At 68.4% G+C, this 44409-nt stretch carries 41 protein-coding genes (1 of these 41 cut by a window edge); 11 read left to right on the forward strand and 30 right to left on the reverse strand.

The features are described from left to right. The 4 genes from AC1DTF_RS07795 to AC1DTF_RS07810 form a co-directional block, all read right to left on the reverse strand. Nucleotides 1-1830, reverse strand: the start of a protein-coding gene (locus AC1DTF_RS07795; RefSeq protein ID WP_477473658.1) for a type I polyketide synthase. 3672 nt of this gene lie to the left of the window's left edge; 1830 of the gene's 5502 nt are visible here — the first part of the coding sequence; it begins with the start codon at nt 1828-1830; its stop codon lies off the left edge, out of view. Between the two features lie 101 nt (nt 1831-1931). Further along, nucleotides 1932-3710: an NAD(P)/FAD-dependent oxidoreductase gene (locus AC1DTF_RS07800; RefSeq protein ID WP_057166612.1), complete on the reverse strand. Its 1779-nt coding sequence runs from the start codon at nt 3708-3710 to the stop codon at nt 1932-1934. Between the two features lie 62 nt (nt 3711-3772). Next, nucleotides 3773-5020 carry a cation:proton antiporter domain-containing protein gene (locus AC1DTF_RS07805; RefSeq protein WP_057166613.1) on the reverse strand — a complete coding sequence of 416 codons (1248 nt, stop codon included), beginning with the start codon at nt 5018-5020 and terminating at the stop codon, nt 3773-3775. 45 nt (nt 5021-5065) lie between these two features. Next, a complete protein-coding gene (locus AC1DTF_RS07810) occupies nt 5066-5824 on the reverse strand; it encodes an SCO6745 family protein (protein WP_057166614.1) in 759 nt (252 codons plus the stop codon). A gap of 178 nt (nt 5825-6002) precedes the next feature. Here AC1DTF_RS07810 and AC1DTF_RS07815 point away from each other — a divergent pair, with 178 nt between their 5' ends. Beyond that, entirely contained in the window at nt 6003-7583 is a 1581-nt protein-coding gene (locus AC1DTF_RS07815) for an HNH endonuclease signature motif containing protein (RefSeq protein WP_477473659.1), read from the forward strand. A 1-nt stretch (nt 7584) separates the two neighbouring features. On the opposite strand, the gene AC1DTF_RS07820 is transcribed toward AC1DTF_RS07815, so the two are convergent. Genes AC1DTF_RS07820 through AC1DTF_RS07835 form a run of 4 tightly spaced genes read right to left on the reverse strand, consistent with a single transcriptional unit; the run spans nt 7585 to nt 11011 of the window. Then, nucleotides 7585-7977 carry a universal stress protein gene (locus AC1DTF_RS07820; protein WP_057166616.1) on the reverse strand — a complete coding sequence of 131 codons (393 nt, stop codon included), beginning with the start codon at nt 7975-7977 and terminating at the stop codon, nt 7585-7587. Beyond that, nucleotides 7974-9515, reverse strand: a complete 1542-nt coding sequence (locus AC1DTF_RS07825) for a tripartite tricarboxylate transporter permease (protein WP_477473660.1) — start codon at nt 9513-9515, stop codon at nt 7974-7976. The genes AC1DTF_RS07820 and AC1DTF_RS07825 overlap by 4 nt, the downstream gene beginning before the upstream one ends. Further along, nucleotides 9516-10031: a tripartite tricarboxylate transporter TctB family protein gene (locus AC1DTF_RS07830; protein ID WP_057166618.1), complete on the reverse strand. Its 516-nt coding sequence runs from the start codon at nt 10029-10031 to the stop codon at nt 9516-9518. Continuing rightward, nucleotides 10028-11011: a Bug family tripartite tricarboxylate transporter substrate binding protein gene (locus AC1DTF_RS07835; RefSeq protein ID WP_057166619.1), complete on the reverse strand. Its 984-nt coding sequence runs from the start codon at nt 11009-11011 to the stop codon at nt 10028-10030. Before AC1DTF_RS07835 ends, AC1DTF_RS07830 begins: the two co-directional genes overlap by 4 nt. A gap of 68 nt (nt 11012-11079) precedes the next feature. Between AC1DTF_RS07835 and AC1DTF_RS07840 the strand changes: the two genes are divergently transcribed. Genes AC1DTF_RS07840 through AC1DTF_RS07860 form a run of 5 tightly spaced genes read left to right on the forward strand, consistent with a single transcriptional unit; the run spans nt 11080 to nt 16716 of the window. Next, nucleotides 11080-12750: a sensor histidine kinase gene (locus tag AC1DTF_RS07840; RefSeq protein ID WP_057166620.1), complete on the forward strand. Its 1671-nt coding sequence runs from the start codon at nt 11080-11082 to the stop codon at nt 12748-12750. Further along, nucleotides 12743-13411, forward strand: coding sequence for a response regulator (locus tag AC1DTF_RS07845; protein ID WP_477473661.1), 669 nt, complete (start codon nt 12743-12745; stop codon nt 13409-13411). The genes AC1DTF_RS07840 and AC1DTF_RS07845 overlap by 8 nt, the downstream gene beginning before the upstream one ends. 55 nt (nt 13412-13466) lie before the next feature. Then, nucleotides 13467-14696, forward strand: a complete 1230-nt coding sequence (locus AC1DTF_RS07850; RefSeq protein WP_477473662.1) for a cytochrome P450 — start codon at nt 13467-13469, stop codon at nt 14694-14696. A gap of 46 nt (nt 14697-14742) precedes the next feature. Continuing rightward, nucleotides 14743-15978 carry a serine hydrolase domain-containing protein gene (locus AC1DTF_RS07855; protein ID WP_477473663.1) on the forward strand — a complete coding sequence of 412 codons (1236 nt, stop codon included), beginning with the start codon at nt 14743-14745 and terminating at the stop codon, nt 15976-15978. 9 nt (nt 15979-15987) lie between these two features. Next, nucleotides 15988-16716, forward strand: a complete 729-nt coding sequence (locus AC1DTF_RS07860; protein ID WP_156409112.1) for a type 1 glutamine amidotransferase — start codon at nt 15988-15990, stop codon at nt 16714-16716. On the opposite strand, the gene AC1DTF_RS07865 is transcribed toward AC1DTF_RS07860, so the two are convergent. Next, nucleotides 16695-18035, reverse strand: coding sequence for a TIGR01777 family oxidoreductase (locus AC1DTF_RS07865; RefSeq protein WP_057166623.1), 1341 nt, complete (start codon nt 18033-18035; stop codon nt 16695-16697). The genes AC1DTF_RS07860 and AC1DTF_RS07865 overlap by 22 nt on opposite strands. A gap of 51 nt (nt 18036-18086) precedes the next feature. Between AC1DTF_RS07865 and AC1DTF_RS07870 the strand changes: the two genes are divergently transcribed. Next, complete coding sequence (locus AC1DTF_RS07870) at nt 18087-18734, forward strand: phosphoribosyltransferase (protein ID WP_235570945.1); 648 nt, start codon at nt 18087-18089, stop codon at nt 18732-18734. On the opposite strand, the gene AC1DTF_RS07875 is transcribed toward AC1DTF_RS07870, so the two are convergent. The 19 genes from AC1DTF_RS07875 to AC1DTF_RS07965 all read right to left on the reverse strand — a co-directional run bounded on the left by AC1DTF_RS07875 (nt 18731) and on the right by AC1DTF_RS07965 (nt 38821). Next, complete coding sequence (locus AC1DTF_RS07875) at nt 18731-19105, reverse strand: hypothetical protein (protein WP_057166624.1); 375 nt, start codon at nt 19103-19105, stop codon at nt 18731-18733. The genes AC1DTF_RS07870 and AC1DTF_RS07875 overlap by 4 nt on opposite strands. 28 nt (nt 19106-19133) lie before the next feature. After that, nucleotides 19134-19964, reverse strand: a complete 831-nt coding sequence (gene wag31 / locus AC1DTF_RS07880; RefSeq protein ID WP_057166625.1) for a DivIVA-like cell division protein Wag31 — start codon at nt 19962-19964, stop codon at nt 19134-19136. A 164-nt stretch (nt 19965-20128) separates the two neighbouring features. Continuing rightward, nucleotides 20129-20431, reverse strand: coding sequence for a YggT family protein (locus tag AC1DTF_RS07885; protein WP_057166626.1), 303 nt, complete (start codon nt 20429-20431; stop codon nt 20129-20131). Nucleotides 20432-20577: 146 nt separating this feature from the next. Beyond that, nucleotides 20578-21222 (reverse strand): cell division protein SepF, encoded by a 645-nt coding sequence (locus AC1DTF_RS07890; RefSeq protein WP_057166627.1) that lies wholly within the window; start codon nt 21220-21222, stop codon nt 20578-20580. Nucleotides 21223-21286: 64 nt separating this feature from the next. Further along, nucleotides 21287-22027, reverse strand: coding sequence for a YggS family pyridoxal phosphate-dependent enzyme (locus tag AC1DTF_RS07895; RefSeq protein WP_057166628.1), 741 nt, complete (start codon nt 22025-22027; stop codon nt 21287-21289). Continuing rightward, nucleotides 22024-22731 carry a peptidoglycan editing factor PgeF gene (gene pgeF, locus AC1DTF_RS07900; protein ID WP_477473664.1) on the reverse strand — a complete coding sequence of 236 codons (708 nt, stop codon included), beginning with the start codon at nt 22729-22731 and terminating at the stop codon, nt 22024-22026. The genes AC1DTF_RS07895 and pgeF overlap by 4 nt, the downstream gene beginning before the upstream one ends. Before the next feature lie 6 nt (nt 22732-22737). Next, entirely contained in the window at nt 22738-23889 is a 1152-nt protein-coding gene (gene ftsZ / locus AC1DTF_RS07905) for a cell division protein FtsZ (protein ID WP_057166630.1), read from the reverse strand. 205 nt (nt 23890-24094) lie between these two features. Beyond that, on the reverse strand, nt 24095-25057 hold the full coding sequence (locus AC1DTF_RS07910; protein WP_477473665.1) for a cell division protein FtsQ/DivIB: 963 nt from the start codon (nt 25055-25057) through the stop codon (nt 24095-24097). Beyond that, the gene (gene murC, locus AC1DTF_RS07915) at nt 25058-26449 is read right to left on the reverse strand and encodes a UDP-N-acetylmuramate--L-alanine ligase (protein ID WP_477473676.1); all 1392 of its coding nucleotides are present in this window, start codon (nt 26447-26449) and stop codon (nt 25058-25060) included. Nucleotides 26450-26481: 32 nt separating this feature from the next. Beyond that, on the reverse strand, nt 26482-27546 hold the full coding sequence (murG, locus tag AC1DTF_RS07920) for an undecaprenyldiphospho-muramoylpentapeptide beta-N-acetylglucosaminyltransferase (protein ID WP_477473677.1): 1065 nt from the start codon (nt 27544-27546) through the stop codon (nt 26482-26484). 56 nt (nt 27547-27602) lie between these two features. Continuing rightward, entirely contained in the window at nt 27603-29180 is a 1578-nt protein-coding gene (gene ftsW, locus AC1DTF_RS07925; RefSeq protein ID WP_477473666.1) for a putative lipid II flippase FtsW, read from the reverse strand. A 253-nt stretch (nt 29181-29433) separates the two neighbouring features. Continuing rightward, nucleotides 29434-30513: a phospho-N-acetylmuramoyl-pentapeptide-transferase gene (gene mraY / locus AC1DTF_RS07930; RefSeq protein ID WP_477473667.1), complete on the reverse strand. Its 1080-nt coding sequence runs from the start codon at nt 30511-30513 to the stop codon at nt 29434-29436. Nucleotides 30514-30515: 2 nt separating this feature from the next. Continuing rightward, nucleotides 30516-32015 carry a UDP-N-acetylmuramoyl-tripeptide--D-alanyl-D-alanine ligase gene (locus AC1DTF_RS07935; protein WP_477473668.1) on the reverse strand — a complete coding sequence of 500 codons (1500 nt, stop codon included), beginning with the start codon at nt 32013-32015 and terminating at the stop codon, nt 30516-30518. Further along, the gene (locus tag AC1DTF_RS07940) at nt 32012-33526 is read right to left on the reverse strand and encodes a UDP-N-acetylmuramoyl-L-alanyl-D-glutamate--2,6-diaminopimelate ligase (RefSeq protein ID WP_057166636.1); all 1515 of its coding nucleotides are present in this window, start codon (nt 33524-33526) and stop codon (nt 32012-32014) included. The genes AC1DTF_RS07935 and AC1DTF_RS07940 overlap by 4 nt, the downstream gene beginning before the upstream one ends. 55 nt (nt 33527-33581) lie before the next feature. Then, a complete protein-coding gene (locus AC1DTF_RS07945; RefSeq protein ID WP_477473669.1) occupies nt 33582-35456 on the reverse strand; it encodes a peptidoglycan D,D-transpeptidase FtsI family protein in 1875 nt (624 codons plus the stop codon). Then, on the reverse strand, nt 35453-36499 hold the full coding sequence (ftsL, locus tag AC1DTF_RS07950; protein WP_477473670.1) for a cell division protein FtsL: 1047 nt from the start codon (nt 36497-36499) through the stop codon (nt 35453-35455). The genes AC1DTF_RS07945 and ftsL overlap by 4 nt, the downstream gene beginning before the upstream one ends. Then, nucleotides 36496-37620 carry a 16S rRNA (cytosine(1402)-N(4))-methyltransferase RsmH gene (gene rsmH, locus AC1DTF_RS07955; protein WP_477473671.1) on the reverse strand — a complete coding sequence of 375 codons (1125 nt, stop codon included), beginning with the start codon at nt 37618-37620 and terminating at the stop codon, nt 36496-36498. Before rsmH ends, ftsL begins: the two co-directional genes overlap by 4 nt. Continuing rightward, entirely contained in the window at nt 37595-38026 is a 432-nt protein-coding gene (gene mraZ / locus AC1DTF_RS07960; protein WP_057166640.1) for a division/cell wall cluster transcriptional repressor MraZ, read from the reverse strand. The genes rsmH and mraZ overlap by 26 nt, the downstream gene beginning before the upstream one ends. Nucleotides 38027-38413: 387 nt before the next feature. Beyond that, on the reverse strand, nt 38414-38821 hold the full coding sequence (locus AC1DTF_RS07965; RefSeq protein ID WP_057166641.1) for a DUF3040 domain-containing protein: 408 nt from the start codon (nt 38819-38821) through the stop codon (nt 38414-38416). A gap of 254 nt (nt 38822-39075) precedes the next feature. Here AC1DTF_RS07965 and AC1DTF_RS07970 point away from each other — a divergent pair, with 254 nt between their 5' ends. Beyond that, nucleotides 39076-39633, forward strand: a complete 558-nt coding sequence (locus tag AC1DTF_RS07970) for a GNAT family N-acetyltransferase (RefSeq protein WP_057166699.1) — start codon at nt 39076-39078, stop codon at nt 39631-39633. 22 nt (nt 39634-39655) lie between these two features. Then, nucleotides 39656-40339 carry an LppM family (lipo)protein gene (locus AC1DTF_RS07975; RefSeq protein ID WP_057166642.1) on the forward strand — a complete coding sequence of 228 codons (684 nt, stop codon included), beginning with the start codon at nt 39656-39658 and terminating at the stop codon, nt 40337-40339. A 3-nt stretch (nt 40340-40342) separates the two neighbouring features. Here AC1DTF_RS07975 and AC1DTF_RS07980 read toward each other — a convergent pair whose 3' ends face one another. Then, on the reverse strand, nt 40343-41248 hold the full coding sequence (locus tag AC1DTF_RS07980; RefSeq protein ID WP_477473678.1) for a methylenetetrahydrofolate reductase: 906 nt from the start codon (nt 41246-41248) through the stop codon (nt 40343-40345). A 169-nt stretch (nt 41249-41417) separates the two neighbouring features. Here AC1DTF_RS07980 and idsA2 point away from each other — a divergent pair, with 169 nt between their 5' ends. Both idsA2 and AC1DTF_RS07990 read left to right on the forward strand, forming a co-directional pair. Next, nucleotides 41418-42503 carry a bifunctional (2E,6E)-farnesyl/geranyl diphosphate synthase gene (gene idsA2 / locus AC1DTF_RS07985; protein WP_057166644.1) on the forward strand — a complete coding sequence of 362 codons (1086 nt, stop codon included), beginning with the start codon at nt 41418-41420 and terminating at the stop codon, nt 42501-42503. Between the two features lie 4 nt (nt 42504-42507). Continuing rightward, nucleotides 42508-44040, forward strand: coding sequence for an alpha-(1->6)-mannopyranosyltransferase A (locus tag AC1DTF_RS07990; RefSeq protein ID WP_477473672.1), 1533 nt, complete (start codon nt 42508-42510; stop codon nt 44038-44040). Here the strand turns inward: AC1DTF_RS07990 and AC1DTF_RS07995 are convergent. After that, on the reverse strand, nt 44034-44409 hold a 376-nt coding region (locus tag AC1DTF_RS07995; protein WP_477473673.1), incomplete at its 5' end, for an Rv2175c family DNA-binding protein. The genes AC1DTF_RS07990 and AC1DTF_RS07995 overlap by 7 nt on opposite strands.

Genomic DNA, 44409 nt, shown 5'->3' on the forward strand with positions numbered 1-44409 from the left:
GATCGCGAAGTTGGCGGGCTGAGCGAACTCTGTTTCGCCCATCCGGGAACATGATTCGTCGCGTCGCAGCTCCTCGATCAGCGACCAGTCCGCGTACCTGGACAATTCCCGGGAGCTGCGCATGATGCTCTCGGTGAAGACAGGGAACACATCGAGCAATCCCCGGCACATCTTCCACCACTGCGGACCCATGCCGGTGCAGACGAAGGCGACCTTGGGCGGAGCGGAAGGGGTTCGGCCGGTTGTGATCTCACCGCCGTTGCCGACGGCCCGCAATTGTTCGCGCGCATCGACGGTGTCTTCGGCGATCAATGTGTGCCGGTGGCTGAGGTGCGCGCGCCGCTGGGCGAGGGTATAGCCGAGGTCGGACAACGCGATGTCGGGATGGCGGTCCAGGTGGTCGGCCAACCGAGCGGCCGCCGCCACCAGAGCCTGTTCGCTGCGCCCCGATATCGGCAGCACGGTCAGCGGCAGTGTTGCGCTGCCCCCAACGGGGTCCTGCCGCGCAGAGGGAGGTTCGGCAAGCACCACGTGGGCGTTGGTACCCCCGAAGCCGAACGAGTTGACCCCTGCCACCCGGCGCTCGGTGTCGGGGAACGGCCTTCCCGCGGACGGGATGTCGAGTTTGAGTTCGGTGACCGAGACGTGCCTGGTGGGCTTCTTCAGATGCAGGTTGGCCGGCACGTACCCGTGCTTGACAACGAGCGCCGCCTTGATCAGCCCGGCCACTCCCGCCCCGGCTTCCAGGTGACCGATGTTGGTTTTGACGGACCCGATCAACAGCGGTTGCGTCGCCGGTCGGTCGGAGGTGAGCGCGTGGGCCAGGGCCCGCATCTCGATGGGATCACCGACCGGCGTGCCGGTACCGTGCGCTTCCACGTACCCGATCTCGCCCGGCCCGACGCCGGCGCGATCCAGTGCCGTTCTGATCGCCGCTTCCTGCGCTTCTTCGCGGGGCACGGTGATGCCGTCGGTGTGCCCGTCCTGCGAGACGGCGGTACCGAGGATCTGTGCGTAGACATCGTCCCCGTCGGCCAGCGCCTGCGCCAACGGTTTGATGACGACGACGGCACCGCCCTCGCCCCGCGCGTAACCGTCCGCGGACTCGTCGAAGGCCTTGCTCCGCCCCTCGGGGCTGAGGAATCCGCTGCGCGATTCCGCGATGGCGGTATTGGGACCGAGCATCAGGTTGACACCACCGGCGAGTGCCACAGCGCATTCGCCGTTCCAGATGCTCTGCGCGGCAAGGTGCACAGCGACCAGCGARCTCGAGCATGCCGTGTCGATCGTCATGCTCGGACCGCGGAAGTCGAACGCATGCGAGATGCGGTTCGCCAGCATCGTCATCATCATCCCGGTGGCCGAATGGGCCTTGAACTGATACCGGCTGCTGCGACCCTGGTTCTGCAGGAGCTGATAGTCGAGGGTGAAACCTCCGATGAACACACCGACGTCGGTACCCGCCAGTCGATCCACGGGTATCCCCCCGTCTTCGAACGCCTCCCAGGTCACCTCCAGCAGCAGACGTTGCTGGGGGTCGAGAGAGTGGGCCTCGCGCGGCGAGATACCGAAGAACTGGGGATCGAACTGATCGACCTCGGGCAGGAATCCGCCCCGCCGAGTGGCGACCTTGCCCATTTTCGCCGGGTTGGGGTCGTGGTAGCGCGCGGCATCCCACCGTGACGCGGGAACCTCACCGGTCGCATCGACCTCATCGCACAGCAAGCGCCAAAAGGCCTCTGCCGAGTCGGCACCACCGGGGAATCTGCATCCGACTCCGACTATCGCGAGCGGTTCACGGTTACTGGGCAGTGGATCGGTCACAGTCATCGGCACTTTCTCGTCGCGCTACACACTTCCCGAGGTATTCGTAGCCGCGGTCGCGACGGATGGGGTCCCGGACGGATGAATTTCGGCCAATGTTCGCGGGCTCAGCTCGGCTGCAAGACCGGCGATCCGGTGACGATCCAGTCGGAGCTGATCGGGTCGGCCTCCTGATCCCTGCGGTACGCCGCCCGCAACTCGCGCAACAGCGGATCGCGCTGCCAGGCCTGGACCTGATGCATGGCCTCGTCGTCCTCGAACATCGTGGACTTCGCCGCGAGCACCGTCTCGACGAGCTGACCTGCAATCTGGTGCAGCAACCGAGCATTGGCGTCGAACTGGGCATCGAAGTTCGGACTGGGCTCCACCATCGCGGTGTGCAGCGACACCATGAAGTTCAACGGCGCGTACAAGTCCATGAACGGTACCGTCGCCAACTCGTTCGCGGGTCCACTGCCCTCCAACGCAGCCCACTCCCGGAAGAAACGCTGAATACGGTTGCTGAGCGCGATGAGACCTTCGAGCTGGGGGACGAACTCCGGGTCGTCGGTGATGCGGACGAACCGGTCGTTCATGTAGAGCAGGCCGATGAATCCCCAGTAGAAGGCGATGTCCCAGACGACCTTCGCCGACATCACCGCCGGGGTTCCCATCAGCACGTACTGGTCCTGGTACACGGCCAGCCACATCTCGGTGAGCGACCGGAACAGCGTGTCACTGACCTGCGCGCGGGCCACCACGTGCTCGCCGTTCAGGTCGCGGACGACCATGTCGGTGATCAGGCCGTTGCCGATCGCGACGAGGTCCAACCCGGATGAGTACAGCGGATCCAGGAACACACCGGCGTCACCGGTGAGGCACCAGCGGTCAGCACCGTCGAAGATCTTGCTGGCGCCATGGCTGTACTTCTTCATGACCCGGAAGTCCTTGATCTGGTGCTCATGTTCGGCCAGCACCGCGTCGCACTGCGGTTCGTGTTCACCCAGCCACGCCCTGGCCTTGGGCAGCGTGTTGAACCCCTCGAACGGATGCAGAGCGGGGTCTGCGACGATACCCACGCTGGTGGCTCCGGAGCCCAGTCGGATCAGCCAGACCCAGTAGCCCTCCCCCATCAGATGGTTCGTCGACATGGCCCGATTGCCCTCCACGAGACGGCTGTGAAAGTCGGGGTCGTCGCTCCACCCATTGACATCGATCTCAGTGGCCACACGCAGCCATGCCGCATTGCAGTGATGCTCGTTGGGCTGTTTGAGGTTGAGTTGTCGGGGCAACACCCGGTTACGGCCAGACGCGTCGACCACCCACCTGACCGTGGTGTCCGCGCGGTGTTGATCGGTCTGAATGGACACCGTGTGGGAGCTGTCGTCACCGCCGAGGGCGACGGAGGCGACGCGACCGCGCCGGATGTCGACACCCGCTGCCAGACAACGGGTGTGCAACTCGTTCTCCAGTCGTCCCCGATCGATCTGATAGGTGACCAGGGGGACGAACGACGAACCGCCGAGCTCCATCCGGGACGCGATGTCGCTGTTGCGCCCGTGCGAGAAGAACATCCGCAGACCCATCTTGCGGATGTGGGCGGTGCTCAGGTGTTCGCCCAAGCCCAGCCGGTCACGCAGGTAGTGCGCGGACACCTCGACCGTCGATTCACCGACGGTGTGGGTGATCTCCGGCACCGGATGGGTGTTCGGCTCGATGATCAGGATGCGGGTGTGCGGACGCGCGTTCCTGATTTCCAGCGCCAGGGCCATGGCGGCGATGCCACCACCGGCGATCGCGACATCGTGATCGGTCGACGGGGCATCGGCGGTGGGCAGCTGGCTTCTGATCTTTCGTGCGAGGGCCGCCCGGGCCTGCGCATCGAGTCGCGAGAGTTGGGGCCGCATGCATTTCAACATACCCACAACGGGCGGGGTTCAGACCCTGAAACAACAGGCAACGGTCCGCGCTACGCGGCCTCGGAAAGCTGGCGATGTCGTCCGTAGACCCATTCGAAGATCGGTGATGTCATGAGGGTGGTGACCACGGCCACCAGCACCAGGATGGTGAACAAGGTGGGCGTGATGATCCCCGCCTCCAGACCGATGTTGAGCAGGATCAGCTCGATCAGGCCGCGCGCGTTCATCAGTGCGCCCAATGCCACCGACTCGCGCATGGGGACTTTGCTGAGCCGTGCCGCCACCGCGCATGCCACGCCCTTTCCCACGACGGCGACGACGATCAGACCCAGCGTCACCCCCCACAGCGCCGGGGAGTTCACCAGACCGATCTGCGTGTTCAGACCCGAATAGACGAAGAACAGCGGCAGCAGCAGCTTCGTGGTGAGGGGCTCCAGCTTGTCGGTGAGATCGGTGGCGAACAATCCCGACGGCATGGCGACGCCGAGAATGAAGGCGCCGAAGATCGCGTAGATGCCGATGACATCGGTGAACCATGCGCAGGCCATGAGCAGGATCAACACGGTGCTGAGCATCGACGGCGTTACGGCCCGGTTGTCGTCGGCCATCCGGCCCAACGAACTCAGGCCACGGCGACCGATCGTCAGCAGAACCACGGTGTAGAGCAGACCACCACCGATCGCGACGACGGCCAGCATCGGGCTGCTGCGGTGGATGGCCAGCACGGCGGCCAGGATGCACCACGAGATGGCGTCGGCCGTCGCGCCGCACGCCAGCGCCAAGGTGCCCAAAGACGTTCCGGTCAGCTTCTTTTCGAAGATGATCCGGGCAAGCATCGGGAATGCGGTGATCGCGATCGACGCGCCGAGGAACATCATCGCCATACCGAGGTTGACGCCGTCACCGAAGAAACCACCGGCGCCCAGCAGCGGTATTGCGGCCAGCGCGCCGACGGCCAATGGTGCGACCGTTCCGGTGATGGACACGGCGGCCGCGGTGCCGGCCCGCTGCCTGACGTGATCGACGTCGAAATTCAATCCGATGATGAACATGTAGAGCACCAGCCCGACCTGCGCCGCGGTGTAGAGCACCAGGTTCGACGTTCCGGTCGGGAACAGGTCGCTCTGCAGTTCGGGGGCCATCCGGCCAAGAAGGGAAGGCCCCAGCACGACGCCGGCGATCATCTCACCGACGACCTGCGGCTGACCCACCCGCTGAGCGGCCAGTCCGGCGAGCTTGCACGCCGCGAGAATGACGGTCAGCTGGAGGAAAAAGTGGATCGCGGTTTCCGCGGGCATGCGTCAGTTAACCAGTCGGTCCGGACTTCCTGCTCGAAGTGGGTGTCAACGCGGCACGTTCGCGGTCAGGGTGGCCAGCGCCGCCGTGGTCAGGTCCGCGAGCTCGGCCGCCTCGTCCACGTCCAGCGCGGCACTCACGAGTTCGGCCATCCGGCGGTTGGTGGCCTGCTCGATCTCGACGTAGCGGTCCTTCTTGTCCGCGCCGTCCGCGAAGGGCTGGGGCCAGCCGAACATGGCCGCGTATCGCGGGCCCTTGTTGAGCATGTGTGCCTCGATGGGGCTGACGCCCGACAGACTGAGCGCATTGAAGTGCAGTCCGGCGCGAAGCTCCCGCAGCACGAACATCACCTGCAGTGCCCGGGCGGGCGCATCGTCGGCCAGTGGCATGGTCCGCCAGCCGGCGAACAACGGCGATGCCGCAATCGGCGCCACCGCAATGAGCTTCTCCCCCAATGCCGCAATACGGTCCAGCCCGTCCGCGCCGGCCAGATACTTACGTCCGAACTCGGCGGCCTGATCCCAATACACCTGCGATGCACCGGCGGCGCCGCGCACGGCGACGCCTTCCTCCCACATGGCCGAAAGGCCGGCGGGTTCGAAGACGGCGAACACCGCGCTGACGGTCGCACCGGTCACCTCACCGAGCACGCCACCGCGGCCGGCCACGTATCCGGCCAGGGGGTTCTGATAGCCGGCGGCGACGCTCTCGCCGTAGGTCTGTGGGTGCAGCATGAAGACTGCCACCGCCTGTTCGATGGCGCCTCCCGCAGTGGCGGTCGCTTCGACCAGATCCGTGTTGCTCATGGACCGACCCTAGCGTCTGCCGATTGCGCCGCGGCTGCAACAGCGCGTTCGGTATGAAAGTGCCCACCTCTCAGCGACTTTCGAGCGACAGGTGAGTCCCAAAAATTTCTTTGGACTCATTAATCACGGCCGTCACTTTTCGTGACGGATTGTCGGTGATCGCACGTATGTTCGACGTATGAACGGTGACGTGGTCGGTGGTCGGGAGGCGGTGCAGCACGCACTCTCCGATCGCGCCGCGTCGCTCAAGGCACTGCTGGACGCCGACTTCACCGTCTTCGACACCGCGGAGTTGCTCGGACTGTTGTCCAAGCGGGAGCACTACGCCCGCGCCGACGCAGCGGTCGATCACCGCATCCTGGCCGCCCTGATGGATCGGGCCACCCCGCACGAGATCGGCGGGAAATCCTGGAACGACGTACTGGCCACCCGGGACCGCATCAGCAGCGCCGAGGCCGGGCGCCGTATCGCGCAGGCCCGCGATCTCGGGCCGCGGCACGCGTTGAACGGTGAGGTGTTGGAGCCGCTGCTACCCGCATGCGCTCACGCGTTGGCGGGCGGGTCCATCAACACCGCCCACATCACAGTCATCCGGTCCGCACTCAAGCAGGCCTCGGCGTATCTCGACGCCGGCGAGCGAGCCCAGATGGAGGCCACCCTGGTCGCGGTCGCCGAAGCCAATACCCCCGAGACGCTGGCCGAGCTCGCCGACCAGATGGTCTACGTGCTCAACCAGAACGGCGACAGCCCGGACCTGACGCGGCACAAGGTAGGGCTCACCATCGGCAAGCCCGATGTGGATGGATTGTCGAAGGTGTCGGGGCGGGTGGATTCGGAGTTCGCGGCCTACCTGCGCACCATCCTGGACGTGTGGGCGCGGCCGGGGATCAACAACCCCGACGACGCGGAACCCCAGCACAATCCGCAACCAAATCCATTGGAAGAACGGGCCGAACCCGCGGCCGACACTGAACCAGCGCCCGATCCAACACCGGAACCCGAACCCGCACCCGAACCTGCAATTGAGCCTGCGCCCGAATCGGAGCCTGCCGAGGAGCGCCCACTTCCACGCGACTTCGGCGAGCTGGCTGATCTCGCTGACACCTTGCCCCCACCGATCAGGCGYGACCTGGAACCGCCSGCCGGYGATCACCGCACCCAAGCCCAGCGCAACCACGACGCCATCAAAGCGGTSCTGCGCGACACCCTGATGTCCAARCGCCTCGGCCAACACAACGGGCTACCGGTCACCGTGGTGGTCTCCACCACGCTGGCCGAGTTGGAGGCCGGTGCCGGGATCGCGGTCACCGGCTCCGGAACCCGCATGCCCATGCGGGATCTGATCCGCCTCGCCGAGCACGCCCACCACTATCTGATCGTCTACCGCCACCACACCGCCGAACCGCTCTACCTGGGCCGCACCAAACGCCTGGCCACCAAAGCCCAACGGCTACTGCTCTACAACCGCGACCGTGGCTGCACCCGCCCCGGCTGCACCAAAGGCGCCTGTCACTGCCAGGCCCATCACGCCCACCCCAGCTGGCACCACGGCGGGCTCACCGACGCCCCCGACCTCGCACTCGGCTGCGGACCGGACAACCGGCTCGCCGAACTGGGCTGGACCAACAGCATCGACCCCCGCACCGGCCGCGTGCACTGGCACCCACCACCACTCATGGACACCGGCGGCGACACCCTCAACCACCACTTCCACCCCGAAGAACTCCTCCCACCACCCGAGGAGGACGACGATGGCTGAGTCAGAACTCGGAGGGCTTCACCGCCAGAACGGGTTTCGGGCATTCCAGGATCAGCTTCTGCGCGACGCTGCCGAGCAGCAGCTTGCCCACCGGGCTGCGGTGCCGGATACCGACGACCAGCAGTTCAGCCTCCGGGCGGTCCATCGTGGTCAGCAGCTCTTCGACGGCGTCGACCCCGACCGGCTGGGCGAGCTCGAACGGCACCCCGCATTCCGCCAGCCGGGTCTCGACGTCCTGCACCTGCGTCCCGCTGGCGAACCGCGAATCCACGTAGGACTCACCCGATGTCGAGTTGATGACCAGCAGGCTGGTGTTGCGCAGCTTGGCCTCGGCGATCCCGTGTTCGAGCGCCGCATGACCGAACTGGTCGGCGGTGTATCCRATGACGATCATGCCTGGCCCGCCTTTTCCTTCTGGTCCTTATCGTCCTCGACGATCAGCAGCGTCTCCTCGCTGCGGTGGAACAACCGCAGCACCAGCGGAGCGAGCAGCAGCAGCGCCATCAGCACATAGGTGACGATCGCGACCGGCTCGGTGAACAGGCTGCCCCATTCGCCACCGCCCAGCTGCAGGCTCTGGCGCAGTTGCCGTTCGATCCGCGGACCGAGGATGACACCGATGATCAACGGCAGCACCGGAAGTCCGAACCGCCGCATCATCAGACCCATCAACCCGAAGACCAACAGCAGCAACAGATCCAGCGGCTGCAGGTTGACCGCGAACGCACCGAGCGCGGCGAAGAACAGGATGCCCGCGTACAGATACGGTCGCGGCGTGCGCAGCAGCTTGGCCCACAGCGGCGCCAGCGGAAGGTTCAGCGCCAGCAGCATGAAGTTGCCGATGAACAGGCTCGCGATCAGTGTCCAGATCAGCAGCGGTTCCTTGTCGAACAGGGTGGGACCGGGCTGGATGCCGTAGGACACGAACGCCGTCAGCATCACGGCGGCCGTCGCGTTGGTCGGCAGACCCAGCGACAGCATCGGTACCAGAGTGCCTGCGGCCGAAGCATTGTTGGCCGCCTCCGGCCCGGCGACGCCCTCGATGGCGCCCTTGCCGAACTCCTCGGGATGCTTGCTCAGCTTCTTCTCGGTGATGTAGCTCAGGAACGTCGGCAGCTCGGCGCCACCGGCGGGCAGCGCACCGAACGGGAAGCCGTACGCGGTACCGCGCAGCCACGGCTTCCACGACCGCTTCCAATCGCTCTTGCCCATCCACGGCCGCCCGACCGGGATGACATCGGCGGGACGCCGGCGCAGATGCGCGGCCACCCACAGTGCCTCACCGACCGCGAACACCGCGACCGCGATCACCACGATGTCGATACCGTCGGCCAGCAGCGGCACCCCGAAGGTGGCGCGCGGCTGACCGGTCAGCGAATCGATGCCGACGATGCCGATCGCCAGACCCAGCAGCAGCGAGATCAGCCCGCGCATCTTCGAGGAACCCAGCACCGCGGTCACCGCGACCAGCGCGAACAGCATGATCGCCAGGTAGGACGGCRCACCGAGGGTGACCGCGAACCGGGATACCGCGGGCGCGAAGGCCGCCAGCAGCACGGTGCCGATGGCGCCGGCCACGAACGAACCGATTGCGGCGGTGGCCAGCGCCTGCGCGGCGCGGCCGGCCTTGGCCATCTTGTTGCCCTCGATCGCGGTGATCACCGACGACGATTCACCGGGCGTGTTCAGCAGGATCGAGGTCGTCGAACCGCCGTACATACCGCCGTAGAAGATGCCGGCGAACATGATGAACGCCGCACTCGGGCTGACGTTATAGGTGATCGGCAGCAGCAGCGCCACCGTCATCGCCGGCCCGATACCGGGAAGCACACCGACCGCGGTACCCAGCAGCACGCCGATCGCGGCGTACACCAGATTCATCGGGGTCGCCGCCTCGGCGAACCCCTGCAGGAGCCAGTCGAAATTCTCCATCTACAGAATCCCATCCAAGATGCCTGCGGGCAGCGGGATTCCGAGCCCGGAGTAGAACGCGTAGAAACTGGCCAGCGCCAGCACGACGCCGATCGCGATGTTGCGCACGTAATGCCTGCTGCCCAGCACAGTGGCGCAGCCGGCGAAGAACAGCGCACTGGTGATGGCCCACCCGAGCGGGTTCACCAGCACGATGAGCATGACGAACAGTCCGACCAGCATCCCGACGGTGCGCCAGTCACTGGGCATGTCCGGATCGATGTCCTCGCCGGCGTCGGCCTCACCCTTGAGGCCACGCGGGATCGCGATGGCCAGGATGACCGCCATCACCAGCAGACCCGCACCGATGACGATCGGAAAGAAGCGCGGCCCAACGGGATCCACCTCGGCGTAGCCGCCCGGCATGTTCAGCGCGTCATAGAGCAGGAAGGCGCCGACGGCGACCATCACCGCACAGACGACGTACTGCGCGTAATCGGGCCGGGACTTCTCGGCCGCGTCCACTTCGGTACTCACACCAGCCCCAGATCCGTCAGCGTCGTCTCGACACGGCGATCCTGCTCGGCGAGGAACTCCTCGAATGCGGGGCCGGTCATGAAGGCATCCGTCCACCCGTTCTTCACCAGCGCCTCCTTCCATGCGTCGGTTGCGTGCAGCTCTTCCAGGATCTTGACCATCGCCGCCCGGTCGTCCTCGGAAATTCCCGGCGGCGCAAGAACTCCGCGCCAGTTGGTGAACGTCAGGTCGATGCCTGCCTCCTTGAGCGTCGGCGCATCGACCCCCTCGACCCGCTCGTCTCCGGACACCGCGAGCACCCGCACCTGGCCGGCCTCGATCTGGTCGACGTATTCACCCAGACCCGAGGTGCCTGCCGCGATCTTGTTGCCCAGCAGAGCAGTCAGCAGATCGCCGCCGCCGTCATAGGAGATGAAGTTGACCTTGGTCGGGTCCAGACCGACCGCCTTGGCTGTCTCCATCGGGAACAGGTGGTCCGGACCGCCGGGATTCGAACCCCCGCCGACGGTGACCTTTGCCGGGTCGGCCTTCCACGCGTCGACGAAATCCTGCACCGTCTTGAACGGCGAATCGGCGGGCACCAGGATGCCTTCCTGCTCCTCGACCACCTTGGCCAGCGCGGTAGCATCCGAGGCGCGGGCGGTGGATCCGTTGGTGAAGACCGCGCCGACCACACCGAGGCCCATCATCATCATCAGGTCGCCGTTACCGCGCTCGTTCATCAGGCGCGCCATCGCGACGGTGCCACCGGCGCCGATCACGTTGAACACCTCGACGCGACCGGTGATGTCGTCGTCCTCCATGATCTTGACCGCGGTGCGCGCGGTGAGGTCGTAACCACCACCCGGGCTGTTGGGCACCATCATGCGCAGGCGGTGCAGACCGGTCTCCTCGCCGCGGGTGACCCCGCACGCGGAAAGCAGAAGCGCGGCGATCACGGCGATGACCACGCCTGTGGTCACCCGACCCCGTTCGAACATGTCGTCCCCAATCACTTGTTTGTGATGCTCAGCAATACTGGACCCCGGCAGTGACTCAGGTCACTGATATGGACGCAAAGGAAGTATTGGTCATTAAGAACACGAGCTGGAGCCGCAGCCTCGCCGGGCAGTTCCTGGCGTTTCAGCTGGTCGTCGTGGCGGTGGTGCTCGTCGCCGTGGCCGCGGTGTCGGTGGCGCAGTCGACCAGCGAGTTCCGCGAGGTGCGCGGTCTGCGGATGATCGCCGTCGCCGAGAACATGGCGTCGACCCCGATCGTGCGGGACCGGTTCTCCGACCCGTTCGCCGAGAAGTTTCTGGCGCCCGAGGTCGACCGGGCGGTGGCGCTGTCCGGCGCGAGCCTGGCCGAGATCCTCGGCCCCGACGGCACGGTGCGGGCCTCCTCGGATCCGTCCCGCATCGGGGCGCAGACCGATCTGGGTCCCAGCCGGGCCGACGAGGGCCGGGCCTGGTTCGGTGACGCCGACGTGGCCGGGGTACACAGCCTCATCGGGCAGGTCCCGATCCTGTCCAGCGACGGCGAGGTGCTGGCGGTCGCCTCGGTCAGCGAGGGCTATCCCTCGGTGTGGCAGCTTTTCAGCGGCGCCGGCGAACGCCTGCTCATCTATCTGGGGCTGGGCGCCGTGCTCGGGATGGTGGCCTCGTGGTTGTTGTCGCGGCGGATCAAGCGGCACACCCGCGGACTGGAGGTCGCCGAGATCGCCGGCCTGGCCGATCATCGGGAAGCACTGCTGCACAGCATCCGGGAGGGGGTGGTGGCGGTGAACACCGACGGGGAGATCACGGTGCTCAACGACAGCGCCCAGGAATTGCTGGGGGTCGGGGCCGACACCGTCGGCCGGCGCGCCGACGACATCGGCCTGGAGCAGGCCGTGGTGGATTTCCTGCTCTCCGGCGAAGGCGAGAATGATGTGGTGATCGCCACCGGCAGCCGGGTGCTGGCGCTCAACCGGCGCGCGGCCAGCAGCCAAGGCCGACGTATCGGTACGGTGACCACGATGCGCGACAGCACCGAACTGGCGGCCCTGCAGGCACAGTTGTCCTCCCACCGCAGTGTGACCGATACCCTTCGAGCCCAGACCCATGAGTTCGCCAATCAACTGCACACCATCTCCGGGCTGGTCCAGCTGGGCGAGTTCGACGCGGTGCACGACCTGGTGGGCACCCTGACCCGGCGCCGCGCCGAGATCAACGATGCTGTCACCCAACGGGTTTCCGACCCGGCGGTGGCGGCACTGCTGATCGCCAAGACATCGCTGGCCGCCGAGAGCGGGGTGACCCTGACGCTGGACAACGACAGCCATCTGCGCGCGCTGCCGCCGGCGCTGGCCACCGACGCGATCACCGTGCTGGGCAATCTGATCGACAATGCCGTCGACGTCTCGGTGGGCTCCGAGCGCGCCCAGGTCACCGTCCGCGTCGATGACGCCGACGGCCTGCTGATGGCGGTGACCGATTCGGGTCCCGGTGTGCCGCAGGAGCTTCGGGAACTGGTGTTCGCCCGCGGTGTCACCTCCAAGCCCGAGGGCCCGGGTGGGCCGGCAGAGAAACGCGGTATCGGGCTGGCCCTGGTTCGGCTGGTGACCGCCCAGCACGGCGGGCACGCCGAGATCGACGACGCACCCGGCGGCGGGGCGTCGTTCGTGGTGCGGTTGCCGGAGTCGGCACTGGCGGCGGGGCGAGCGGAGCGACGCGGAAGCAGCGAGTCAGCCCGTGCGTGATGTGCTGATCGTCGACGACGATTTCATGGTGGCCGAGATCCACCGCCGCTTCGTGGAGCGCATCGAGGGCTTCCAGCCGGTGGCGGTGGCCCGCACCGGCGCGGAAGCGCTCGCGGCGGCAGCAGCTCACCGTCCGCAGCTGATCCTGCTGGATGTGTACCTGCCCGATATGACGGGTCTGGAGGTGCTGCACCGGCTGCGCGCCGAAGGCGATCGCGTCGGCGTCATCATGATCACCGCCGCCCGCGAACTCGACACCGTCCGAGGCGCGCTCGACGGCGGCGCGGCCGACTATCTGATCAAACCGTTCGAGTTCGACCAGTTGGCGGCCAAGCTGGCCGCGTTCGCAGCCCGCGCCGACGCGCTGGCCTCCGACCGAGGGGCGGACCAGTCGATGATCGACGCACTGTTCGGCGGCCCCACCGCCGCTGCCGCACCGGACGCCCTGCCCAAGGGGCTGGGCGCCGAGACGGGACGGTTGGTGCTCGACGCGGTACGCACGGCCGACGAGGTGTCGGCCGCCGAATGCGCCGACCTGGTCGGTATCTCACGGGTGAGCGCCCGGCGCTACCTGGAGCATTATCTGGCCGCCGGGGTGCTGGAACTGCGTCTGCAGTACGGGGCGGGCCGCCCGGAGCGCCGTTACCGCACCGCGGGCTGAAACCGGGTACCGCTCTACTCGGTCGTTCCCGGTCCCGGGGATCCACACTGGGCCCATGACTGCTGCCGATACCACCGGCCGCGACGTCTTCGACGCCGATCTGCCGACCCTGAGCTACGAACAGTTGCCGAGTTCCGCGGCAGCGCACGCCGCGATCGGTGCCGCGCACCGACAGGCGCCGATCGCCATCGGCGCGCACGGGCCGGAGATCCTGGACTACAACCTGGTGCGCGCGGTGCTGCGCGATGACCGGTTCCGGGTGCCCGAGGGGCTGTTCCTGGCCAACCAGGGCATCACCTCGGGCCCGCTGTGGGATCGCGCGATCAGCAACCTGCTCAGCCTCAACGGGGCCCCGCACACCCGACTGCGCAAGCTGGTGGCGCGGGCGTTCACCCCGAAATCGGCGGCCCGGCTACGCCCCATCTGCGTCGAGGTCATCAACGATCTGATCGCCCGGACCGATGCCGGTCGCTGCGATATGGTCGCCGACATCGCCAGGCAGTACCCGATCCCGATCATCTGCGCGCTGCTGGGCGCACCCCGCGAGGACTGGGGACTGTTCTCCGCGTGGACCGATGACATCTTCAAGATGTTCAGTTGGAATCTCGGCGACCAGGCACCGGTCGTGGAACGCGCCTGGGATGCGCTGGACGGCTATGTGGACGCCATGGTGCACCGACGCACGGAGACGCTCACCGATGACCTGTTGTCGGATCTGATCCGCGCCGAATGCGACGGTGACCGGCTGACCCACACCGAGCTGCTGATGCTGGCCGGCGGCATCCTGATCGCAGGCACCGACACCACCCGCAATCAGCTCGCGGCCGCGGTGCAGGTGCTGTGCGAGCATCCCCAGCAGTGGTCGCTGCTGGCGGGCCATCCGGAACTGGCCGCGCACGCCGTCGAAGAACTCATGCGCCACACACCGGTGGTCTTCAGCACCATCCGCGAGACCCTGCAGGATGTCGAACTGGCCGGCTACCTCATCCCGGCAGGCACCCTCGTGGTGGCCAATACCGCTGCCGCCAACCGGGATCCGGCCATCTACCCCGAGCCGGACAGGCTCGACATCACCAGGGAGGGCGCGCCGGCCATGCTGACCTTCGGCGGCGGCGTGCACTACTGCCTGGGCGTGCATCTGGCCCGGCTCGAGCTGGTGGAGGCATTGGTGGCCATCACCCAGGCCATGCCGGACGCACACATCGTCGGCGCGGTGCCGTGGCGTCCGCTCACCGGTATCAGCGGCCCGGCCGCCCTGCCCATGGAGTACGCCCTCGCCGGGTGACAACCATAAGCCGATGCTGCAGGCAGCGGTGTGCCACGATCCGCGGATGACGGCTACCCGGCGTGCCCTCGGGGCACTGCTCACCCTTGTCGTGTTGACCGGGTGCTCGGCAGGGGCGGGCGAATCACCCGGCCCGGCGCGCAACGATCCCGCCGTGGCCGACGCGGTGACCCGCATCGTGGAGACGGTGATGGCCCGGGGCCACCTCAAGGCCGTCATCATCCGGGTCACCGAGGACGGACAGGAGGTCCTGACCCGCGCCTTCGGTGAGTCCATGACGGGCGTGCCCGCCACCCCCACCATGCACTTCCGCAACGGCGCGGTGGCGATCTCCTATGTGGCCACGTTGCTGCTGAAGCTGGTCGAGCAGGGCACGGTGAGCCTCGATGACACGCTGTCGACCTGGCTGCCCGACACCCCGCACGCCGACCAGGCGACCCTGGGCCAGCTCGCCCAGATGACCTCCGGGTACGCCGACTACGTGATCGGTAACGAGGAATTTCAGAAAGCCTTCTACGACAATCCCTTCCGACGATGGGAACCCGAGGATCTGCTGCGGTTCGCGACCGCCAAGCCGCTGCACTACCCGCCCGGCACCAACTGGAATTACGCCCACACCAACTACGTGCTGCTCGGGCTGGCACTGGAGAAGGCGACCGGGCGCGCTATGGCGGACCTGCTCGACGATGAGGTGCTCGGCCCGCTCGGACTGACGAACACCGCCAACTCGTTCACCGCCGAGATTCCCGCGCCCGCGCTGCACGCCTTCACCTCCGAGCGCCGGGAGACGCTCGGCATTGCCAGCGGCACAGCGTTTTACGAGGAATCCACCTTCTGGAACCCGTCCTGGACGATCACACACGGAGCCGTGCAGACCACGAACATCTACGACATGGAAGCCGGCGCCGCCGCCATCGGCTCGGGCAGGCTGCTGACCCGCGAGTCCTATCAGACGATGACCGCACCGGACCTGCGCGGAAAGACCACAACCCTGCCGGGCTGCCCCACCTGCGCGCCGCAGACCGAGGGCTACACCTACGGGCTCGGCATCGTCATCTCCGGTGGCTGGCTGCTGCAGAACCCGTTGTTCGCCGGGCAGGCCGGCGTCGCCGCGTACCTGCCTTCGAAGAAGATCGCGATCGCCATCGCGCTCACCTATCTGCCCGACGCGTTCGACGACACCGGCGGCTACCCCAACGAGGCCGAGACGCTGTTCCGCACGGTGGGCGCCGAGCTCGCTCCCGACGACGCTCCCCCGACACCACCGGGTACTCCGAAGTAGATTTGTCGGGTGGCACCGACAGTTCTGTTCCTCTACAACGACCCCATCGCGACCGAGGCGATGCTCGGCGAGGCATTCACCGACGCCGGCTACGACGTGCAGACCTTCGAAGTCGTGCCGTTGTCGCGGACCGCCGACCCGGCGGTGGCCGTCAGCTTTCCCGACCCCACCGCCTTCGACGTCATCGTTCCGCTGGGAGCACGCTGGCCGGTGTACGACGAGGCGCTGAAGTCCACTTGGGTCGGCGCGGAGACCGAACTGGTCCGCGAGGCCGCGGTCGCGGGCATCCCCACCCTCGGCGTCTGCTTCGGCGGGCAGCTGCTGGCGCAGGCCTTCGGCGGCAGTGTCTTCCGCTCGGAGACCCCCGAGATCGGCTGGTACGAACTGGAATCCGATCAGCATGAGGTGATCCCGGCAGGCCCGTGGTTCGAATGGCATTTCGACCGCTGGACGCTACCTCCGGGTGCCACCGAGATCGGGCGGACCCCGGGCGCATCCCAGGCCTTCACACTCGGCCGGTCGGTGGGGTTGCAGTTCCACCCCGAACTGGATCCGGCCCTGCTCGAACTCTGGCTCGATGATGACCGCGAGGCCGGGGAGGCCACGCTGGCCGGCCGCACCCACGACGAATTACGCGCCCGCACAGCCGAATTACACGACGACGCGGCGCGGCGGATCAGACGCCTGGTCCGAGGGTTCCTGACCTATACGGCCCGTCAGCCGTGCCCCAGTTCGTGAGCCAACGCCGCGTCGATGACGGGGCGGCGGAAGGTGTGCCCCAGCCCGTTGAGCTTGGCCGGTATCACCCGCTGATCGGCTTCGGCGAGTTCCTGGGCGCCCTGCGCGCCCAGCAGTAGCTTCGGACCGAAAGAGGGCACCGGAAGCAGCGTCGGCCGGTGCAGCACCCTGCCCAGCGCGGCGGTGTAGTCGTTGTTGCGCACCGGTTCTGGCGCCACGGCGTTCACCGGCCCGGTCAGCCGGTCGTCATACAGCGCGCGATGGTAGACGTCGAGCAGATCGTCGATGCCGATCCAGGACAGCCACTGGGTGCCGCTGCCCAACCGGCCACCCAGACCGGCGGCGAACAGCGGGCGCATCAGTCGCAGGGTGCCGCCGCGCGCCGATTGCACTACACCGGTGCGCACGTTGACGACGCGCAGACCGGCGGCCGCGGCGGGCTCGGTCGCGGCCTCCCAGTCGGCCACCACCTCGGCGAGGAACCCGTCGCCCCGGGTGGCGTCCTCGGTGAGCAGCGAGTCGCCGCACGCGTATCCGTAATAGCCGACGGCCGAGGCACTGACGAAGATCTTCGGGCCGTCGACGACACTCGCAGCGGCCTCGGCGAGCTTGCGGGTGGGCCCGATCCGGCTGTCCCGGATGGCCGCCCGGTGCGAGTCGGTGAACCGCCCCGCGATCGAGGCCCCGGCCAGGTGCACGACGGCGTCCACGCCGGCCAACAGGTCCGGAGCCGGGTTGTCCGGATCCCAGTGGCGCTCATCCGATCCCGCCGGTGTGCCACGCACCAGCCGGATGACCCGGTGAGCACCGGTGCTCAGGAACGCGGTCAGCGCATCACCGACCAGACCGCTGGCGCCGGTCACGGCGATCACCATCGGCGCCAGACCGGCCGCACGGTGCGCGGCGAGGTCCTCGGCCAGCTGGGTGTGCCGGTAAACGAACATCGGGCGCAACGCCGCCGCGGGCACCACCGCGTCGATCCGGTCGTATACCCGGGTGCCGGCGCCCGCCTCGGCGTACTCGTGGGTGTGCCGCCAGGTGCCGATCACCCGGGCCGGCCAGGAGGCCGGGCCGTCGGTGGCGAGCGTGTCGACGAACCGGTGCGGCGGGTCGAACTCCGCGGGTTCGTGCTGGGCCACCCAGCGCAGTCCGCCGGGCAGCCCGAGTATGGCCTGTCCGTCGGCCAGCGAGTCGGTCTCGGCGATCACCGTCATCGGCTGCCACGGCGGTACCAGCCGCCGCATCGCCCCGGGCCGGGTGTGCCAGGCGAAGACCTCGTCAATCGGATGGTCGACGATGCTGTCGTACTCGATACCCATGGACTTCCGTTCCTGGTTGGACCCTGCGGGCCGGGGGGTACCCCAGATCCTGTGAACGAAACGGGCATCCGGTTTCCGAATCGACGCGCAGCGGGGCGCTCGCTGGCCACCGCGCTCGCGCATCACCGCGGCGCGACGGCGACCGTGGTGCTCGGTCTGGCCCGGGGCGGCGTCCCGGTCGGTTTCGAGGTCGCGGCCGCGCTCGGCCTTCCCTTCGATGCCTTTTTGGTCCGCAAGCTCGGCTTGCCGCACTGGCCCGAGCTGGCGATGGGGGCATTGGCCACCGGCGGCGCGGTGGTGCGCAACGCGGATCTGATCCGCAGTCAGGCGATCACCGAGGACCAGCTGCAGGAGGTCATCGAAGCCGAGCGGGTGGAGTTGCGCCGCCGCGAGGCGGCCTACGGTGTCCAGCAGGCACCGGATCTGGCCGGACGCACCGTGATTCTGGTCGACGACGGCATCGCCACCGGCGCGAGCATGCTCGCCGCGGTCCGGGCCGTTCGCGCGGCGGGGGCCGCCGCCGTGGTGGTGGCGGTGCCGGTGGCATCCCGCACGGCATGCCACCTGATCGATGACGAGGTCGACGAGTTGATCTGTGTCGATGCCCCGCCGGACTTCCGCGCGGTGGGGCAGGCCTACGACGATTTCACCCAGACCAGCGACGACGAGGTACGCGCGCTACTGGCCGGACACCGCTAGCTCTTCGGGGTGTCCTCGGGGTCGGGCGAGATCTCGACGGCGCCGCCGGACTCGTTGTCGTTGTCGTCGGCGTCGGTGACCCCGGCGACCTCGGTATCGGCGTCCACGGCCTCGGAGTCGTGGCGATCGGGCTCTGTCACTTCCGGCTCCTCGGGATAGTCCTGGACACCTTGCTCGTCCTCGTCCGCATCGGCGGCATCGACGTCGGGGTCGCCGTCGCGCCGGGAACGCAGCGCATCGGCGATGAGCAACAACACGCCGATGACGCTGGCCCCGATGCAGACCCAGGCGATCAGCTCATTGCTGGTGACGACGGCGGCCACCAGGGCGACCAGACCGATGACAGCAAGAACGAGCGCGATGATCAGCATGGGACGAACTTAACCGGTGCTGAGCCGGTCAGTTGTTACCCCGGTTGAACTGGTTGAAGCCGCCACCCTCGTTACCGGCAGCGGAGTCGACCGGTGCCGCCGAACCACGCTGGCCCAGCTCTTCGAGCTGAGATTCCAGGTAGGTCTTGAGTCGGGTGCGGTACTCGCGCTCGAAGGTGCGCAGCTGCTCGAGGCGACCTTCCAGCACGGTGCGCTGCTGGTTGATGGTGCCCATGATCTCGGAGTGCTTGCGCTCGGCGTCGGCCTGCAGGGCGTCGGCCTTCTCCTGCGCCTGACGCAACTGCGTCTCGGAGCGGGTCTGGGCATCGGACAGCAGGGCGTCGGCCTTGGCGCGAGCGTCCGCCACAGTCGTCTCGGCGGTGCTGCGCGCCTCGCTGACCAGGGCGTCGGCCTGGGCGCGGGCATCGGCGAGCAGCTTGTCCGACTCGGCCTTGGCCGTGCCGGTCAGGCGGTCCGCGGTGTCCTGGGCCAGGCTGAGCACCTTGGCCGCCCGCAGATGCGAATCTTCGGAGACCGGGGCCTGCTGCGCCACCGGTGCGACGGGCGCGGGGGCCTCGTACACCGGCTGGACCGGCTCGGGCTCCGGCTCGGGCTGCGGGGCCTGATAGGGCGGGATCGTCTGAGTCGCCTGGATGCCGCCGCCGGAACGTGCACCGGCCAGCTCCGAGTCGAGCTCGGACACCCGCTGACGCAGGTCGGCATTCTCCTCGATGAGCCTGGTCAGCTCGTTCTCGACCAGGTCGAGGAAGGCGTCTACCTCGTCCTCGTTGTAGCCGCGCTTGCCGATCGGCGGCTTACTGAATGCGACGTTGTGAACGTCGGCTGGAGTGAGCGGCATTGTCTGCCCCCTTGAAGTCTGGACCGTCAACCGGTTTCGAAGTGTAGAGCGTCAGTAGAAGTAACTGGCGTCCATCCTGTCACAGCAGACTCTACGGTTGCACCGGAGGCTCATAATTAAGAGCGAATTTCAATGTTCGGGGTGACTTGCGGGGACGATCGCGGTCAGATCGTGGCGCTGGCAGCGGCACCGAATGCCAGCTGCATCCCGATGAACGCGACCAGCAACAACACCATGATCGACAGATCGAATCGCACCGCGCCGATGGTGAGCTGCGGGATGATCCGGCGCAGCAGCTTCACCGGCGGATCGGTGACGCTGAGGATGAGCTCGAGCACCACCACGGTGGCACCCTTCGGCTGCCAGTCACGACTGAACGACCGGATGAATTCGACAACGACCCGGGCGATCAGCAGCAGCCAGAAGACGAACAGCACAAAACCCAGGATTTGAAAGACCATCGACAACTGAAGCCGACCTCACTACTGCATACACAGACGGGCAGGTACTAGGGACATTGAGCAGATGGGACGAGCATGCGATCCCAGGACGTCAGCCTACCTGGCGGGCTGAGACGACCCGAGAGACGCAGCGTCGCCACTGCTGATGGCCTCTACTGGTAGGAGTAGAAGCCCGCTTCGGCGATTCGGCGGCGCTCGTCGGCGCTGACGTCGATATCGGCAGGCGAGAGCAGGAAGACCTTGGTGGCGACCTTGTCGAAGGAGCCGCGCAGCGCGAACGCCAGGCCGGCGGCGAAGTCGACCAGCCGCTTGGCGTCGGCGTTGTCCATTGACACCAGGTCCATGATCACCGGGGTGCCGTCGCGGAAACGCTCACCGATGGTGCGTGCCTCGCTGTAATCCTTGGGACGCAGCGTGGTGATCTTGGCGAGCGGGCTACCGGCCTCGAACAGTTCGGCCATCCGGCGCGGTTCCATGGCAAGCGCGCCACGGGTCGGCGCGCCTGCGAAACGCGGTGCCGGGCGGTCGAACTCACGCGGTGCGCGCAGCCGGCCCTCGAAGCGCGGGGCATCGCCGTAGCCGCCGCGGTACGCGCCGGGGACGTCCTCGTACTCGCGGGCCGGAACCCGGTCGTCGAACGCCCGGGGCTCGCGGCCGTAACCCTCGTCCTCGAAACGCTCTTCGGCGCCGCGCCGCGGGTACGCACGCGGCCCACGCTCGTCGTCGTAGTACTCATCGTCGTAATCGTCCATCGGCGCCATACCGAAGTAGGCCTTGACCTTGTGCAGAGTGCTCATCGCCTGCCCCTTTAACGACTTGTGTCTGTGTTGTCTGTGATGAAGATGTGACTGGAGTGACTACTCAGGGTGACGTTAGAGGACGTTGCCCCATCAACGCGGTTCCGACACGCACACACGTGGATCCGTATCGCACGGCCGTCTCCATATCCCCCGACATCCCCGCCGAAAGCCCCAGCGGATGGGTGAAAGACCGCTGTACCCGGTCGCGTTCGGCCTGCAGCCGCGCGAACGCGTCCTCGGCTTCCCAGTTCAGCGGTGGGATACCCATCAACCCCGCGAACTCCAGTGCGTCGATGGCATGTGTTGCGGCACATAGCTCGTCGATCAGGTCCGGCTTGTTCACATCCACCCCGCCACGATCGGGATCGCCGTCGAGACTGATCTGCAGATAGACCCGTAGCGGCCGGGTGCGCCCTCCGCCGTCCAGCTCCTGCTCGGCGCCTCCGCCGAGCGCGGCGATCAGCCGGGCACTGTCCACCGAATGTGCGGCATAGGCCCAGCGGGCAATCGCGCGCGCCTTGTTGCGCTGGATGTGGCCGACCATGTGCCAGCGGATCTCGTCGGAGGGAAACGCGGAGCGCAGATCGGCGACCTTGCGGGCGGCTTCCTGCTCCCGCGACTCGCCGAACTCGGTACAGCCCAATCGCCGCAGGATGACGACATCGGAGGCGGGGAAGAACTTCGTGATCGGGAGCAGGTCGATATCGCGCACCGGTCGGCCGGCGGCCTCGGCGGCATGGGCCAGCCGGGTCCGCACCGCGGCCAGCGACCCGGCCAGTTCGACATCGCGGTGAGTGCTCATTCCATCCACACCAAGGACGCCATGCGCCCGGTCGGAGCATCGCGTCGATGACTGAACAGTGCGGCGTCCTCGACGGTGCAGCGGCGATCGATATCGATGGAGGTGACGCCCAGCTTCGTGAGTTGCCGGGCGAGCCCGGCGCGGATGTCCAGGCCGGGGGTGCCCTTGGCGGTGCGGCAGCGACTGCCCGGCAGTACGGCATCCACCTCGGCGGCCATCTCCGCGGGCACCTCATAGTTACGCCCGCTCACCGCGGGACCCAACAGCACCGAGATATCGGCGACGGAAGCGCCCGCCTTCACCATTTCCTCCACGGTGCGGGGCACGATCCCGATCTGGGCCCCCACCCGGCCCGCGTGCGCGGCGCCGATGACCCCGGCTCGCGCATCGGCCAGCAGCACCGGGACACAGTCCGCGGTCACCACGGCCAGCGCCAGCCCGCGGGTGGTGCTCACCAGCGCATCGGTCTGGTCGACGACGGCGTCTTGCGGGCCGTCGACCACCACGACATTGGCCGAATGCACCTGATTCATCCAGACCACGGCGTCCTCGGCCAGACCGATCGCGGTCGCCAACCGTTTCCGGTTGGCCGCCACCGCGGCCGGGTCATCGCCGACGTGGTCGCCGAGATTGAATGTGTCGAACGGACGTGCCGATACTCCGCCCGCGCGGGTGGTGGTCACGCGCCGAACCCGAACGGGCACGACGGATCAGTGGCGCATGAACGGCGGCACGTCGACGTCGTCGTCGGAGATGCCACCGTCGTCCGGACCGCCGATCTTCACCGTCGCGCCGTTGGTGTGCACCGGGACCGACATGGCGTCGGCGGGCTCGAACACGCTGGAGCGCACCTTGCCGGCCGTACCGGGAGTCACGCCGGCGGCGCCTTCACCGACAACGGGTTTGCGGCTGGGGCCCGTGGTGTCGAATCCGGCGGCGATGACGGTGACCCGGACCTCGTCGCCCAGGGAGTCGTCGATCACGGTGCCGAAGATGATGTTGGCCTCGGCGTGGGCGGCTTCCTGCACCAGCGAGGCGGCCTCGTTGATCTCGAACAGTCCGAGGTCGCTGCCACCGGCCACCGACAGCAGCACGCCCTGCGCGCCCTCCATCGAGGCTTCCAGCAGCGGGGAGTTGATGGCGATCTCGGCGGCCTTGAGCGCGCGTCCGTCTCCGCGGGCCGAGCCGATACCCATCAAGGCAGTGCCCGCGCCACTCATCACACCCTTGACGTCGGCGAAGTCGACGTTGATCAGACCGGGGGTGGTGATCAGGTCGGTGATGCCCTGGACGCCGTTGAGCAGCACCTCGTCGGCGCTGCGGAACGCGTCCATCAGCGAGACGGCGGCGTCGCCCATCTGCAGCAGCCGGTCATTGGGGATGACGATCAGGGTGTCGCAGCTTTCGCGCAGCGCGGTGATCCCGGTCTCGGCCTGGTTGGACCGGCGCTTGCCCTCGAAGGAGAACGGCCGCGTCACGACGCCGACGGTCAACGCACCCATCTTGCGCGCAATGCTGGCGACCACGGGTGCGCCACCGGTGCCGGTGCCGCCGCCCTCTCCTGCGGTCACGAAGACCATGTCCGCGCCGCGGATCAGTTCCTCGATATCGTCCTTGGCGTCTTCGGCGGCCTTGCGGCCGACCTCGGGGTCGGCGCCGGCGCCAAGGCCACGGGTGGAGTCGCGACCGACGTCGAGCTTGACGTCGGCATCGCTCATCAACAACGCCTGAGCGTCGGTGTTGATGGCAATGAACTCCACTCCCTTCAGGCCTTGTTCGATCATCCGGTTGACGGCGTTGACGCCGCCGCCGCCGATGCCGACCACCTTGATAACGGCGAGGTAGTTATGCGGGGGGGTCATCGCGGGTCGCCCTTTCCTGCCCTGAAGTATCGATGTCGGTGTGCGAAACCCTCAACCTCAACCATAGGCTTAGAGTTATGTCAAGTAGTTCCGCGCAAACAGAACGGTAGGGCGACCCGGCGCAGGAACACTGCAGGCGCGCCGACACGACGCGACAATTTCTCTGGCTCTGCGCGCCGTGTCCTCTTGCCGCGCGCGGCGTGTCCTACTTGACGGTCGGCAGATCCGGGCTGGAGACGTCGTAGACCTGCCCGGGCTGGGTGAGCAGCGCCGCCAACTTGAGCGCCTTCTCCTGGGTGCGATCGGTGGTGCCCCACACCACTTTCCGGCCGTCAAACAGGATCAGTGTGATCGCCGCCACCGAGGGCGCCTCGACCCGGCTCACCTGACCCGCCACCTCCGGCGGCAGTGAGGTGAGCACCTCGAGGGCCGCCTCGGTCGCCGGATTGTTGGGCCCCGGTGCCTCGGTGTCGATATAGGGCAGGCCGGGCGGCGGCGGGGCGGTCACGAAATCGACGCCGTCCTTGTCGAACAGGTGCGGACCGTCGGGATAGTCCTTGACCACCAACGGAATCCGCTCCTCGACGGTGATACGCAGCGTCGAGGGGTACTCGCGCTGCACCCGGGCGCTGGCCACCCGCCGGATGGAGGCCACCCGCTCGGCCACCGCGTCGGTGTCGACCTGCAGCAGGGGTGTCCCCGACGGCACGGCCGCGGCCTGCCGGATCTCCTCCTCGGTGAGGGCGGTGAGGCCGGTGACCACGGTCGCGCGCGCCGACATGATCGGCGTGAAGTACAGCAGCAGGCCGGCACCGACGATCAGCACGGCGAGCAATGCCGACCACATCAGCACCTTCAGACCGCGGATCACCCCGCGACTGTTCGGTGCCGGCTGCTCCTCGGTGCGCCCGAAGGCGCGCCGCTTGGCCTCGCGACGGTTCTGCTCGATGGCCATGGCGCGTGCCTGCGCGGTGCGGCGTTCCTCGCGTTCCCGCCGGGCGCGGCGGCGCGGCCCCTCGAAGTCCTCGTCGGGCTCGGCGCCCTGCTCGGGAGACTCGGTGTCCGCCGCGGGCGGGGCGTCCTCGACGGGCGCTGCCGTCTCGTCGGCGGCTACCCCGTCAGCCGAGGTGGTTTCGGGCTCGTCCTGCCCGTCGGCCGGGCCGGTCATCTAGCGCGCCGCCCGGTCGGCACGCGCAGTCACGGCGTCCAGGATCTCGCGGCCCAGCAGGGTGACATCGCCGGCGCCCATCGTCACCACCACGTCACCCGGTCCGGCAGCGGCCGCTACCTTCTCGGCGACCGCCGAGAAATCCGGCACGTAGTGCACCGGCACGCTGACATGCTCGGCGATGCTGCGCCCGCTGATCCCGGCGATCGGCTGCTCGCGCGCGGCGAAGACGTCCAACACGAACACCTCATCGGCCGCACTCAGCGCGGCGCCGAACTCGCGCGCGAAAGTCTGTGTGCGCGAATACAGATGCGGTTGGAAGACGACGATGGCGCGGCCCTGTGATTCGGCGGCCAGCGCGCGCACCGCGGACAATGCGGCCGACACCTTCGTCGGATGATGGGCGTAATCGTCGAACACCTTGACCTCGGCCGCCACACCGACCAGTTCGAACCGGCGACGCACACCCTCGAACTCGGCCAGGGCATCGAGCACGACGTCGGGATCGGCGCCGGCCTGCATCGCGGCCAGTAGCGCGCCCAGCGCATTGAGCGCCATGTGCCGGCCGGGCACCGACAACCGCATGGTCCGCGGGCCGCTCTCCCCCGCCAACTGCACCGTCGCCACCGCGCTGGTGCCGTGTTGCTCCCAGTCCAGCAGGGCTCCGGCCAGATCATCGCCGGTACTGCCGTAACGCAGCACCCGGATCCCCAGGGCCGCAGTGCGTCCGGCGAGTGCGGCGGCGCCCGGATCATCCACACAGGCAACCAGGGCGCCGCCGGGCGTCAGGCGCTCCATGAAGGCGTCGAACACGTCGACATATGCCTGCTCGCTGCCGAAGAAGTCCAGATGGTCGGCCTCGATATTGGTCACCACGGCGATGTCGGGCTGGTACTGCACCAGCGATCCGTCGCTCTCGTCGGCCTCGGCGACGAAATAGGCGCCGCTGCCGTGATGCGCGTTGGTACCGGCCGCGCCGAGATCCCCGCCGACGGCGAACGACGGGTCGAATCCGCTGTGCTGCAACGCCACGATCAGCATCGAGGTCGTGGTCGTCTTGCCGGCCGTCCCGGTGACCATCAGCGTGGTGTCACCGGCCATCAGTTTGGCCAGCACCACCGGGCGCAGGATCACCGGGATACCCCGGCGGCGCGCCTCGACGAGTTCGGGATTGGTCTTCGGGATCGCCGCGTGCGTGGTCACCACCGCGGTCGGACCGCCGTCGAGCATGTCCAGCGCCGAACCGTCGTGCCCGATCCGGATCACGGCGCCCCGGGCCCGCAGCGCCGCGACACCCCGGGACTCCTTGGCATCCGAGCCCGAGACCTGCCCCCCGCGGTCGAGCAGGATCCGGGCGATACCGGACATCCCGGCACCGCCGATGCCCACCATGTGCACGCGCTGAAGCTCCGGCGGTAACCCTTTCACCGCACTGACTTTCGGTTCGCGCGGTACTGGCGCGCCACCTCCAGCGCCACCTCGGCCACCCGGCGGGCGGCGTCGCGGTGCCCGGCCAGCGCGGCGGCCGCCGTCATCTGCTGCAGGCGGTCGGGATCGGCCAGCACCGAGGCCACGGTGTCGGCGATCAGGGACGGTGACAGGTCGGCGTCATCGATCAGCAGACCGCCGCCGGCGTCGACCACCGGCAGCGCATTGAGGCGTTGTTCGCCGTTGCCGATGGGCAGTGGGACGTAGACAGCGGGCAGGCCGATGGCGCTGACCTCGGCCACCGTCATCGCGCCCGACCGGCAGATGGCCAGATCGGCGGCGGCGTAGGCCAGGTCCATCCGGTCCAGGTAGGGCACCGCGACATAGGGCGGCCCCGAAGGTTCGGGCAGCTCGAGGGTGTTTTTCGGACCATGTGCGTGCAGCACCGAAATACCCTTGGCGGCAAGTGCGCCCGCCGCGCCGGAGACCGCACGGTTGATCGACTGCGCGCCCTGGGATCCCCCGAACACCAGCAGCACGCGGGCGTCCTCGGCGAAGCCGAACGCGGCTCGCGCCTGCGCGCGCAGGGCGGCGCGGTCCAGTGCGGTGATGCTGGCGCGCACCGGCACCCCGACCACCTCGACGGCCCCGAGGCCCGGATCCGGTGTCGCGGCCAGCACGCGCTGCGCGGAACGCGCGCCCAGGCGGTTGGCCCAGCCGGCGCTGGCGTTGGCCTCGTGGATCACCACGGGCACCCGGGACCGGCGCAGGCCGGGCCGGGCGGCGAGGTAGGCGGGCACCGAGACGTAGCCGCCGAAACCGATGACGACGTCGACATCCACCGAGTCGAACACCGCTCTGGTCTGCCGGACCGCGGTGCGCACCCGCAGCGGCAGCCGCAATAGATCGGCCGACGGCTTGCGTGGCAGCGGCACCGGGGTGATGAGCTGCAGGTCGTAGCCGCGCTCAGGGACCAGGCGGGTTTCCAGGCCGCGCGCAGTGCCCAGCGCGRTGATCCGTACCTGTGGGTCCAACTCGGTCAGTGCATCGGCCACGGCCATCGCGGGTTCGACGTGTCCCGCCGTGCCGCCCCCCGCCAGAACGACCGATATCGTGCTCACCCGTAACGCTGACCTTCCAATGACCGGGCACGTCCCTGTTGGCCACGCCCCTGGCGGCCGTTTCGGCCGTCTCCATGATGCCCTGCGCGCCGTGCCGCCCGTTCGCCCGGTTGGGCAGTGCGGCGTGGGTCGGCCGCCGGGGCCTTGCGGGGCTGCTTGGTCTTGGCCTTTGCCGGCGCCTTCTTGACGGCCTTGCCAGGGGTCTTGGCCTCCTTGGTGCGCAGCCGGTCGCGGGCCACTTCGAGGCGGCTGGGCACATACGGCACCGGCGGCGGCAGCCGCAGCAACCTGGTGACGCGGTCATCGCGGCCGGCGCGCAGCGCGGCCACCGCCTCGGGTTCGTGTCTGGCCGCGTTGGTGATCACGCCGAGGATGAGCATCGTTGTCGCCGTGGAGGTGCCGCCGGCGGAGATGAGGGGCAGCTGCAGGCCGGTGACCGGCAGCAGGCCCACCACGTAGCCGACGTTGATGAAGGCCTGACCGATCACCCACAGCGTCACCGTGGCGGTGAGCAGGCGCAGGAACGGATCGGCGGAGCGACGGGCGATCCGCATCCCGGTGTAGGCGAACAGGCCGAACAGGCACAGCACGCCGGCGGCACCGATGTAGCCGAGTTCCTCGCCGATGATGGCGAAGATGAAGTCGTTGTGGGCGTTGGGCAGGTAGTTGTACTTGGCGGTGCCCTGTCCCAGGCCGTCGCCGAACAATCCGCCGTTGGCCAGCGCGTAGCGGGCTTGGCGGGCCTGGTATCCCGAGCCCTGGCCGTCCGCCATCGGGTTGAGCCAGGATTGCACGCGGGCCGAGCGGTACCCGGCGGACACCGCGAGGATGCCGGCGGCGATCACCGCGCCGGACACCGTGCTGACGAACAACTTCAGCGGCAGACCTGCGTACCAGAGCAGGCCGAGCAGGATGATGCTCAGTGACACCGACTGCCCGAGGTCGGGCTGCATGAAGATCAGGGTCAGCGCCAGCCCCGCGGCGGGCAACAGGGGCACCAGCATCTGGCGCAGCGTCGCCTGCTCCATCCGGCGGGCGGCCAGCAGGTGCGCACCCCAGATGGCGAAGGCCATCTTGGCCAGCTCCGACGGCTGCATGGAAAACCCGCCGAACACGAACCAGCCCCGGGAACCGTTGGCGATCTTGCCGATTCCTGGGATGAGCACCAGGACCAGCAGGATGATGGTGAACACGAACGCGGGCAACGCCAGCCTGCGCATGATCCTGATCGGCATGCGCAGCGCGATGTAGAAGGCCACCAGGCCGACCAGGGTCCACACCACCTGCTTCAGGAACACCGTCCACGGTGAGCCGCCGGAGTCATACGAATAGACCCCCGATGCGGACAGCACCATGATCAGTCCGAGCGTCACCAGGATGGATGCCACCGCGATGATCAGGTGGAACGACGTCATCGGCCGGCTCAGCCAGGCACCGAACCGGGTACGCGGCTGTTCGGCGGCGGCGACGGTGGCGGGTTTCTTGGCGGCGGTCGCCGTGTCGGACGTGGCCTTCGTGTCGGACTTCCCGGGACGGCGCAACCGCGACCGCGCCGCGGTCAGAAAATTGTTCACCCGCCACTCACAAGAGTCACAGGCGTCACGCCAGCCCCAGTAGTCCCCTGCACCCCAGAATCCTCCCCCGTCCCGCGCCGGAGGGCGCGGATATCTGGGGCGTGTCGCGGTAACGGTCCGATTGACGGTGGTCAGCTAATCCGGGAAACGCAAAGCGGCCGCCGTGACGGCGGCAAAAGCAGTCGTTTCAGGTGTCTCGGCGAAATCGCCGCGACTGAGCGGCTAAGCGCCGACGCCGGCCGCACCGCGGCGCCTAAGCGCCGACGATCGAAAGCCATTCGCCGTAGAACAGCGCCACACCCAGACCACACGCGATCGCGGTGAGCAGCCAGAACCGGATGATCACCGTGGTCTCCGCCCAGCCCACCAGTTCGAAGTGGTGGTGGAACGGCGCCATCCGGAACACCCGACGCCCGGTGGTCCGGAACGCCAGGATCTGCACCACCACCGAGGTCACCTCGGCGACGAAGAGCGCACCCAGCACCACGGCCAGGATCTCGGTGCGACTGGTCACCGACAGCCCAGCGATGATGCCGCCCAGCGCCAGCGACCCGGTGTCCCCCATGAAGATCTTGGCCGGGGCCGCGTTCCACCACAGGAAGCCGATGCAGGCGCCCGCCGTCGCGGCGGCCACCAGCGCGAGATCGAGCGGGTCACGCACGTTGTAGCAGCCGAGTCCCGGGCTGGTCGCACACGCATTGCGGTACTGCCAGAAGGTGATGAGCACGTAGGCGGCGCTGACCATCGCCATCGCGCCCGCGGCCAGCCCGTCGAGCCCGTCGGTCAGGTTCACCGCGTTGGACCAGGCGCTGACGAGCACCACCACGAACACCACGAACACCAGCGGGGCCAGCGTGACGGTGGCGATCTCGCGCACATAGGACAGCTGCGCGCTGCCCGGCGTCAACCCCTCGGCATTGCTGAACTGCAGCACCAGCACGCCGAACAGCACCGCAGCGGACAGTTGCCCGACGGTCTTGGCCGTCTTGTTCAGGCCCAGGTTGCGGGACCGGCGGATCTTGATCGAGTCGTCGATGAAGCCGACAATGGCCAGCGCGGTGGCCAGGCCGAGCACCAGCACACCGGAGGCCGAGGGCCCTTCGCCGTCGAAGGCCAGGCCCACCAGGTGGGTGCCCAGGTAACCGGCCCAGATGCCGGTGATGATCGCCACCCCGCCCATCGACGGCGTGCCGCGCTTCTTCTGATGGCTGGGTGGACCGTCCTCACGGATCTCCTGGCCGAATCCCTGCTTGGTGAACAGCCGGATCAGCACCGGCGTCAGGATGATCGACACCGCGAGCGCGATGGCGACCGCGAAAAGGACCTGCTTCACCGCTACTGACCCCCCTGCTCGGCGAGCAGGTCGGCGAGCGCGCCGAGTCCGGCGGCGTTCGAGGCCTTCACAAGTACAACGTCCCCCTCGGCCAGTTCGGCCCTCAGCAAATCCAGTGCGGCGTCGGCGTCGGGAACCAGCACCGCCTCACTGCCCCATGAGCCTTCCATCACCGCCCCCTGGAGCATGGCGTTCATCGGTCTCCCGGTTCCCACGACAATCAGACGAGACACATCTAAGCGCACGGCGAACCTGCCGATGCGATCGTGTTCGGATATCGCGTCGTCCCCGAGTTCGCCCATCTCGCCCAGGACAGCCCAGCTACGCCGTTTTCGGCCGGTGGTCGTGACGGCCTCACGCGCCATCCAGGCCAGCGCTTTCAGCCCGGCCGTCATCGAATCCGGGTTGGCGTTGTAGGCGTCGTTGATGATGGTGACGCCATCGGCGCGGGTGCTGACATGCATCCGGCGCGCCGAGACCGGACCGGCCGCGGCGAGGGCGTCGGCCACCTGCTGCAGGGTCGCCCCGCATTCCAGCGCGACCGCGGCCGCGCACAGCGCGTTGGACACCTGGTGTTCGCCGTGCACGGCCAGCGCGACGTCGACGGCACCGTCGCCGGCGTGCAGCGTGAAGCGCGGGCGCGCCAGCTCGTCCAGGGACTCCGCACTCGACCAGACATCGGCGCCCGAACCGCGTGACACCCGCACCACCCGGGCCCGGGTCTTCTCGGCCATCGCGGCGACCGCCGAGTCGTCGGCGTTGAGCACGACCACCCCGGACTCCGGAACAGCTTGCGGCAGTTCTGATTTGGTCTGCGCAATGACCTCGCGCGAGCCGAACTCGCCGAGATGGGCGGTGCCGACGTTGAGCACCACCCCGATCGACGGTGTCGCGATGGAGGCCAGTGCCGCGATATTGCCGGGATGGCGTGCCGACATCTCCAGGATCAGGAAGTCGGTCTCGGCGGTGGAGCGCAGCACGGTCCACGGATGGCCGAGCTCGTTGTTGAACGAACCCGGTGGGGCCACCACCTCGCCGAGCGGCGCCAGCACCGCAGCAAGCAGATCCTTGGTCGAGGTCTTTCCCGACGACCCGGTGACACCGATGATGCGCAGTCCGCCCGCCACCAACTCGGCGGCCACCGCGGAGGCCAGCTTGGCCAGCGCGGCGAGCACCGCGGCGCCCGACCCGGCCGCGTCATCGTGCTCCAGTGCACCCGACGCGGTGTCGGCGGCCGCCACGGCGGGCACCACGACGGCAGGCACGCCGACCGGGCGGGCGGCGAGCACCGCCACCGCGCCCGAGGCGATGGCCCCGGCCGCGAAATCATGGCCATCGGAGCGGGCGCCCGGCAAGGCCAGGAACAGCCCGCCGGGGGTGACCGCCCGCGAATCGAACTCGACGGTGCCGGTGATCCGGACGGTTTCGGCCTCGGCGGCGGTGATATCGGCCAGCTCGCCACCGACGATCTCGGCGACCCGGGCCAGCGTCATCGCGATCATCGGGTCCGCCCGAGGGCGGTCAGCGCGTCGGCGAGCTCTACCCGATCGTCGAACGGACGGGTGACGCCACCGCTGGTCTGCCCCGATTCGTGGCCCTTTCCGGCGATCAGCACCACATCTCCGGTGCGCGCCCAGGCCACGGCGTGGTCGATGGCCGCGCGGCGGTCCCCGATCTCGACGACCTCGGCGGTCCGGCCGGTGGTACCGGCCAGCACGGCGGCCCGGATGGCCGCCGGGTCCTCATCGCGCGGGTTGTCATCGGTGACGACCACGAGGTCGGCCAGTTCGGCGCCGACCCGGCCCATCGGTTCGCGCTTGCCCACGTCACGATTGCCGCCGGCACCGAACACCACGGCGATCCGGGCGCCGGGCTCCTGGTCGCGCAATGTCTGCAGCACCGCCTCCAGCGCACCCGGCTTATGGGCGTAGTCGACGAGCGCCAGGAAGTCCTGACCGCGGTCGACGATCTCCAGCCGGCCCGGCACCGCCGCGGCACGCAGACCGGGGGCGCTCTGCTCCGGCGACACCCCGACCACGTCGAGCAGTGCCACCGCGAGCAGCGCGTTGGCGATGTTGTAGCGCCCCGGCAGGGCGATCTGCAGGGTGTGGTGCACCCCGGCGGGGTCGACGGCGACGAACTCCTGGCCGCCCTGCCCGACCGCGCGCACCGCGTCGATCCCCCAGTCGGCGTCCGCGCCGCCGGCACTGACCCGCACCGGCGATCGGGACCGCTCCGCGATCTGGCGGCCCCAGTCATCGTCGACGCAGACCACCGCGTGCGCGGCGTGGGTGGGCGCCGCGGGCTCGAACAGCCGGGCCTTGGCGTCCAGGTAGTCCTCCATCGTCGGATGGAAGTCGAGGTGGTCGCGGGAGAGGTTGGTGAAACCGCCGGCCTCGAAGACCGTCCCGTCGACGCGGCCCAGCGTCAACGCATGGCTGGACACCTCCATCACCACGGTGTCCACGCCGCGTTCCAGCATCACCGCCAGCAGCGCCTGCAGGTCGGGGGCCTCCGGTGTGGTCAGTGAGCTGGGCTCGTCGCGTCCGTCGATGCGGATGCCGACGGTGCCGATCAGGCCCACGGTCCGACCGGCGGCCCGCAGGCCCGCCTCGACCAGATAGGTGGTGGTCGTCTTGCCCGACGTTCCGGTGACACCGATGACGCGCAGCGTCCGGGACGGATGACCGTAGACATCGGCGGCGAGCGCGCCGAGCACCGCCCGCGGTTCGGGATGCACCAGCACCGCGGCATCCAGGTCGGCGGGCAGCTGTTCGGCACCGGCCGGATCGGTCAGCACGGCCAGCGCACCGGCGGCCACGGCGTCGGCGGCGAATCGGGCTCCGTGTGCCGATGCCCCCGGTAGCGCGGCGAACAGGTCCCCGGGCCGGACGTCCTGGCTGCGCAGTGTCACACCGGTCACCCGGGTGTGGGCGCTCACCGCGAGCACTCCGATCCGCTCGGCCAGCGGTCCGAGCAGCTCACCGGAGGGTTGGGAGGGACGCAGTTTCATGGCGTTGCCACAGTACCGGGGAGCAGAACAACGGCCGCGACGACGCGGACCGCGGCTATTCGGCCACCAGTGTCAGCGGCGGACCGGGATCGGCCGACAGCGGCACGTTCTCGCGCTGCAGCAGCCAGGCCGCGATGTTGTGGAACAGCGGGGCCATGGTGGTACCCGGCTGCCCGTCGGCGGTGCGGTGCGGGTTGTCGGCCATGATGCCGACGACGTAACGGGGATCATCGGAGGGAGCCAGTCCGGCGAATGTGATCCAGTAGTGGTCGTCGTAGTAGCAGCCGCAGTTCGGGTTGATCTGCTGGGCGGTTCCGGTCTTTCCGGCGATCTGATAGCCCTCGACCGCCGCCTGCCAGCCGGTGCCCTGCTGCACGCCACGTGGGTCGCGTTGCACGGTGGCGCGCAACATGTTGCGCACCGCCACCGCGGTCGCCGGCGAGACCACCCGGATACCCTCGGGCGCGTCCTCGGCGCTGCGGGTGCCGTCGGCGGCGACGATGGCCTTCACGATCCGCGGCGGGATGCGCACACCGTCGTTGGCGATGGCCTGGTACATCCCCGCCATCTGCAGCAGGGTCATCGAAAGACCCTGCCCGATGGGCAGGTTGGCGAAGGAGCTGCCCGACCACTGATCGATGGGCGGGACCAGACCCGCGCTCTCACCCGGCAATCCGACGCCGGTGCGCTCACCGAGCCCGAACTTGGCCAGCATCTCGGCGTACTTCTCGGGTCCGAAGCGCTGGGCCAGCATCAGGGTGCCCACGTTGGAGGACTTCCCGAAAACGCCGGTGGTGGTGTACTGGTCGACGCCGTGGTTCCAGGCGTCCTTGACCGTGACCCCACCCATGTCGATGGAGCCCGGAACGGACAGCACCTCATCGGGATTGGTCAGTCCCATCTCGATGGCCGTTGCGGCGGTGACGATCTTGTTCACCGAGCCCGGCTCGAAGGGTGAGGCGACGGCCGGGTTGCCCATCTGCTTGGTGGCCTGCCGGCCGACGTCCTGCGAGGGGTCGAACGTGTTGTCGTTCGACATCGCCAGCACCTCACCGGTTTTGGCGTCCAGGACGACCGCGGAGACGTTGCTCGCGCCGGAGACGTCCTTGGCCTGCTGGACCTGCTGCTGGACGTAGAACTGGATGTCGTCGTCGAGGGTCAGTTGCACGGTCGAACCATCGACCGCCTCATGACGGTTGCGCATGCTGCCGGGGATCATCACGCCGTCGGAGCCGCGGTCATAGGTGACCGAGCCGTCGGTTCCGGCGAGCTTGGCATCCATCGAGTCTTCCAGCCCCAGCAGACCGTGTCCGTCCCAGTCGATTCCGCCGACGATATTGGCGGCCAGCGAGCCACCGGGATACTGGCGGATGTCCTGACGCTCGGAACCGACCTCGGGGAACTTGGCCATGATGGCCTCGGCGACGGCCGGATCGACCGCGCGGGCCAGGTAGGCGAAGGAGTCCTTGCCGGTGAGCTTGGCCAGCAGGGTCCTGGCATCGGGCCTGTTGTTCAGCCGGGTCGCGATCTCGGTGGCGATCTCACGAAGCCGGGTGTCCGGATCGGGCTCCTCGGGATCCTTGGCCTTCTCCTCCTCGAGCTGCTTTCGCACCTTCACCGGCTGGAACGTCAGCGCCCGGGCCTCGATGGTGAAGGCGAGCTTGTCGTCGTTGCGGTCGACGATGCTGCCGCGCACGGCTTTCTGCACGTCGGTCACCTTGAGCTGACCGGCGGCCTCCGCGCGCAGACCGGCGGCATTGGAGATCTGCAGATTGAACAGCTGCGCGGCGGCGACGACGAGGACCAGGAAGATGACGACGTTGCCTGCGCGGTGCCGGAAGACGAAGGACGAACTGCGCAAACCGGTCTGGGGCTCCGGGCGACGGATCCGCCGGTCGGTCGCGGCGTGTTCCTGCGACTTGCGACTCATGCCGGCGCCCCGGGCACGGCCACGGCCGCCTCGGGAGCGACCGGAACCTCGACCGGTGCCGGCGCCTCAACCGGTGCGGGCCCGACGTTTTCGATACCGCCGACCGGGCCGGGCTGCGCAGGCAGCTCCGGAGCCGCCAGATGCGGGAGTCCGTCGGCGGGCAGCGGAGCGGGTGGCAGGTCGGMGACGGGCGGCACCGCGGCGGGATCCATCGGGGCGGCCAATGGTGCGGCAGGGGCGAGCGGGGCGGTCAGTGGCGTCGCGGGAACCGGGGCCTGCGCCCGCGGTGGTACCCGCACCACGACCTCGCGTGGGTCCACGACCCGGGGTGCCGGCGGCGCATCGGCGGCCGGACGTGCCGGCCGCTCCGTCACCGGGGTGTCATCGGGCAGCGGGGAGTTCAGCGGCGGCGGCGGAACACCCTCGGCCGGCTTGGGTGTGCCCACCACCACCCAGGCGCCGGTCGCATCCTGCACCAGATGCGCGGTGTCACGGGACGGGATCATGCCCAGTTCGCGGGCGGCCTCGGCCAGCGCCGGCGGGGCCTGCGCCTCCAGCACATCGCGTTCCAGGGCTTCTTTCTGCTGGGCCAGAGCCTGATTCAGCTGACGTGCATGCCCGAGCTGATAGGAGCGTTCAGCGGCATCGGTGGACAGCCACAGCGTGACGCCCAGTCCGATGCCGAGGGCGCCGATGACCAGCACCACGAACGGCACCCGCGCCGCAAGGGTGCGCGGGTTGAACTCGATCTCGGACAGCCGGGCGATCAGCCGTTCCCGCAGTGGCAGACGGACAACCTTGGGGGCCTTGGCCTTACGTGCCTTGGCGCGGGCCTTGGCCTGGCTGGCGTTCTTGGGCCGGGCGGGCGCGTCGGCGGGACGCCGCATCGGGGTGCCCTTCGGCGCCGACCGCTGCGGACGCTGCTCGGGCGCACCGCGGCGCTTGCGGGCCGGCGTTTCGGTCTGCCGGGCGCGGGCACGCTGGGGGTTGCCGCGCCGAGCCTCGTCGGCGCCGGGCACCGGTGCGGGTCGCTTGCCCTTCATGAGTGGTCCTTTCCGGCAACCTTTTCCAATGCCCGTAACCGCACCGAGGCGCTTCGCGGGTTCCGTTCGATCTCGTCGGCGTCGGCCTGTTCGGCCCCGCGGGTCAGTGAGACGAATTCGGCTTCATACCCGGGTAATTCGACCGGGAGCCCGGGCGGCGTGCGGGATGCCGTGGCGGCGGCGAACAGTCCCTTGACGATCTTGTCCTCCAGCGACTGATAGGCCATCACGACAATGCGCCCGCCGCCGGACAACGCCGCCAGCGAGGCCGGCAGGGCATCACGCAACGAATCGAGTTCGGCGTTGACCGCGATCCGCAGCGCCTGGAAGGTCCGCTTGGCCGGATGGCCACCGGTGCGCCGGGTCGCGGCGGGAATCGCCTCGTACAGCAGTTCCACCAGTTCGGCGGTGCTGTTCAGCGGTTGCCGCGCACGACGTTTCACCACTCGGGAGGCGATCCGGCTGGCGAAACGCTCCTCGCCGTATTCGCGCAGCACCCGCGTGAGCGCCCGCTCGTCGTAGGTGTTGAGGATGTCGGCCGCGGTGAGTTCGGCGTCGGGATCCATCCGCATGTCCAGTGGCGCGTCGTGTGCGTAGGAGAAGCCGCGGTCGATCAGGTCCAGCTGCATCGAGGACACACCGAGGTCGAAAAGCGCTCCGTCGATGGTGATTTCGTCCCGCTCGGCCCAGTAACCGTCGTAGCGGGTGCGGACGAACCGGAAACGGTCGCCGAAGGGCGCCAGCCGTTCGGTGGCGATGCGCAGCGCATCGGGGTCGCGGTCCAGGCCGACGACATGCAGTCCGGGCAGTTCGGTGAGGAAGCGTTCGGTGTGCCCGCCGGCACCCAGGGTCGCGTCGACCAGGACTGCTCCGGTGCCGTCGGGGTGGTGACGGGTCAGTGCCGGCCTCAGAAGCTCGACGCAGCGGTCGAGGAGGACGGGGACGTGGCCATGATCGGAATCGTCAGGCACTGCGGCTCCCCTGTTGCGAAGGGGCGCCCCTGCAACGGGGTCCCTGTCCGAGGGTGCGGACCTGGCGTCGGGGAAGTACGCCAGGGCCGGTTCGGACAGAGGCCGCGTTGCACGGGCAGGGTGGTCAGATGATGTCGCGAAGAGTGTCATCGCTGGCCGCGGAGAAGGTCTCTTCGTGGGTCTCCTGGTACTGCAGCCAAGCCTGTGCGTCCCAGATCTCCAGGTGACCGAGCGAGCCGATCACCACGCATTCCTTGGACAGGTTGGCGTACCGGCGATGTTCGGCCGACAGGGTGATCCGGCCCTGTGCGTCGGGATGCTGCTCATCGGCACCGGCCGCAAGGTTCCGCACATAGGCGCGGGCCTGAGGATCGCTGCGTGAGGCGAGCATCGCCTTCTCGGCCAGCTTCTCGAACTCCGTCCGCGGGTACACGGCCAGGCTGTGATCTTGGTGCTTGGTAACCATCAACCCTCCTGCCAGTGCGTCGCGGAACTTGGCGGGCAATGTCAGTCGCCCTTTGTCGTCGAGCTTGGGCGTGTAGGTGCCGAGAAACATCTCGCCACCTCCCACCACTCGGTTGGATCCCGAGTCGCTTCTGCCCTCTTGGCGGAGCTCCGGTTGCTCCGTTGTCCGCCACTTTACCCCACAATCCCCCACTTAGCTCCATTTGCTGCCACCGAGTTGGTCCCACGCCCCACTCCAGGACCACGAGCGCCCCTATGCCCCACCCGCCATATCCCCCTGACACCGGCCCGGTTGGGCGAAACCGCAGCTAGAGGCGCCAGTAGACCCTTTGCGGGCACTGGTGGGGAGCGGTGGGGAGAAAGTGGGGACGCCGCCCTGACACCGCCGACACGCCGCGGTTCCTGGGGGTGCCATCGGGCAGAAAAAACGGGGCAGCTCCTTACGGAGCTACCCCGGTGGGGAGAAGTGGGTTACCCGCTACTCGTCGAAACGCCGACGGAACCGATCCTCCATGCGGCTGGTGAAGGATCCGCCGCCGGAGCTCTTACCGCGCTTGGGCCGCGCCGAACCCGACGAGGGCGCCGACTTGTCGGTCGGACCGGACGCGCGCGAGCCGGTGATCGCGAACACCACGCCACCGAACATCACGATGAAGCCGATGACCGAGAGGATGGGCAGGCCGCCGATCCAGGTCGCATTGATGGCGACGCCGGACACCAGCATCGCGAGGCCGACGACGAAGAGTGCGACACCCTGCAACCGACGACGCGCCGAGGGGGCCCGCATGGCGCCACCCCGAACGCTGGACGCGAATTTGGGGTCCTCGGCATAGAGCGCGCTTTCAATCTGGTCGAGCATGCGCTGCTCATGATCGGAGAGTGGCATCCGTCCCTCCTTATCCGCGCCCTGGTCCGGTGGTTCCGGAACCGTGTCATCAACGTGTAGTCCGCCCGCGATCACGGACGTCTGATCACCATGATACGAGGTCAATCTGAGCCGTACCACCTACTTGGTACACGATTGTATGACGTGCAACACCAAAGCCGGTCATCACCTCACCCGCGCGACCACAACCCCCGACCCGGGCCCGATAATGAACGGTGACCGTGCGCACCGAACAAGACCGCGAAGGACACCCGTTGTCGACATATCTGGTGGACCTCTCGGCCGATGTGATGCGCCAACGGCTGTCCGAGGCTCTGACCGTCTACGTCGAGGCGATGCGCTATCCACGTGGCACCGAAGAGCAGCGTGCGTCGATGTGGCTGGAGCACACCCGCCGGCTCGGCTGGAAGGCCGTCGCGGCGCTCGACGGCACCGAGCTGCTCGGGGTGGCCTACGGCTACAGCGGGGCGCCCGATCAGTGGTGGCAGCAGCAGGTGGTGCACGGCCTGCGCCGCACCGGTACCGATCCCGAGCAGGCAGACGCGCTGCTCGGTGACTATTTCGAGCTCACCGAACTGCACATCCACCCGCGCGCCCAGGGCCACGGGCTCGGCGAGGCGCTGGCCCGCCGACTGCTCGCCGGACGCACCGAGGCACACGTGTTGCTGTCCACACCGGAGATCAACGGCGAGGCAAACCGTGCCTGGCGGCTGTACCGCCGGCTCGGGTTCGGGGATGTCATCCGCGACTATCACTTCGCCGGGGATCCGCGGCCCTTCGCCATCCTTGGCCGGTCGCTGCCCCTGGACTGACCGGGTCTGGCACGATTACCGGGTGCACGCGCGCCCCCGTCGCCACCGGCTTCCCGCCCTGGTCCTGCTGCTGTTGATCCTCGTTCCACTGGCCGTGGGCTGCGTGCGGGTGCGCGCCTCGATCACGGTGTCCCCCGACGACCGGGTGTCCGGCCAGATCGTTGCCGCCGCCATCCCCCGCGACGGCGACGACAAGGGACCGCAGCTGCTGAACTCGTTGCCGTTCAGCAACAAGGTGGCGGTCTCCAAGTACGAGCGCGGTGACTACGTCGGCTCGCAGGCGGTCTTCTCCGATCTGACCTTCGCCGAACTGCCGCAGCTGGCGAACATGAATCGCGACGCCGCCGGGGTGGACATCTCACTGCGCCGCGCCGGGAACCTGGTGATCCTGGAGGGCCGGGTCGACCTCACCTCGCTCGGCGATCCGGAAGCCGATGTCTCGCTGAGTGTGTCGTTCCCCGGCGAGGTGACGTCCACCAACGGGGACCAGGTGTCCAGCGACGTCGTCGAGTGGAAGCTCAAGCCCGGCGTGGTCACCACGATGAACGCCCAGGCCCGCTACACCGATCCCAGTGCGCGGTCGTTCACCGGCGCCGCGATCTGGCTGGGCATCGGATCGCTGGTGGTGGCGGGCATCCTGGCCTCGGTGGCGTGGGTGAGCCGCGACCAGTCACCACGCGTCGGCCAGGCCGACAAGACAGCCTGAACCTCAGGCCGCCAGGCTCATCCCCAGGTTGGCCAGCACCTCACCGGTGGCCCGGGCGAAGTTCAGGGTGCAGAAGTGCAGGCACGGCGCGCCCTCGGCGATCAGCCGCACACTCATCTCGGTGGCCATCTCGATGCCGATCTTGCGCACCTCATCGCGGTTCTCGACCGGGCCGTCCCCGGCCGCTGCGGTCAGCCGGGCCAGCAGCGCCGGCGGGATCGCCGAACCCGACAGCTCCACCTGACGCTGCACCGTGCGCAGCGAGGTGATCGGCATCAGGCCCGGGATGATCGGTTTGGCCGCCTGCTCCGGGTCGACGGCCGCCACCCGGTCACGTAACCGCAGGTAGTCATCGACCTCGAAGAACATCTGGGTGATGGAGTACTCGGCGCCCGCACGCAGCTTGGCCACCAGGTTCGCGGTGTCGTTGGCCAGGCCCCCGGCGCGCGGATGGCCCTCCGGGAAGGACGCCACGCCGACGTGGAAATCGCCGAGCCCACGTACCAGCTCCACCATCTCGGTGGCGTACTCAAGCCCGTGGGGGTGCTTGATCCATTCGTCGTGCACCCCGCCCTGCGGGTCGCCGCGCAGCGCGAGCACATTGGTGATGCCGCAGTCGGCGAACGCCCCGATCATCGAACGCAGTTCCGCCACGCTGTGCCCGACCGCGGTCAGGTGCGCGACCGGCAGCAGCGTGGTGTCGCGAGCCAGCTCACGCACCACCCGCACGGTGCGGTCCCGGGTGGAGCCCCCGGCACCGTAGGTGACCGACACGAACGCCGGCGTCATCCGCTCGAAAACGCGCGCCGCCCGCCACAGCCTGGCCTCGGCATCGGCGTCCCGCGGCGGGTAGAACTCCACCGAGAAGGGAACCCGGTCGCGGCCGATCTCGGCGATCCGGTCCACCACCGAGGTGGTGCGGCTGACGCCCCGCGCAGCGCCACCGCGCACATTTGACACGACGACAGCATAATTGCGTGCTTGTAAGCGCGCCTGACTCCCATGACCCACCGGCGACGCTCTACGCTGAAGACGCTCGGGGGAGCAAATCGGGATCAGAAAGGGGCGACCGCTGAGCGTGTACACAGCGGCACCGTCGGCCGCCGAGTTGGTGAACGCCGTGGTCGAGCAGTTACGGCAGTATCTGGCCGAACGCCGGCGCGATTCCGCCTACATCGGTCCCGAGTACGCCGAGCTGACGGCAGCCCTCGAAGAATTCGTCCTGCGCGGCGGCAAACGCGTGCGACCACTGTTCGCATACTGGGGCTGGCGCGCGGTCGCCGGCGAGGACCGGCCCTCCGACGCGGATGCGCTGCGGCTGTTCTCCGCGCTGGAACTGCTGCACGCCTGCGCCCTGGCCCATGACGACGTGATCGACGCCTCGGCCACCCGCCGCGGACTTCCGACCGTGCACCGGCATTTCGCCGACCGGCACCGCGCCAACAACTGGCATGGCTCCTCCGAGCAGTTCGGTCTGTCGGCGGCGATCCTGCTCGGCGACCTGTCGCTGGTGTGGGCCGACGACATCGTCGCCACCGCCGACCTGCCCGCCGACGCACACCTGCGGGTGCACAAGGTGTGGGCCGACATCCGCACCGAGGTCCTGGGTGGGCAGTACCTCGACATCGTGGCGGAATCCAGTGGCGCGGACTCGGTGGCCTCGGCGATGAACGTCAACACCTACAAGACCGCCTCCTACACGGTGTCCCGCCCGCTGCAGCTCGGCGCGGCCGCCGCCGCCGACCGCCCCGATGTGCAGGCCGTCTTCCATCAGATCGGCACCGACCTCGGGGTGGCCTTCCAGCTGCGCGACGACGTGCTCGGCGTGTTCGGCGACCCCCAGGTCACCGGCAAGCCATCCGGTGACGACCTGCGTTCCGGCAAGCGCACCGTGCTGTTGGCCGAGGCGGTCGAGCTCGCCGAACGCACCGACCCGGCGGCGGCGAAGCTGCTGCGCGAGTCGATCGGCACCGAGTTGACCGATGTGGCCGTCAAAGAGGTCTGCATGGCCATCGAATCGGTCGGTGCGCTGGCCGCCGTGGAGAGCCGCATCGACATGCTGAACCGCCGCGCCATCGAGGCGCTCAACGAGGCCCAGATCGACCCGGAGGCCAAGATCGGCCTCGCCGAGCTGGCCAGTCTGGCGTCGAACCGGTCCGCCTGAGGAGATGACCACCCCGGCATCGGTCGAGTCCACGAGAAGTGGCCTCAACAAGCAGCTGTCCCGGTTGCTGGTGTTCGCCGCATCGCCCGAGGCACGGCCGGCCCGGCTGGGCTTTCTCGGCGCGGCACTGATCACCGCGGGCGGGCTCGGGGCGGGCAGCACCCGTCTGCACGATCCGCTGCTGGAGTCTCTGCACATGTCCTGGCTGCGTTTCGGCCACGGCCTGGTGCTGTCCTCGCTGCTGCTGTGGGGCGGCGTCGCGCTGATGCTGCTGGCCTGGATGTGGTTGGGCCGGCGCGTGGTCGACCGCACCGCCACCCAGTACACGATGCTGGCAACCACCGGTTTCTGGTTGGCGCCGCTGCTGTTGAGCGCACCGGTGTTCAGCCGCGACACCTACTCCTATCTGGCCCAGGGCGCCCTGCTGCGCGACGGTTTCGATCCGTACGTCGTGGGCCCGATCGAGAATCCGAACTCGCTGCTCGACGATGTCAGCCCGATCTGGACCACCACCACCGCCCCGTACGGCCCGGCGTTCATCCTGATCGCCAAGTTCGTCACCATGATCGTCGGCAACAACGTCGTCGAGGGCACCATGCTGCTGCGGCTGTGCATGCTGCCGGGGCTGGCCCTGCTGATCTGGGCGACGCCCCGGGTCGCACGCCACATCGGCGCCAACTCGGCTGCGGCACTGTGGATCTGTGTGCTCAATCCGCTGGTGATCATCCACCTGATGGGCGGCGTGCACAACGAGATGCTGATGGTCGGGCTGATGATGGCCGCGATCGCGCTGACCTTCGGCGGCAGACCGATCATCGGGGTCGGCTTCATCGCCACGGCGGTCGCGGTCAAGGCGACCGCGGGTATCGCGCTGCCGTTCATGGTGTGGGTCTGGATGCGGCGACTGCGCGACACCCGTGGCTACCGTCCGCTGCCGGCCTTCGCCTTCGCGACCGCGGCGTCGGTGGCGATCTTCGGAGCGGTGTTCGCGGTGCTGTCCCTGCTCGCCGGGGTGGGCCTGGGTTGGCTGACGGCACTGGCCGGTTCGGTGAAGATCATCAACTGGCTCACCCTGCCCACCGCGGCGGCCAACCTGATCAACGCGATCGGCGGACTGCTCATGCCGGTCAATTTCTACGCCGTGCTGGAAGTCACCCGCATCATCGGCATCGCGATCATCGCGATCTCACTTCCGTTGCTGTGGTGGCGTTTCCGGCACACCGACCGGGACGCGCTGACCGGTATCACGCTGGCGCTCGGCGTGGTGGTGCTGTTCGTGCCCGCCGCGCTGCCCTGGTACTACACCTGGCCACTGGCGGTGCTGTCCACGCTGTGGCAGAGCCGCGCCGCGATCGCTCTGATCGCCGGCTTCTCGACGTGGATCATGGTGATCTTCAAACCCGACGGCTCACACGGCATGTATTCGTGGATCCACGTGCTGCTGGCCACCGCGTGTGCGGTGGCGGCCTGGTATTCGCTGTCCAGGGCACCCGAGCACGAACCGGTCAGTAAGCCACGACCGGCGCCCGGTCAGTAAGCCATCGCCTGCGCGCGCCGCACCACCTCGCGGGCCTGGTGGGAACGCAGCGCGTCTACCGGCCTGGCGTTCTCCTGGCGATCGGTGCTGCCGTCCCGGCTCACCATCAGCGACGGATCCGGGGTGAACAGCCAGCGCATCGCCTCGGTGACGTCGAAACCACCGTCCTTGAGGACGACGAGCAGCCCTGGAAGGGGCTTGACCACGGTGCCCTTCTCGTCGAAGAACACCTTCGGCACGACGAGGGAGCCGTTGCGGCGCACCGCCATCAGGTGGCCGTCACGCAGATGCTGATGCACCTTGGTGACCGAGACGCCGAGAAGCTTCGACACCTCGGCCAGTTCGAGGACAGTTTCGTCGGGGTCGAGG

This window comes from Mycobacterium sp. P4_H6, from assembly GCF_056400845.1.

Coding starts and splice junctions, on each gene's coding strand:
- AC1DTF_RS07840 (WP_057166620.1), top strand. CDS start 11,080: ATGGACGCAAAGGAAGTATTGGTCATTAAGAACACGAGCTGGAGCCGC.
- ftsZ (WP_057166630.1), bottom strand. CDS start 23,889: ATGACCCCCCCGCATAACTACCTCGCCGTTATCAAGGTGGTCGGCATC.
- AC1DTF_RS07835 (WP_057166619.1), bottom strand. CDS start 11,011: ATGTTCGAACGGGGTCGGGTGACCACAGGCGTGGTCATCGCCGTGATC.
- AC1DTF_RS07890 (WP_057166627.1), bottom strand. CDS start 21,222: ATGAGCACTCTGCACAAGGTCAAGGCCTACTTCGGTATGGCGCCGATG.
- rsmH (WP_477473671.1), bottom strand. CDS start 37,620: ATGACACTCTTCGCGACATCATCTGACCACCCTGCCCGTGCAACGCGG.
- wag31 (WP_057166625.1), bottom strand. CDS start 19,964: ATGCCGCTCACTCCAGCCGACGTTCACAACGTCGCATTCAGTAAGCCG.
- AC1DTF_RS07805 (WP_057166613.1), bottom strand. CDS start 5,020: ATGCCCGCGGAAACCGCGATCCACTTTTTCCTCCAGCTGACCGTCATT.
- AC1DTF_RS07910 (WP_477473665.1), bottom strand. CDS start 25,057: ATGACCGGCCCGGCCGACGGGCAGGACGAGCCCGAAACCACCTCGGCT.
- AC1DTF_RS07935 (WP_477473668.1), bottom strand. CDS start 32,015: ATGATCGCGATGACGCTGGCCCGGGTCGCCGAGATCGTCGGTGGCGAG.
- AC1DTF_RS07945 (WP_477473669.1), bottom strand. CDS start 35,456: ATGAGTCGCAAGTCGCAGGAACACGCCGCGACCGACCGGCGGATCCGT.
- AC1DTF_RS07865 (WP_057166623.1), bottom strand. CDS start 18,035: ATGGGTATCGAGTACGACAGCATCGTCGACCATCCGATTGACGAGGTC.
- mraZ (WP_057166640.1), bottom strand. CDS start 38,026: ATGTTTCTCGGCACCTACACGCCCAAGCTCGACGACAAAGGGCGACTG.
- AC1DTF_RS07875 (WP_057166624.1), bottom strand. CDS start 19,105: ATGCTGATCATCGCGCTCGTTCTTGCTGTCATCGGTCTGGTCGCCCTG.
- AC1DTF_RS07800 (WP_057166612.1), bottom strand. CDS start 3,710: ATGCGGCCCCAACTCTCGCGACTCGATGCGCAGGCCCGGGCGGCCCTC.
- AC1DTF_RS07965 (WP_057166641.1), bottom strand. CDS start 38,821: ATGCCACTCTCCGATCATGAGCAGCGCATGCTCGACCAGATTGAAAGC.
- AC1DTF_RS07850 (WP_477473662.1), top strand. CDS start 13,467: ATGACTGCTGCCGATACCACCGGCCGCGACGTCTTCGACGCCGATCTG.
- AC1DTF_RS07940 (WP_057166636.1), bottom strand. CDS start 33,526: ATGAAACTGCGTCCCTCCCAACCCTCCGGTGAGCTGCTCGGACCGCTG.
- AC1DTF_RS07810 (WP_057166614.1), bottom strand. CDS start 5,824: ATGAGCAACACGGATCTGGTCGAAGCGACCGCCACTGCGGGAGGCGCC.
- murC (WP_477473676.1), bottom strand. CDS start 26,449: ATGGTGGGCATCGGCGGTGCCGGGATGTCCGGTATCGCCCGGATCCTG.
- AC1DTF_RS07855 (WP_477473663.1), top strand. CDS start 14,743: ATGACGGCTACCCGGCGTGCCCTCGGGGCACTGCTCACCCTTGTCGTG.
- AC1DTF_RS07895 (WP_057166628.1), bottom strand. CDS start 22,027: ATGAGCACTCACCGCGATGTCGAACTGGCCGGGTCGCTGGCCGCGGTG.
- AC1DTF_RS07990 (WP_477473672.1), top strand. CDS start 42,508: ATGACCACCCCGGCATCGGTCGAGTCCACGAGAAGTGGCCTCAACAAG.